The organism is Alishewanella agri BL06 (genome assembly GCF_000272005.1).
GTDB classification, from domain to species: Bacteria; Pseudomonadota; Gammaproteobacteria; order Enterobacterales; family Alteromonadaceae; genus Alishewanella; species Alishewanella agri.
In genome coordinates, this window is the sequence record NZ_AKKU01000023.1 from 1 (window position 1) to 40,461 (window position 40,461).

At 48.4% G+C, this 40,461-nt stretch carries 46 protein-coding genes, 5 tRNA genes and 1 rRNA gene; all 52 read left to right on the plus strand.

The annotated features are described in order from the left end of the window. The first annotated feature begins 295 nt into the window (after window positions 1-295). The 52 genes from murB (at window position 296) to AGRI_RS12320 (ending at window position 40,401) form a co-directional block, all read left to right on the plus strand. Complete coding sequence (gene murB / locus AGRI_RS12070; RefSeq protein WP_008985216.1) at window positions 296-1,306, plus strand: UDP-N-acetylmuramate dehydrogenase; 1,011 nt, start codon at window positions 296-298, stop codon at window positions 1,304-1,306. Continuing rightward, complete coding sequence (gene birA / locus AGRI_RS12075; protein ID WP_008985217.1) at window positions 1,293-2,276, plus strand: bifunctional biotin--[acetyl-CoA-carboxylase] ligase/biotin operon repressor BirA; 984 nt, start codon at window positions 1,293-1,295, stop codon at window positions 2,274-2,276. Before murB ends, birA begins: the two co-directional genes overlap by 14 nt. Further along, a complete protein-coding gene (locus tag AGRI_RS12080) occupies window positions 2,276-2,968 on the plus strand; it encodes a type III pantothenate kinase (RefSeq protein ID WP_008985218.1) in 693 nt (230 codons plus the stop codon). Before birA ends, AGRI_RS12080 begins: the two co-directional genes overlap by 1 nt. A 111-nt stretch (window positions 2,969-3,079) precedes the next feature. Beyond that, window positions 3,080-3,155, plus strand: a tRNA-Thr gene (locus AGRI_RS12085). Between the two features lie 5 nt (window positions 3,156-3,160). Further along, window positions 3,161-3,245 (plus strand) — tRNA-Tyr (locus tag AGRI_RS12090). A 31-nt stretch (window positions 3,246-3,276) separates the two neighbouring features. Beyond that, a tRNA-Gly gene (locus AGRI_RS12095) sits at window positions 3,277-3,351 on the plus strand. 13 nt (window positions 3,352-3,364) lie between these two features. Then, window positions 3,365-3,440: transfer RNA gene (locus tag AGRI_RS12100), tRNA-Thr, on the plus strand. A gap of 75 nt (window positions 3,441-3,515) precedes the next feature. Next, window positions 3,516-4,700 (plus strand): elongation factor Tu, encoded by a 1,185-nt coding sequence (tuf, locus tag AGRI_RS12105; protein WP_008985219.1) that lies wholly within the window; start codon window positions 3,516-3,518, stop codon window positions 4,698-4,700. A gap of 161 nt (window positions 4,701-4,861) precedes the next feature. Continuing rightward, a tRNA-Trp gene (locus AGRI_RS12110) sits at window positions 4,862-4,938 on the plus strand. A gap of 82 nt (window positions 4,939-5,020) precedes the next feature. Beyond that, entirely contained in the window at window positions 5,021-5,395 is a 375-nt protein-coding gene (gene secE, locus AGRI_RS12115; RefSeq protein WP_008985220.1) for a preprotein translocase subunit SecE, read from the plus strand. 3 nt (window positions 5,396-5,398) lie between these two features. Continuing rightward, window positions 5,399-5,938 carry a transcription termination/antitermination protein NusG gene (gene nusG, locus AGRI_RS12120; protein WP_197408409.1) on the plus strand — a complete coding sequence of 180 codons (540 nt, stop codon included), beginning with the start codon at window positions 5,399-5,401 and terminating at the stop codon, window positions 5,936-5,938. 121 nt (window positions 5,939-6,059) lie between these two features. Beyond that, window positions 6,060-6,488 carry a 50S ribosomal protein L11 gene (gene rplK, locus AGRI_RS12125; protein ID WP_008609611.1) on the plus strand — a complete coding sequence of 143 codons (429 nt, stop codon included), beginning with the start codon at window positions 6,060-6,062 and terminating at the stop codon, window positions 6,486-6,488. Between the two features lie 3 nt (window positions 6,489-6,491). After that, window positions 6,492-7,193, plus strand: a complete 702-nt coding sequence (gene rplA, locus AGRI_RS12130; RefSeq protein ID WP_008609609.1) for a 50S ribosomal protein L1 — start codon at window positions 6,492-6,494, stop codon at window positions 7,191-7,193. A 273-nt stretch (window positions 7,194-7,466) separates the two neighbouring features. Further along, window positions 7,467-7,961: a 50S ribosomal protein L10 gene (gene rplJ, locus AGRI_RS12135; RefSeq protein WP_008985221.1), complete on the plus strand. Its 495-nt coding sequence runs from the start codon at window positions 7,467-7,469 to the stop codon at window positions 7,959-7,961. A 61-nt stretch (window positions 7,962-8,022) separates the two neighbouring features. Continuing rightward, window positions 8,023-8,388, plus strand: coding sequence for a 50S ribosomal protein L7/L12 (rplL, locus tag AGRI_RS12140; RefSeq protein ID WP_008985222.1), 366 nt, complete (start codon window positions 8,023-8,025; stop codon window positions 8,386-8,388). A gap of 172 nt (window positions 8,389-8,560) precedes the next feature. After that, window positions 8,561-12,586, plus strand: a complete 4,026-nt coding sequence (gene rpoB, locus AGRI_RS12145; protein ID WP_008985223.1) for a DNA-directed RNA polymerase subunit beta — start codon at window positions 8,561-8,563, stop codon at window positions 12,584-12,586. A 66-nt stretch (window positions 12,587-12,652) separates the two neighbouring features. Continuing rightward, complete coding sequence (gene rpoC / locus AGRI_RS12150; RefSeq protein ID WP_008985224.1) at window positions 12,653-16,828, plus strand: DNA-directed RNA polymerase subunit beta'; 4,176 nt, start codon at window positions 12,653-12,655, stop codon at window positions 16,826-16,828. 147 nt (window positions 16,829-16,975) lie between these two features. Continuing rightward, complete coding sequence (rpsL, locus tag AGRI_RS12155; RefSeq protein ID WP_008985225.1) at window positions 16,976-17,350, plus strand: 30S ribosomal protein S12; 375 nt, start codon at window positions 16,976-16,978, stop codon at window positions 17,348-17,350. A 90-nt stretch (window positions 17,351-17,440) separates the two neighbouring features. Next, complete coding sequence (gene rpsG / locus AGRI_RS12160; protein ID WP_008985226.1) at window positions 17,441-17,911, plus strand: 30S ribosomal protein S7; 471 nt, start codon at window positions 17,441-17,443, stop codon at window positions 17,909-17,911. Window positions 17,912-17,938: 27 nt separating this feature from the next. Next, window positions 17,939-20,044 (plus strand): elongation factor G, encoded by a 2,106-nt coding sequence (gene fusA / locus AGRI_RS12165; RefSeq protein ID WP_008985227.1) that lies wholly within the window; start codon window positions 17,939-17,941, stop codon window positions 20,042-20,044. A 56-nt stretch (window positions 20,045-20,100) separates the two neighbouring features. Continuing rightward, complete coding sequence (gene tuf / locus AGRI_RS12170; RefSeq protein ID WP_008985219.1) at window positions 20,101-21,285, plus strand: elongation factor Tu; 1,185 nt, start codon at window positions 20,101-20,103, stop codon at window positions 21,283-21,285. A 128-nt stretch (window positions 21,286-21,413) separates the two neighbouring features. Next, complete coding sequence (locus AGRI_RS12175; protein ID WP_008985228.1) at window positions 21,414-23,153, plus strand: acyl-CoA dehydrogenase family protein; 1,740 nt, start codon at window positions 21,414-21,416, stop codon at window positions 23,151-23,153. Between the two features lie 246 nt (window positions 23,154-23,399). Then, window positions 23,400-23,711, plus strand: a complete 312-nt coding sequence (rpsJ, locus tag AGRI_RS12180) for a 30S ribosomal protein S10 (RefSeq protein WP_008899121.1) — start codon at window positions 23,400-23,402, stop codon at window positions 23,709-23,711. A 29-nt stretch (window positions 23,712-23,740) separates the two neighbouring features. After that, entirely contained in the window at window positions 23,741-24,379 is a 639-nt protein-coding gene (gene rplC, locus AGRI_RS12185; protein WP_008985229.1) for a 50S ribosomal protein L3, read from the plus strand. 18 nt (window positions 24,380-24,397) lie between these two features. Beyond that, window positions 24,398-25,003: a 50S ribosomal protein L4 gene (gene rplD / locus AGRI_RS12190; protein ID WP_008985230.1), complete on the plus strand. Its 606-nt coding sequence runs from the start codon at window positions 24,398-24,400 to the stop codon at window positions 25,001-25,003. Beyond that, on the plus strand, window positions 25,000-25,302 hold the full coding sequence (rplW, locus tag AGRI_RS12195) for a 50S ribosomal protein L23 (RefSeq protein WP_008609593.1): 303 nt from the start codon (window positions 25,000-25,002) through the stop codon (window positions 25,300-25,302). The genes rplD and rplW overlap by 4 nt, the downstream gene beginning before the upstream one ends. A gap of 16 nt (window positions 25,303-25,318) precedes the next feature. Further along, on the plus strand, window positions 25,319-26,143 hold the full coding sequence (gene rplB / locus AGRI_RS12200; protein ID WP_008609592.1) for a 50S ribosomal protein L2: 825 nt from the start codon (window positions 25,319-25,321) through the stop codon (window positions 26,141-26,143). 16 nt (window positions 26,144-26,159) lie between these two features. Next, window positions 26,160-26,438 (plus strand): 30S ribosomal protein S19, encoded by a 279-nt coding sequence (gene rpsS / locus AGRI_RS12205; protein ID WP_008950795.1) that lies wholly within the window; start codon window positions 26,160-26,162, stop codon window positions 26,436-26,438. A 10-nt stretch (window positions 26,439-26,448) separates the two neighbouring features. Continuing rightward, window positions 26,449-26,781 (plus strand): 50S ribosomal protein L22, encoded by a 333-nt coding sequence (rplV, locus tag AGRI_RS12210; RefSeq protein ID WP_008224490.1) that lies wholly within the window; start codon window positions 26,449-26,451, stop codon window positions 26,779-26,781. Between the two features lie 9 nt (window positions 26,782-26,790). Next, window positions 26,791-27,504, plus strand: coding sequence for a 30S ribosomal protein S3 (gene rpsC, locus AGRI_RS12215; RefSeq protein ID WP_008609590.1), 714 nt, complete (start codon window positions 26,791-26,793; stop codon window positions 27,502-27,504). A gap of 12 nt (window positions 27,505-27,516) precedes the next feature. Further along, window positions 27,517-27,930 (plus strand): 50S ribosomal protein L16, encoded by a 414-nt coding sequence (gene rplP / locus AGRI_RS12220; protein WP_008609589.1) that lies wholly within the window; start codon window positions 27,517-27,519, stop codon window positions 27,928-27,930. Then, on the plus strand, window positions 27,930-28,121 hold the full coding sequence (gene rpmC, locus AGRI_RS12225) for a 50S ribosomal protein L29 (RefSeq protein WP_008609588.1): 192 nt from the start codon (window positions 27,930-27,932) through the stop codon (window positions 28,119-28,121). The genes rplP and rpmC overlap by 1 nt, the downstream gene beginning before the upstream one ends. Next, on the plus strand, window positions 28,121-28,378 hold the full coding sequence (gene rpsQ / locus AGRI_RS12230) for a 30S ribosomal protein S17 (RefSeq protein ID WP_008609587.1): 258 nt from the start codon (window positions 28,121-28,123) through the stop codon (window positions 28,376-28,378). Before rpmC ends, rpsQ begins: the two co-directional genes overlap by 1 nt. A 227-nt stretch (window positions 28,379-28,605) precedes the next feature. Continuing rightward, a complete protein-coding gene (gene rplN / locus AGRI_RS12235) occupies window positions 28,606-28,974 on the plus strand; it encodes a 50S ribosomal protein L14 (protein WP_008224481.1) in 369 nt (122 codons plus the stop codon). Window positions 28,975-28,983: 9 nt separating this feature from the next. Beyond that, window positions 28,984-29,298 (plus strand): 50S ribosomal protein L24, encoded by a 315-nt coding sequence (gene rplX / locus AGRI_RS12240; protein ID WP_008609586.1) that lies wholly within the window; start codon window positions 28,984-28,986, stop codon window positions 29,296-29,298. Between the two features lie 19 nt (window positions 29,299-29,317). Continuing rightward, a complete protein-coding gene (rplE, locus tag AGRI_RS12245) occupies window positions 29,318-29,857 on the plus strand; it encodes a 50S ribosomal protein L5 (protein WP_008609585.1) in 540 nt (179 codons plus the stop codon). 11 nt (window positions 29,858-29,868) lie between these two features. Next, window positions 29,869-30,174, plus strand: a complete 306-nt coding sequence (gene rpsN / locus AGRI_RS12250; protein ID WP_008609583.1) for a 30S ribosomal protein S14 — start codon at window positions 29,869-29,871, stop codon at window positions 30,172-30,174. A gap of 21 nt (window positions 30,175-30,195) precedes the next feature. Then, the gene (gene rpsH / locus AGRI_RS12255) at window positions 30,196-30,588 is read left to right on the plus strand and encodes a 30S ribosomal protein S8 (protein ID WP_008609582.1); all 393 of its coding nucleotides are present in this window, start codon (window positions 30,196-30,198) and stop codon (window positions 30,586-30,588) included. Between the two features lie 15 nt (window positions 30,589-30,603). Continuing rightward, window positions 30,604-31,137, plus strand: a complete 534-nt coding sequence (rplF, locus tag AGRI_RS12260) for a 50S ribosomal protein L6 (protein WP_008985231.1) — start codon at window positions 30,604-30,606, stop codon at window positions 31,135-31,137. Window positions 31,138-31,146: 9 nt separating this feature from the next. Next, window positions 31,147-31,497: a 50S ribosomal protein L18 gene (gene rplR / locus AGRI_RS12265; protein WP_008609579.1), complete on the plus strand. Its 351-nt coding sequence runs from the start codon at window positions 31,147-31,149 to the stop codon at window positions 31,495-31,497. Between the two features lie 9 nt (window positions 31,498-31,506). Further along, complete coding sequence (rpsE, locus tag AGRI_RS12270; protein ID WP_008985232.1) at window positions 31,507-32,010, plus strand: 30S ribosomal protein S5; 504 nt, start codon at window positions 31,507-31,509, stop codon at window positions 32,008-32,010. A gap of 6 nt (window positions 32,011-32,016) precedes the next feature. Next, window positions 32,017-32,199: a 50S ribosomal protein L30 gene (gene rpmD, locus AGRI_RS12275; protein WP_008609577.1), complete on the plus strand. Its 183-nt coding sequence runs from the start codon at window positions 32,017-32,019 to the stop codon at window positions 32,197-32,199. 3 nt (window positions 32,200-32,202) lie between these two features. After that, window positions 32,203-32,637 carry a 50S ribosomal protein L15 gene (gene rplO / locus AGRI_RS12280; protein WP_008950798.1) on the plus strand — a complete coding sequence of 145 codons (435 nt, stop codon included), beginning with the start codon at window positions 32,203-32,205 and terminating at the stop codon, window positions 32,635-32,637. A 15-nt stretch (window positions 32,638-32,652) separates the two neighbouring features. Next, a complete protein-coding gene (gene secY, locus AGRI_RS12285; RefSeq protein ID WP_008985233.1) occupies window positions 32,653-33,981 on the plus strand; it encodes a preprotein translocase subunit SecY in 1,329 nt (442 codons plus the stop codon). Window positions 33,982-34,002: 21 nt separating this feature from the next. Then, window positions 34,003-34,116: a 50S ribosomal protein L36 gene (gene rpmJ / locus AGRI_RS16405; RefSeq protein WP_008950799.1), complete on the plus strand. Its 114-nt coding sequence runs from the start codon at window positions 34,003-34,005 to the stop codon at window positions 34,114-34,116. A gap of 131 nt (window positions 34,117-34,247) precedes the next feature. Further along, window positions 34,248-34,604, plus strand: coding sequence for a 30S ribosomal protein S13 (gene rpsM, locus AGRI_RS12290; RefSeq protein ID WP_008609574.1), 357 nt, complete (start codon window positions 34,248-34,250; stop codon window positions 34,602-34,604). Window positions 34,605-34,615: 11 nt separating this feature from the next. Then, window positions 34,616-35,005, plus strand: coding sequence for a 30S ribosomal protein S11 (gene rpsK, locus AGRI_RS12295; protein ID WP_008609573.1), 390 nt, complete (start codon window positions 34,616-34,618; stop codon window positions 35,003-35,005). Between the two features lie 33 nt (window positions 35,006-35,038). Continuing rightward, on the plus strand, window positions 35,039-35,659 hold the full coding sequence (rpsD, locus tag AGRI_RS12300; protein WP_008985234.1) for a 30S ribosomal protein S4: 621 nt from the start codon (window positions 35,039-35,041) through the stop codon (window positions 35,657-35,659). Between the two features lie 23 nt (window positions 35,660-35,682). After that, a complete protein-coding gene (locus AGRI_RS12305) occupies window positions 35,683-36,672 on the plus strand; it encodes a DNA-directed RNA polymerase subunit alpha (RefSeq protein WP_008985235.1) in 990 nt (329 codons plus the stop codon). A 39-nt stretch (window positions 36,673-36,711) separates the two neighbouring features. Then, window positions 36,712-37,107, plus strand: a complete 396-nt coding sequence (gene rplQ / locus AGRI_RS12310) for a 50S ribosomal protein L17 (RefSeq protein WP_008609570.1) — start codon at window positions 36,712-36,714, stop codon at window positions 37,105-37,107. 144 nt (window positions 37,108-37,251) lie between these two features. After that, the gene (locus AGRI_RS12315; protein WP_008985236.1) at window positions 37,252-38,514 is read left to right on the plus strand and encodes a serine hydrolase; all 1,263 of its coding nucleotides are present in this window, start codon (window positions 37,252-37,254) and stop codon (window positions 38,512-38,514) included. A 362-nt stretch (window positions 38,515-38,876) separates the two neighbouring features. Next, window positions 38,877-40,401: ribosomal RNA gene (locus AGRI_RS12320) — 16S ribosomal RNA — on the plus strand. Window positions 40,402-40,461: the final 60 nt, after the last annotated feature.

The window sequence follows — 40,461 nt, forward strand, 5'->3', positions numbered from 1 at the left end:
AAAGACATTCAAGCGAGACAATAAAGCAGACCAATAACAACGAGCCATAACCACGCTATCAATGACACACCGCACTACGACCAAACAACTGCCACACAAAGCTTCAAATCTCAGATAAGACAAAACACTGAGATAACAAAAAACCTAAATATATCCGTTAGCGCATAGTCCGATAAAGAACCGTCAGTGCTATCTGGCATCTGCAACCAATCATCTACAGCCAAAGCCGCAATAAATTTGCGCTCGCGCCAGGGGTTCTTTAAAATTGCGGCTAATTCACAACCATGGTTTTGCTATGCAACTTCTTTGTCAGCAAGCAGCTGAACAGTACTCAAGTTTTCGCCTGCCTTATCAACTCGACCAGGTATTTCTCGCCGCCGATATTGCGGATCTTAAGCAATTTAGTGGACCGGATTATCCAACAGTATTAGGCGAGGGTACTAATACCATCTTTTTGGCGACGCAACATAAGCCGGTGTTACGCTATCTTGCTAAGGCGAAAAGCCAACACACCGATACTGACCATGTTCTGTTACACGTTGAAGCTGGCCATAACTGGCATCAACTGGTCAATTGGACGATAGAGCAACAGTTATGGGGCCTGGAAAACCTGGCTTTAATACCGGGCTCTGTCGGCGCAGCGCCGGTACAGAATATTGGTGCTTATGGTGTCGAGCTCTCAGATCGCTGTAGCTACGTTGATTTCTACGACTGGCAGCGCCGTGAAGTAGTACGGATACCAGCATCCGAGTGCCAGTTTGCTTATCGTGATAGCATTTTTAAACAGCAATTACAGGGCCGCGGCGTGATAGTGGCCCTTGGCCTGACGCTATCACGCCAGCCTTTGCCAGTGCTGAACTATCCCGGCTTAAAAGAGTTACCAAAAACAGCCAGTTTGCAGCAGATTTTCGAAACTGTTATCCAGATCCGGCAAAGTAAGCTTCCTGATTACCGGCAGCTGCCCAATTGTGGCAGCTTCTTTAAAAACCCTGTTATTACTGAGCGTCAGTTTCAACTTATACACAATAACTATCCAACGCTGCCCGGCTATCCACAAGCAGACGGTGTCAAGGTACCTGCTGCCTGGTTAATAGAGCAAGCTGGTTTCAAAGGCGTGGTAGTTGATAACGTCGGCTGTTATCAGAAGCAACCGCTAGTCATTGTGAATTATGGCCTGGTTGATAGCGCGCCTTTACTGGCTTTAATCGCTACCATTCGTAGTACCGTGCTGCAGCGCTTCGCCATTGAGCTTGAACCTGAAGTCAGATTGCTCAATGGCGCCGGAAAGCACCATGTCCCAACCTAATTTACAGCTACAACGGCAGTTGCTGGCTTTACTTGCTGACGGCAAGTTTCACTCAGGTCAGCGTCTGGCTGAACGTTTTGGTTTAAGTCGTACCGCAATCGCCAATAACCTGCAGCAGTTAAGTCAACTCGGGTTAGATATCTTTAAGCTAAAGGGCAAGGGCTACGCACTCTCCAGCCCATTGCAGCTATTAGATGCGGCAGTGATCCGTAACTTACAGTGTAACGAAGTTCCGGAGATCCGGGTGCAGCATATTACTGACTCTACCAATGCGCAGCTACTGGCACTGATCCAGGCCGGTAAGCCGTTACAGCCGGGGCAAGTGATCGTGGCCGAGGCGCAAACCGCTGGAAGGGGGCGCCGTGGGCGGCAATGGTTTTCGCCCTTTGGTAGCAGTCTATACTTTAGTTGCTATTGGCGATTGGAGCAGGGGATCCCTGCTGCAATGGGATTGAGCCTGGTTGTTGCCTGCGTATTAGCAGAACTGTTACAGCAAGATTATCACGTACCGGCGCAAGTAAAATGGCCTAATGATTTATACATTAACGGAGCAAAAGCCGCCGGTATTCTGGTTGAGTTGGCAGGGCAAGCGGATGCAGTGTGTGAGTTAGTTATCGGCATAGGCTTAAATATTCGTTTGCCGCAGCTGGCAGATCAGAGCATCGACCAACCATTTACGGATCTGCAAACTCACGTAGCAGCAACGATTGATCGCAATGTGCTAATTGCCCGTTTGCAGCAGCATCTAATCGGTGCTTTGGAGCTGTTTAATGCAGCGGGCTTTGTACCTTTTCAACAGCGTTTTAATCTGTTTGATCTTTATGCCGGCAAGGTAGTTAAACTCAGCGGTAGCAAAGAGACCAGCGGCATTTGTCGCGGTGTGGATCAACAAGGTGCGCTGCTTCTTGAAACTGCGACTGGCTTACAGACGTTTTATGGCGGAGAGCTCAGTTTAAGAGGAGCAACCTGATGCAGCTACTATTGGACCTGGGAAACAGTAGGTTAAAAGCGGTGCTATATCAGAACGGCCAGTTCCAACAGTTGGCATTCGATTCGGTTGCTGGCTTGCTTAAACTACCTGTTACTGCAGCTTACCTGAGCAGCGTAGCAACAGAGCAGAAAACGACAGAGTTGTTACAAGGTCTGCAAGCGGCAAGTTTTCCAACGACACAATTACATACGGAAGCCAGTGCTTTTGGGCTGATTAATAGCTATGTCGAACCACAACGGCTTGGTGTTGACCGCTGGTTAGCGATGCTAGGTGCTTATCGTTCTTATCCGGCAGCTCGTCAGTTAATCGTCGACGCCGGAACCGCTGTAACCTTTGATTGGTTGGAGGAAAATCGTCATCTGGGTGGGTGGATCTTGCCCGGATTACAATTACAGCAGCAAGCACTACTGGCTCAAACTGCGCGGATACATAAGGCGCAGCAGCTGATGCCAAACCTCGCTCCGGGCTGTTCTACCAGCGCCGGTGTCGAAAACGGTGCTTTGGCAGCAATAATAGGTGCAATCCGTTTGGGCTGGCAAACTACACCGGCACAACAACTGCTGCTCACCGGGGGTGATGCCGAACTGTTAAAAAGCTATCTGCCTGATCTACCAGTGTTGGTTGATCCCTTTTTGTTATTTAAGGGTATTGCGCAATACATCGACAATTAAAAGCTGTTTTGGCTAGCATTTAGCCACTTGGCCAAGAAAATCGGCTTTTTTCGTGTTTTTCTGTTGCGCGACTTTCCGCATTCCACTAGAATTCGCACCCACTGACGTAGTGCCGCTTTAGCTCAGTTGGTAGAGCAACTGACTTGTAATCAGTAGGTCATCCGTTCGACTCGGATAAGCGGCACCATTAGTGGAGGGGTTCCCGAGTGGCCAAAGGGATCAGACTGTAAATCTGCCGGCACTGCCTTCGAAGGTTCGAATCCTTCCCCCTCCACCATCTTCGTCAGGAGAATAGCTACGAGAAGGCCGCGGGCATCGTATAATGGCTATTACCTCAGCCTTCCAAGCTGAAGATGCGGGTTCGATTCCCGCTGCCCGCTCCAAAAAGATCACAATGCTGATATAGCTCAGGCGGTAGAGCGCGTCCTTGGTAAGGACGAGGTCCCCAGTTCGATTCTGGGTATCAGCACCATCTTGCAAGCCTCCCTCGTAAGCATTACAATGCTGATTTTTCAATCACTGCCGTTTTGTTTAATAAGGGTTACTTATGGCTAAGGCTAAATTTGAACGCGTAAAACCGCACGTAAACGTAGGTACAATCGGCCACGTTGACCACGGTAAAACTACACTGACAGCTGCTATCACTAACGTATTAGCTAAGCACTACGGCGGTCAGGCATTTGCTTTCGATCAAATCGACAAAGCACCGGAAGAAAAAGCTCGTGGTATCACGATCAATACTTCACACGTAGAATATGACACTCCAACTCGTCACTACGCCCACGTAGACTGCCCAGGCCACGCTGACTATGTTAAGAACATGATCACTGGTGCTGCGCAGATGGACGGCGCTATTCTGGTAGTAGCGGCAACAGACGGCCCAATGCCACAGACACGTGAGCACATCCTGTTATCACGTCAGGTAGGCGTACCGTACATCATCGTGTTCATGAACAAGTGTGACATGGTAGATGACGAAGAGCTGTTAGAGCTGGTAGAGATGGAAGTGCGTGAGCTGCTGTCAGACTACGACTTCCCAGGTGATGACCTGCCAGTAATCCGTGGTTCAGCGCTGAAAGGCCTGGAAGGCGACGCTGAGTGGGAAAAGAAAATCCTGGAGCTGGGTGAAGCACTGGATACTTACATCCCTGAGCCGGTACGTGCGATTGATAAGCCATTCATCATGCCAATCGAAGACGTATTCTCAATCGCGGGTCGTGGTACAGTAGTAACAGGCCGTGTAGAGCAAGGTATCATCAAAGTTGGTGAAGAAGTTGAAATCGTAGGTATCAAAGATACTACGAAGACAACCTGTACTGGTGTAGAGATGTTCCGTAAGCTGTTAGACGAAGGTCGTGCAGGTGAGAACATTGGAGCCCTGTTACGTGGTACCAAGCGTGAAGACGTAGAGCGTGGTCAGGTACTGGCGAAGCCAGGTTCAATCAAGCCACACACTAAGTTCGAAGGCGAAGTGTACGTACTGTCAAAAGAAGAAGGTGGTCGTCACACGCCATTCTTCAAAGGCTACCGTCCACAGTTCTACTTCCGTACCACTGACGTAACTGGTGCAGTAGAGCTGCCAGAAGGCGTAGAGATGGTAATGCCAGGCGACAACCTGAAGTTCGTAGTTGAACTGATTTGCCCAATCGCGATGGACGAAGGTTTACGCTTCGCTATCCGTGAAGGTGGTCGTACAGTAGGTGCTGGCGTAGTATCTAAGATCATCGCTTAAGTCATACTGTTGTACAAAGAAGGCTCCGCAAGGGGCCTTTTTTGTCACTTTTTTGCAATTGAAAACGGCATCAAGCTGTAAGCTGAGCTTGTTTTAGTCCGCTGAGACAGTATAATGAGCGGCTATTTAACGACAGTGAGTCAGGTCGTTGGTAATTTTACAGGGGCATAGTTCCAATTGGTAGAACAGCGGTCTCCAAAACCGATGGTTGGGGGTTCGAATCCCTCTGCCCCTGCCAAATTTCGCGCCCGGTATTAAACCGGAGCTATTATGTTAAGTGTTTAAATAACATAATTAAGTTAATTTAAGTGAGTGGAAGCATGAGCGCAGTAAGCGAAACACCAAAAAGCGGATTAGACCTGGTAAAGTGGCTGTTAGTTGTCGTTATCCTGTCTCTAATTGTGGTCGGTAATTATATTTATGAATTATCAACTCTGGAGAAGGCTATAGCGATAGTGGTGTTGGTTGCTGCTGCCGGTTTTATTGCCGCACAAACAACTAAAGGAAAGATCTTCCTCAACTTCGCTAAAGAATCCCGTACCGAAGTACGTAAAGTGGTGTGGCCAACTCGCCAGGAAACAATGCAGACAACCTTGGTTGTCATTGTTGCCACCATCATTATGGGTTTAATTTTATGGGGACTGGATGCGATTTTATTACGCGTTGTCTCTTTCTTTACCGGACTGGGGATTTAAGTCATGGCAGGAAAAATGCGTTGGTATGTCGTTCAGGCGTTTTCGGGGTTTGAGCAAAAAGTTGCTACATCGCTGCGCGAACATATCAAAATTCATCAGATGGAAGACAAATTCGGTGAGGTGTTAGTACCTACTGAAGAAGTGATTGAAATGCGTGCCGGTCAAAAACGTAAGTCCGAGCGTAAATTCTTCCCTGGTTATGTCTTAGTTCAGATGGAAATGTGTGAAGAAGCCTGGCACTTAGTCAAGAGTGTACCTCGCGTACTGGGCTTTATCGGTGGTACCTCAGATCGCCCAGCTCCGATCTCTGAAAAAGAAGCCATGACTATCCTGAATCGTCTGCAAGACAATGCTGATAAACCGAAGCCGAAAACGCTGTTTGAAGCTGGTGAAGTCGTTCGGGTTACTGAGGGTCCATTCGCTGACTTTAACGGTGTAGTTGAAGAGGTGGATTACGAGAAGAGCCGCGTAAAAGTATCGGTTCTGATCTTTGGACGGGCAACACCAGTCGAATTAGAATTTGGTCAAGTCGAAAAGGCCTGATTATAAGCTTGTAACGGGGCGCAGATTAAAATATAATCTGCGCCCTTTTTATCGTAAGGGAAGCCGTTTGAGTAAGTGTCCTCGCACTTACAAGGCAAAGACCCACTAACAGAGGTGAAACATGGCAAAGAAAGTCACTGCACTTATTAAACTGCAGGTAAAAGCCGGTATGGCAAACCCGTCGCCACCAGTTGGTCCGGCGTTAGGTCAGCACGGTGTTAACATCATGGAATTCTGTAAAGGCTTCAATGCCCGTACAGAGAGCCTGGAAAAAGGCATGCCTATTCCAGTTGTTATCACAGTATATAGCGACCGTTCATTCACATTTGAAACCCGCACTCCACCAGCGTCTTTCTTATTACTGAAAGCTGCTGGTCTGAAAGGTGGTTCAAGCCGTCCAAACACCCAGAAAGTTGGTAAAGTTACTGCTGCTCAAATCGATGAGATCGTGAAAGTAAAACAACCAGACTTAACAGCTGCGGATCACGCTGCTGCCGTGCGTACTATCGAAGGTACTGCACGTTCAATGGGCTTAGTGGTGGAGGGCTAATAGATGGCTAAATTAACTAAACGCGCTAAGTTAATCCGTTCTAAAGTTGATTCAACTCGCGAATATGAGATCAACGAAGCTGTTGCGCTGTTAAAAGAATTATCAGCTGGCAAGTTTGTAGAAAGCGTTGACGTAGCAGTTAACCTGGGTATCGATGCCCGTAAATCTGACCAGAACGTACGTGGTGCTACTGTACTGCCGCACGGTACTGGCCGTACTGTTCGTGTTGCTGTGTTCACCCAGGGTGCTAACGCAGAAGCGGCTAAAGCAGCCGGTGCAGACATCGTTGGTATGGAAGACTTAGCTGAACAAGTTAAGAAAGGTGTTATGGATTTTGACGTTGTTATCGCCTCTCCGGATGCGATGCGCGTTGTTGGTATGCTGGGTCAGATCTTAGGTCCTCGCGGCCTGATGCCTAACCCGAAGACCGGCACTGTTACTCCTAACGTTGCTGAAGCAGTTAAGAACGCTAAAGCAGGTCAGGTACGTTACCGTAACGACAAGAATGGTATCATCCATTCAACCATCGGTAAGCTGGATTTCGACGCTGACAAGCTGAAAGAAAACTTAGAAGCCTTACTGGTTGCGCTGAAGCGTGCTAAGCCTTCAGTAGCTAAAGGTGTGTATATTAAGAAAGTGACTATTTCTTCTACACACGGTGCAGGTTTAACCCTGAGCCAGGCTTCGTTAAGCGCTGCTGTTTAAGCGCTTTACAGCTAAGGGCAGGTTAATTTATAATCTCGCCCTCTTTTTTCGGGTAGAAGCGGTTGTTGTTTAGGCAATTAATCGCTTCCGTCCAAGACCGTAGGTGTTACGCTGTTTCGATAGCCGTAACTTAATAAACCAACCTACGCAGACGGTGTAGGCCCCAGAACGAATTATATTCTTCTGGTCTCACCGTAAATCGCGCGCTGGCAACCGTCAGCGATGTGTAGGCAACCGGGCATTATGCCCGGATGAACCAGGAGTTAAGAGCCAATGGCTATTAAGCTTGATGACAAAAAAGCAATTGTTGCTGAAGTCCAGGAAGCTGCCAAAGGTGCTTTATCTGCGGTAGTCGCAGACGCTCGTGGTGTCACTGTAGGCAAAATCACTGCGCTGCGTAAGCAAGCGCGTGAAGCAGGTGTATGGGTAAAAGTTGTCCGTAACACCTTAGCTCGCCGTGCAGTAGAAGGCACCGAGTTTGAGTGTCTGAAAGATGTATTCGTAGGCCCGACGTTAGTTGCGTTTTCTAAGGAGCACCCAGGTGCTGCAGCGCGGATCTTCAAAGATTTCGCCAAAGATAACAAAAACTTCGAGCTGAAAGGTGCAGCTTTCAATGGCGCCACAGTGAATATTGAACTGTTAGCCTCGTTACCAACTTACGACGAAGCTATTGCACGTTTAATGAGCACTATGAAAGAAGCAGCAGCCGGCAAACTTGTACGTACAATTGCCGCGGTTCGCGACCAAAAACAAGAGCAAGCCGCGTAATTTTACGTTTGGTTTGATAAAGTTTAATCGGGCCAAGGCCCACAATTTAGGAATCTGAGCAATGTCAGTGACTAAAGAGCAAATCTTAGATGCAATCGCAGCAATGTCTGTAATGGAAGTTGTTGAATTAGTATCTGCAATGGAAGAGAAGTTTGGTGTTTCTGCCGCCGCTGCCGTAGCTGTTGCTGCTGGCCCAGCTGCTGTTGTTGAAGAACAAACTGAATTCAACGTAATCCTGGCTGGTGTTGGTGCTAACAAAGTTGCTGTTATCAAAGCAGTACGTGGCGCTACCGGTTTAGGTCTGAAAGAAGCTAAAGATCTGGTTGAAAGCGCTCCAGCGCCAATCAAAGAAGCTGTTTCTAAAGCTGAAGCTGAAGCTCTTAAGAAAGAACTTGAAGAAGCTGGTGCTTCTGTTGAAATCAAATAATCTGGTGCAAACCAGATTAGCTGCCTGAAGTTCAGGCCGGGCTGGTGATGAATTAATCACCGGCCTTTTTGCGCTGTGGGACAATGATTTCCCCACCCCTGTAGTTACCATGCCTGGTAGCTAACGCCACCGAAAGGTGGTTGGGAAAAAAATCAGCAAGCTGAGGAACCCCATGACTTACTCTTATTCTGAGAAGAAACGTATCCGTAAGGACTTCGGCAAACGTCCGGAAGTATTGGATGTGCCATACCTGTTGTCGATTCAGATTGAATCATTCAGCAAATTTATCGAGCCAGATCCGGAAGGTGAATACGGTTTAGAAGCCGCGTTCCGCTCTGTATTTCCAATCAAAAGTTATTCAGGCAGCGCCGAATTACAGTACGTAAGCTACCGCATTGGGGAACCCGTATTTGACGTCAAAGAATGTCAGATCCGTGGCGTGACCTACTCAGCACCATTACGGGTTAAATTGCGGATGGTGTTATTCGATAAAGAAGCACCAGGCACCATCAAAGACATCCGCGAGCAGGAAGTCTACATGGGTGAAATCCCGTTAATGACTGAGAACGGTACCTTTGTTATCAATGGTACTGAGCGGGTAATCGTTTCTCAGCTACACCGCAGTCCTGGCGTGTTCTTTGACCATGACCGCGGTAAAACGCACTCTTCAGGTAAAGTTCTGTATAACGCTCGGGTTATTCCTTACCGTGGTTCCTGGTTAGATTTTGAATTCGATGCCAAAGACAGCCTGTTTGTGCGGATTGACCGTCGCCGTAAATTACCAGCGACCATTCTGTTACGTGCGTTAGAATTCAGCACAGAAGAAATTCTGGCTACTTTCTTTGAAAATACCCGCTTTGATATCAAAGATGGCAAGATTTTGATGGAAGTAGTACCAAGCCGTCTGCGCGGTGAAACTGCAGCTTTTGATATTAAAGATAACGATGGCGAAGTGATCGTAGAACAAGGCCGTCGTATTACTGCCCGTCACGTCCGTCAGTTAGAAAAAACTGGCTTAACGATGATGGAAGTACCACATGAATATGTGGTAGGTCGGGTGCTGGCGAAAAATTACGCTGACCGTTCAACCGGAGAGATTATTGCCGAGGCGAACGCAGAGCTCACACTGGAGCTGTTAGCAAAACTAAGCAAAGCCGGCTATGACAGTTTTGAAACCCTTTATATTAACGATCTGGATCAGGGTGCTTATATCTCTGAAACTTTACGGATCGATCCGAGCAGCAACCGGATGGAAGCACTGGTAGAAATCTACCGTATGATGCGCCCGGGTGAGCCGCCAACACGCGAAGCTGCCGAAACCTTATTTGAAAATCTGTTCTTCTCTGAAGATCGTTACGACCTTTCTACGGTAGGCCGGATGAAGTTTAACCGTCGGGTTAACTTTGATGAAGGTACCGGTGCTGGTGTATTGAGTAAAGAAGATATCCTTGCCGTGATGAAAGTCTTAATCGACATCCGTAACGGTAAAGGCGAAGTGGATGATATTGACCACCTGGGTAACCGTCGTATCCGTTCAGTCGGTGAAATGGCTGAAAACCAATTCCGTGTTGGTTTAGTTCGGGTAGAGCGTGCTGTAAAAGAACGTCTGTCGTTAGGCGATTTAGATGCTGTAATGCCACAGGATCTGATCAACGCTAAGCCAATTTCTGCTGCGGTTAAAGAGTTCTTCGGTTCCAGCCAGCTGTCACAGTTTATGGATCAGAACAACCCACTGTCTGAAGTGACGCACAAGCGCCGTATTTCTGCACTTGGCCCGGGCGGTTTAACCCGTGAGCGTGCCGGTTTCGAAGTTCGTGACGTCCACCCAACACACTATGGTCGGGTTTGTCCTATCGAAACACCTGAAGGTCCGAATATCGGTCTGATCAACTCGTTATCGATTTTTGCTCAGACTAACGAATACGGTTTCCTGGAAACGCCATACCGCCGGATTGAGAACGGTGTGGTGACTGATGAAGTGGATTTCCTGTCAGCGATTGAAGAAGGTAACTTCGTGATCGCTCAGGCAAACGCTGAGTTAGACGAGAACAACCGTATCGTGGAAGGCCTGGTACCTTGCCGGTTTAAAAACGAATTTACGCTGATGCCATCATCAGACGTGCAGTATATGGACGTTGCGCCACAGCAGATCGTTTCTGTTGCTGCTGCCTTGATCCCGTTCCTGGAACACGATGACGCTAACCGGGCACTGATGGGTTCGAACATGCAACGTCAGGCGGTACCAACACTACGTGCTGATAAGCCGTTAGTTGGCACCGGTATTGAGCGCGTGGTAGCGAAAGACTCGGGCGTAACCGTAGTGGCGAAACGTGGTGGTACTATTGACTATGTTGATGCCAGCCGTATCGTAATTAAGGTTAATGAAGATGAAATGGTACCAGGCGAAGCCGGTATCGATATCTACAACCTGACCAAATATACCCGTTCTAACCAGAACACCTGTATTAACCAGCGTCCTTGCGTTAACCATGGTGAGCCAATTGAGCGTGGCGATGTACTGGCTGATGGTCCGTCTACCGACTTAGGTGAACTGGCCTTAGGTCAAAACTTACGCGTAGCGTTTATGCCGTGGAACGGTTACAACTTCGAAGACTCGATTTTGTTATCTGAGCGTTTAGTGCAAGAAGATCGCTTAACCACTATCCATATTCAGGAATTAAGCTGTATCGCTCGCGATACCAAATTAGGGCCTGAGGAAATCACTGCTGATATTCCAAACGTCGGTGAATCTGCACTGTCGAAGCTGGATGAAGCGGGTATCGTTTATATCGGTGCTGAAGTGAAAGGCGGCGACATTCTGGTTGGTAAAGTCACCCCTAAGGGTGAGAGCCAGTTAACACCGGAAGAGAAGCTGTTACGTGCCATCTTCGGTGAAAAAGCCTCTGATGTGAAAGATACTTCACTGCGGGTACCAAACTCGGTAACAGGTACTGTTATTGACGTGCAGGTATTTACCCGTGATGGCGTAGAGAAAGATAAGCGTGCCCGTGAAATCGAGGAAATGGAAATCAAACAGGCTAAGAAAGACCTGAATGAAGAATTCCGTATCCTGGAAGCCGGTATCTTCAGCCGTGCCCGCAACCTGCTGGAGCAAAGCGGTTTAGATCGCGCCAAGCTGGATACGTTAAAAGGCGATGCGCTGTTTAACCAGAGCCTGGCAGATGAAGATAAGCAAAACGATCTGGAACAATTAGCGGCGCAATACGAAGAAATTCGTATTGAGTACGATAAAAAGTTCGAAGCCAAGCGCCGTAAAATTGTGCAAGGCGATGATTTAGCACCTGGCGTGCTGAAAATTGTTAAAGTGTATCTGGCAGTGAAACGTCGTATTCAGCCTGGTGACAAGATGGCGGGTCGTCACGGTAACAAGGGTGTAATCTCGACTATCGTCCCTGTGGAAGATATGCCATATGACGAGAAAGGTCAGCCGGTTGATATCGTACTGAACCCACTGGGTGTACCGTCACGGATGAACATCGGTCAGATCCTGGAAACGCACCTAGGCTTAGCGGCCCGCGGTATCGGTGACAAGATTGACGCCATGATCAAAGAGCAGAAAGAAACGGCGGAAATCCGTGACTTCCTGAAGAAGGTATATGCGCTGGGTGAATCACGTCAGAACGTGGATATCGAGAGCTTTAGCGACGATGAAGTACGCCGTTTAGCCGAGAACCTGCGTAAAGGCTTACCTGTTGCGACGCCGGTGTTTGATGGTGCCAAAGAGTCAGAAATCAAACAACTGTTGGAACTGGGTGACCTGCCGTCAAGCGGTCAGATCACGTTGTATGATGGTCGTACCGGTAATACTTTCGAACGGAAAGTTACCGTAGGCTATATGTATATGCTGAAACTGAACCACTTAGTTGACGATAAGATGCACGCCCGTTCTACTGGTTCGTACAGCCTGGTTACGCAGCAGCCGCTGGGTGGTAAGGCGCAGTTCGGTGGTCAGCGCTTCGGTGAGATGGAAGTGTGGGCGCTGGAAGCTTACGGTGCGGCATACACGTTACAAGAAATGCTTACCGTTAAGTCTGACGACGTCAACGGTCGTACCAAGATGTATAAGAACATCGTTGACGGCGACCACAGAATGGAGCCTGGCATGCCAGAATCTTTCAACGTATTGATGAAAGAAATCCGTTCGCTCGGTATCAATATCGAATTGGAAGAGGAATAAACCGACCTTGTGTTGGCGGGGCAGTGAACTGCCCCATTCCGGTTTACCTCTTACAGGAGAGCAAAGGTGAAAGACTTATTAAAGTTTCTGAAACAGCAAACTAAAACTGAAGAGTTTGATGTTATCCGTATCGGTTTATCCTCGCCGGACATGATCCGTTCATGGTCATTTGGTGAAGTGAAAAAACCTGAAACGATCAACTACCGTACCTTTAAACCCGAGCGTGACGGTTTATTCTGTGCCCGGATCTTCGGGCCGGTAAAAGACTATGAGTGTCTGTGTGGTAAGTACAAGCGCTTAAAGCACCGTGGTGTGATCTGTGAAAAGTGTGGCGTAGAAGTTACCTTGACCAAAGTACGTCGCGAGCGGATGGGCCATATTGAGTTGGCCAGCCCAACTGCACATATTTGGTTCCTGAAATCACTGCCTAGCCGTATCGGTTTATTACTGGATATGACACTGCGTGATATCGAGCGTGTGCTGTACTTCGAAAGCTATGTGGTAACCGAGCCAGGTATGACATCTTTGGAGCGTCGCCAGATGCTGACCGAAGAAGAATACCTGGACGTGCTGGAAGAGCATGGTGACGAGTTTGAAGCCAAGATGGGTGCGGAAGCGATTCTGGACATTTTGAAAGGCATCGATTTAGCCACTGAAATCAAGCAAATGCGTGAAGAGTTGCCAACCATCAACTCAGAAACCAAGCGTAAGAAAATCAGCAAGCGTTTGAAGTTAATGGAATCATTCCACACCTCTGGTAACAAGCCCGAGTGGATGATTATGACGGTGCTGCCAGTGTTACCGCCGGATTTACGTCCGTTAGTACCATTGGATGGTGGTCGTTTCGCGACTTCAGATCTGAACGATTTATACCGCCGCGTCATTAACCGGAACAACCGTCTGAAGCGTCTGTTAGACCTGTCAGCACCGGATATCATTGTACGCAACGAAAAGCGGATGTTGCAGGAAGCGGTGGACGCGCTGTTAGACAACGGTCGTCGCGGCCGGGCTATCACCGGTAGCAACAAGCGTCCGCTGAAGTCTCTGGCTGATATGATTAAAGGTAAACAGGGTCGTTTCCGTCAGAACCTGTTAGGTAAGCGCGTAGATTACTCAGGTCGTTCGGTAATTACCGTAGGTCCTACGCTGCGTTTACACCAGTGTGGTCTGCCGAAGAAAATGGCACTGGAACTGTTCAAGCCGTTTATCTATGGCAAGCTGGAAGCCCGTGGTTTAGCCACCACTATCAAAGCTGCCAAGAAAATGGTTGAGCGCGAAGAAGGTGCAGTATGGGACGTACTGGACGAAGTCATCCGTGAACATCCGGTACTGTTAAACCGGGCACCAACACTGCACCGTCTGGGTATCCAGGCATTTGAGCCGGTACTGATTGAAGGTAAAGCGATCCAACTGCACCCATTAGTGTGTGCGGCCTATAACGCTGACTTCGACGGTGACCAGATGGCGGTACACGTACCGTTAACGCTGGAAGCGCAGTTAGAAGCTCGTGCTCTGATGATGTCGACCAATAACGTCCTGTCGCCAGCGAACGGTGAGCCGATCATTGTTCCGTCACAAGACGTTGTATTGGGTCTGTACTACATGACGCGCGAAGCGGTAAACGCGAAAGGTGAGGGCATGATGTTCAAGAGCCCGAAAGAAGCCGAAAAAGCGTTCCGCGCCGGTGTTGCCAGCCTGCATGCCAAAGTTAAAGTGCGAATGACTGAAATCACGATTCAGGAAGACGGCAGCAAAACCAGTAGCACCGCAGTAAAAGATACCACTGTTGGTCGGGCTATCCTGTACTCCATTCTGCCGGAAGGTCTGAGTTTCGACTCCGTTAACCAGGCAATGGGTAAGAAGCAGATTTCTCGCCTGTTGAATGGTGCTTACCGCCGCATCGGTCTGAAGCAAACCGTTATTTTAGCGGATCAGATCATGTACACCGGTTTCCATTACGCAATGTTATCAGGTGTGTCGGTTGGTATTGACGATATGGTGATTCCAGCGGCGAAAACCGAGATCATCGACGCAGCTGAGAAAGAAGTAGAAGAGATCCAGGACCAGTTCCAACAAGGTCTGGTTACCGCCGGTGAAAAGTACAACAAAGTTATCGACATTTGGTCAACCGCTAACGAAGCCTTATCCAAGGCGATGATGGATAACCTGTCGAAAGAAAACGTGGTTGATCGCGACGGCAATACTGTACAGCAGCAGTCGTTCAACTCGGTGTATATGATGGCTGACTCTGGCGCCCGGGGTTCACCGGCGCAGATCCGTCAGCTGGCAGCAATGCGGGGTCTGATGGCGAAGCCAGATGGCTCAATCATTGAGACACCAATTACTGCGAACTTCCGTGAAGGTCTGAACGTATTACAGTACTTTATTTCAACCCACGGTGCCCGTAAGGGTCTGGCGGATACCGCACTGAAAACAGCAAACTCGGGTTATCTGACCCGTCGTCTGGTTGACGTGGCGCAAGACTTAGTTGTTACTGAGCATGACTGTGGTTCAGAGCAAGGCATTATCATGAAACCACTGATTGAAGGTGGTGACGTGGTAGAAGGTCTGCGTGAGCGGGTGCTGGGCCGGGTAGTGATTGGTGATATCGTTTCACCAACTACAGGTGAAGTACTGGTCGCTGACGGCACCATGCTGGACGAGCAACTTTGTGACCTGATTGAGAAAAACTCAATTGACGAAGTGCACGTACGGTCAGTTATTACCTGTCAAACCGATTTTGGTGTTTGTGCCAAGTGTTACGGCCGGGATCTGGCGCGCGGTCACCTGATTAACCCAGGTGAGGCAGTCGGTGTTATCGCTGCGCAGTCAATCGGTGAACCAGGTACTCAGTTAACAATGCGTACCTTCCACATCGGTGGTGCGGCGTCACGGGCCTCCGCAGAGAACAGTGTCCAGGTTAAGAATGCCGGTACGTTAAAACTGCACAACGCCAAGTTTGTTCGTAATGCTGATAACAAGATTGTTATCACGTCACGTTCAGCTGAGGTGACGGTATTTGACGAGTTAGGCCGTGAGAAAGAGCGTTATAAACTGCCATACGGTTCGATCCTGACCACAGATGACAATGCAAAAGTTACTGCCGGCCAGATCGTCGCTAACTGGGATCCGCACTCACACCCAATTATCGTTGAGCGTGGCGCTAAAGTGTCGTTCAGTGATGTTGACGATACCAACACTGAAGTACAAATGGATGAGCTGACCGGCTTAACCCGTACTGTAGTGAAAGACCTGGCTAAAGCGAACGCCAAAGAGCCGAAGCTGATTCTGGCGACGGACGATGGCGGTCTGCAGGAAATTCGTCTGCCAAGTTTCACCACTATTGAAGTGGCCGATGGTGATAACGTGGTTACCGGTACTGTACTGGCACGTATTCCTCAGGAAAGCTCAAAAACTCGCGACATCACCGGTGGTCTGCCACGCGTTGCTGACTTGTTCGAAGCGCGTAAACCGAAAGACCCGGCCATTCTGGCTGAGATCTCAGGTGTCATTGGCTTTGGTAAAGAAACCAAAGGCAAACGCCGTCTGGTGATTACACCGGATCAGGGTGAAGCTCATGAAGAGATGATCCCGAAATGGCGTCAGGTCAACGTGTTTGAAGGTGAACGCATTGAGAAAGGTGAAGTGCTGTCAGAAGGTCCGGAGTCAGCACATGACATCCTGCGTCTGCGTGGTATTCACCATGTTGCCAGCTATATTGTGAACGAAGTACAGGACGTTTACCGTCTGCAAGGTGTAAAGATCAACGACAAGCACATTGAGACCATTATTCGTCAAATGCTGCGTAAGTGCGTAATCACGCATCCTGGCGATAGTGAGTTCCTGGAAGGCGAACAAGCGGAAGTCGCGCGCGTCAATATCGCGAATCGTGAACTGGAAAATGCCAATAAGATGCCTGCACAATACGAGCGCGTATTGTTAGGTATCACTAAGGCGTCCCTGTCTACCGATTCCTTTATTTCTGCGGCCTCGTTCCAGGAGACCACCCGCGTTCTGACTGAAGCTGCCGTAGGCGGTAAAGTTGACGAACTGCGTGGTCTGAAAGAAAACGTTATTGTGGGTCGTTTGATCCCGGCTGGTACAGGCTTTGCCTATCACCAGAACCGCGCTCGCCTGCGTGGCGGCAATAATGACGTTGTTGAACCGGTAATGAGTGCGGAGTCGGCCGAACAGGCTCTGACTGATGCACTGAATATGGATTTATCGGGCAACGACGAGTAAGCAAGATACAACACCTGCCGGCATTAAAACGCCGGCAGTGTGCTTTGTAACTTGACAGGTCAAAGCTTGACCATTAGAATTCCGCGGCCTCATTCTCGGGGGCGGAATTTTTCACGTTTATTGGGTTTTATTAACCAGGAGTATTTAATGGCAACAATCAACCAGCTAGTGCGTAAGCCGCGCAGCCAGGTAGTAGCCAAGAGCACCGTACCGGCGCTTGAAGCTTGCCCGCAAAAGCGTGGTGTTTGTACCCGTGTATACACCACTACACCTAAGAAGCCAAACTCTGCATTACGTAAAGTATGCCGTGTTCGTTTAACCAACGGATTCGAAGTAACTTCTTACATCGGTGGTGAAGGCCACAACCTGCAGGAACACAGCGTAGTGCTGATCCGCGGTGGCCGGGTAAAAGACCTTCCAGGTGTGCGTTACCACACCGTACGTGGCACATTAGACTGTGCAGGCGTAAAAGACCGTAAACAAGGCCGTTCTAAGTACGGCGCCAAGCGGCCTAAGAAATAACGGTACTCCGTTAGTAAGGCCAAACTAAACAACTTTTTTTATTTATTGTATTAAAAGTTTTGGAATCACCTGAAGCAATCGGAGTTTCGAATGCCTAGAAGACGCGTCATCGGTCAACGTAAAATCCTTCCAGATCCTAAGTTCGGAAGTGAATTACTGGCCAAATTTGTAAACGTCGTAATGGTCGACGGTAAAAAATCAATCGCCGAATCAATTGTATACGGCGCATTAGATATTGCAGCAACGAAATCTAAGAAAGAGCATATCGACCTGTTCGAAGTTGCTCTGGATAACATTCGTCCATCTGTTGAAGTTAAATCACGTCGCGTGGGTGGTTCTACCTACCAGGTGCCGTGTGAAGTTCGTCAGGTGCGTCGTAATGCTTTAGCCATGCGCTGGTTAGTAGAAGCTGCCCGTAAACGTGGTGAAAAATCTATGGCTCAGCGTCTCGCAGGCGAGATGCTGGACGCAATCGAGAATAAAGGTTCAGCGGTTAAGAAACGTGAAGACGTGCACCGTATGGCCGAAGCGAACAAAGCGTTCGCACACTTCCGCTGGTAAGAATTTCTTAACTGAGAGGAAATTATTGTGGCACGTACAACTCCAATCGAACGTTACCGTAACATTGGTATCTGTGCTCACGTTGATGCCGGCAAAACCACTACTTCCGAGCGCGTCCTGTTTTATACAGGCCGCTCGCATAAGATTGGTGAAGTGCACGATGGTGCGGCAACAATGGACTGGATGGAGCAGGAGCAAGAGCGGGGTATTACTATTACCTCAGCGGCAACGACTGCATTCTGGTCTGGTATGTCGCAGCAGTTCGAGCAGCATCGAATTAACCTGATTGATACCCCCGGCCACGTAGACTTCACTATTGAAGTCGAACGGTCGTTGCGGGTGCTTGACGGTGCGGTAGTGGTGCTGTGTGGCTCGTCAGGTGTACAGCCACAAACAGAAACTGTATGGCGACAAGCTAACAAATACGAAGTGCCGCGGATGATCTACGTCAACAAGATGGATCGCACCGGTGCTAACTTCTTGCGCGTGGTAAAACAGGCGAATGATCGTTTGAATTCCCGCTGCGTACCGATCCAGTTACCTATTGGCGCCGAAGACCAGTTCAAAGGCGTGGTTGACCTGATCAAAATGAAGGCAATCAACTGGAACGAAGACGATCAGGGTATGACTTTTACTTATGAAGACATCCCGGCAGCGATGCTGGATGAATGTAATGAGTGGCGGCAGAACATGATCGAGGCGGCAGCCGATGCCAGCGAAGAGCTGATGGATCGTTATCTGGAAGGTGAAGAATTCACTGAAGAAGAGATCCGTCAGGCGCTGCGCAAGCTAACGCTTAGCAACGAAGTCGTATTAGTGATGTGCGGTTCGTCCTTTAAAAATAAGGGCGTACAGGCCATGCTGGATAATGTGGTGTATTTCCTGCCATCACCAACCGAAGTTAAAGACATTCGCGGTATTTTACCGGACGAGTCTGAAGGTATTCGGGTTTCCGGTGATGATCAGCCATTTGCTGCATTAGCATTTAAAATTGCTACCGACCCCTTTGTTGGTACTTTAACTTTCTTCCGTGTTTACTCAGGTGTTGTTGAGTCAGGCTCAGCGGTATACAACTCAGTAAAAGACAAGAAAGAGCGGATTGGCCGCATTGTACAAATGCATGCCAATGCGCGTGAAGAAATCAAAGAAGTTCGGGCCGGCGACATTGCGGCAGCAATTGGTTTGAAAGACACAACAACAGGTGACACTCTCTGTGATCAGGATAATCCGATTATTCTTGAGCGGATGGAGTTTCCTGAGCCGGTAATTTCTGTCGCAGTTGAACCGAAAACCAAAGCCGACCAGGAGAAAATGGGCGTTGCCCTAAGTAAACTGGCAGCGGAAGATCCGTCTTTCCGGGTACATACCGACGAAGAAACCGGACAAACCATTATCTCAGGTATGGGCGAGTTACACCTCGATATCATCGTTGACCGCATGAAGCGTGAGTTCAAGGTTGAAGCTAACGTGGGTAAACCACAAGTTTCATATCGCGAAACGCTGCGCGGCAAAACGGAAGTTGAGGGTAAGTTTGTTCGTCAATCTGGTGGTCGTGGTCAGTTTGGTCACTGTTGGTTACGGCTGGAGCCGTTACCGGAAGGCGAAGGTTATAAGTTTGAAAATGCTGTGGTCGGTGGGGTAATTCCAAAAGAATTTATTCCGGCAATCGACAAGGGCATTCAAGAGCAGATGAAAAACGGCGTATTAGCGGGCTATCCGGTAATCGACGTTAAAGTCACGGTGTTTGACGGCTCTTACCACGATGTTGACTCGAGTGAAATGGCATTTAAAATTGCCGCTTCAATGGGCTTCAAAAAAGGCGCACTGCAGGCCAAGCCTGTACTGCTGGAACCTATTATGAAGGTTGAAGTAGTGACGCCAGAAGACTTTATGGGCGACATCGTTGGTGATTTAAACCGTCGGCGCGGTATTATCAACGGTATGGAAGATGCACCGGGCGGTATTAAAATTATCGCTGCCAATGTGCCGCTGTCCGAAATGTTTGGTTATGCCACTAATATGCGCTCACTGAGTCAGGGCCGTGCCTCCTATTCGATGGAGCCACTGAACTACCAGGAAGCACCGAGCAATGTCACGGAAGCGATTATCGCTTCACGTAAAGCATACGATTAATGATTAACAGGCCCGGTTTCGGCAGGGCCTAAATTCTGACTAAGAAGGGTCTACAAATGGCTAAGGCTAAATTTGAACGCGTAAAACCGCACGTAAACGTAGGTACAATCGGCCACGTTGACCACGGTAAAACTACACTGACAGCTGCTATCACTAACGTATTAGCTAAGCACTACGGCGGTCAGGCATTTGCTTTCGATCAAATCGACAAAGCACCGGAAGAAAAAGCTCGTGGTATCACGATCAATACTTCACACGTAGAATATGACACTCCAACTCGTCACTACGCCCACGTAGACTGCCCAGGCCACGCTGACTATGTTAAGAACATGATCACTGGTGCTGCGCAGATGGACGGCGCTATTCTGGTAGTAGCGGCAACAGACGGCCCAATGCCACAGACACGTGAGCACATCCTGTTATCACGTCAGGTAGGCGTACCGTACATCATCGTGTTCATGAACAAGTGTGACATGGTAGATGACGAAGAGCTGTTAGAGCTGGTAGAGATGGAAGTGCGTGAGCTGCTGTCAGACTACGACTTCCCAGGTGATGACCTGCCAGTAATCCGTGGTTCAGCGCTGAAAGGCCTGGAAGGCGACGCTGAGTGGGAAAAGAAAATCCTGGAGCTGGGTGAAGCACTGGATACTTACATCCCTGAGCCGGTACGTGCGATTGATAAGCCATTCATCATGCCAATCGAAGACGTATTCTCAATCGCGGGTCGTGGTACAGTAGTAACAGGCCGTGTTGAGCAAGGTATCATCAAAGTTGGTGAAGAAGTTGAAATCGTTGGTATCAAAGATACTACGAAGACAACCTGTACTGGTGTAGAGATGTTCCGTAAGCTGTTAGACGAAGGTCGTGCAGGTGAGAACATTGGTGCCCTGTTACGTGGTACCAAGCGTGAAGACGTAGAACGTGGTCAGGTACTGGCGAAGCCAGGTTCAATCAAGCCACACACTAAGTTCGAAGGCGAAGTATACGTGTTGTCAAAAGAAGAAGGTGGTCGTCACACGCCATTCTTCAAAGGCTACCGTCCACAGTTCTACTTCCGTACCACTGACGTAACTGGTGCAGTAGAGCTGCCAGAAGGCGTAGAGATGGTAATGCCAGGCGACAACCTGAAGTTTGTTGTAGAACTGATTTGCCCAATCGCGATGGACGAAGGTTTACGCTTCGCTATCCGTGAAGGTGGTCGTACAGTAGGCGCTGGCGTAGTATCTAAGATCATCGCTTAAGTCATACTGTTGTACAAAGAAGGCTCCGCAAGGGGCCTTTTTTGTTTCTGAAACTTTATTCAAACACTTGTTTGAATTGTCACCCTATGCCATAGTTCTCACTCATCCGTCCAGTTTAGGAGACTAGCATGAGTCTGTATCAGGCCCCCCTCAATGATATTAACTTTAACCTGTTTGATGTTTGGCAATTGGATCAGTACTGGCAACAGCAGCCACAGTTACAGGAGTTAATCGAGGTTGATACAGCGAAAGCTATCCTTGAAGAAGCGGCAAAAATTTGTGAGCAACAGCTGGCACCCTTTAGTAAGCTCGCTGATCAGCAGGGAGCCAAACTTAGCGAGGGTAAAGTTACTGTACCAGAGCATTACCATAATGCTTACCAGAGCCTTAGCGAAGGCGGCTGGACCGGTTTAAGCGGCGATCCTGAGTACGGTGGCATGGGGATGCCCAAGGCCTTGTCGATGATGGTCGATGAAATGCTCTGTAGTGCAGATATCGCGTTTTCACTTTACCCTGGACTGACTGCCGGCGCTTGTGTTGCGTTACTGCAACATGCAGATGATGCGACCAAAGCACTATACCTGCCAAAACTCTATAGCGGTGAATGGTCGGGTACTATGTGTCTGACCGAAGCCCATGCCGGCTCAGATCTGGGCATTATGCGTACTACGGCTAAGCCGGCAGCGGATGGCAGCTATCGAATCAGCGGTAGCAAAATCTTTATCACCGCCGGTGAGCATGATCTTACCCGCAACATTATCCACCTGGTGCTGGCCAAATTACCGGACGCTCCAGCAGGCAGTAAGGGTATCTCCCTATTTCTGGTGCCGAAGTTTTTACTCAACGTAAACGGAGATCCGGCCGATCGCAATAACGTCAGTGTCGGCTCTATCGAACACAAAATGGGTATTAATGGCTCGGCAACCTGTGTGCTGAATTTTGATGGCGCTACCGGTTATCTGATTGGTGAACCCCACCGCGGTTTGGCCTGTATGTTTACCATGATGAATTACGAGCGGTTGTCGATGGGTAGCCAGGGATTGGGAGCGGCAGAACGCGCTTACCAAAATGCCTTGGCCTACGCTAAAGACCGTTTGCAGGGGCGAACCGTTGGGCGCGACCCCAATAAAGCGGATCCTATCCTTGGACATCCGGATGTCAGAAGGATGTTACTGAATATTAAAGCCATTAATGAAGCTGGCCGTACCTTTGCAACCTGGGTAGCCAGTTTGCTCGACAAAGCCAAATACGACAACTGTAAAGTATCGGCCGATCGTGCCAACCTGTTAACGCCTATTACTAAGGCCTTTATGACCGACCGTGGTTTAGAGGCCTGCGTCACCGCACAGCAAGTATTCGGCGGCCACGGCTACGTTAAAGAGTGGGGTATGGAGCAACTGGTGCGGGATGTACGGATTGCCCAGATTTATGAGGGGACAAATGGTATACAGGCGCTGGACTTTGCCCTGCGCAAAGTAGCGGCCGATCAGGGCGGCGTGCTGCAGCAGCTGTTGACAGAGATCCATACCGAGGTCAGTACGCAGCCCAATGCCGCTTCTGAACTACTGTTAACTGTCGTGGCTCAGTTACAGGGTTGTGTTGCAGCTCAGCTGGCAAAGGATACGACGCAACAGGCGCTGGATGCCTGTGATCTGCTAGATGCGGTAGGCTATGTACTCTATGGTTATATGTGGTACAAGAATCTAGTAGCGTTGGATAACGAAAAACATAGCGCCGATTTTATTGCCGCTAAACAAGGTGCGGCACACTGGTATCTGCGTCGGGTAATGCCAAAAGTGCAGGCATTGTTTTCCCAGCTGAGCGCCGATGGCAGCGCCGCGCTGCAACTGACAGACGATCAGTTCTAAGATGTGATTGGTCATACTATTGATCGTTTTATAATCAATGCTTGCAATATCGGCTGGGGTGTATATAATACGCCGCCAGTCGATATGATTCTGGCTGGTACGAACACCGCTAAGTCCTGCTAGGCAGCGTGTTTGTTTATAAGCTCCCGATTGGGGAGCACTTGAAACTAGGTGCATAGGCAAAGCCAAAATGGCTGCTTGCTTATGTTTATTTTTGCTCTTTTTGCTCTTTGAGGCTTTGATACAATGAGTAATCAAAGGATACGCATCCGTCTGAAAGCGTTCGATCACCGCTTGATCGATCAGTCAACTATGGAAATCGTTGACACAGCTAAGCGTACTGGCGCCCAGGTTCGTGGTCCAATTCCACTGCCAACCCGTCAGGAACGTTTTACTGTTCTGATTTCTCCTCACGTCAATAAAGATGCGCGTGACCAGTACGAAATCCGTACTCACAAGCGTTTAATCGACATCGTGGAACCAACTGAAAAAACAGTTGATGCGCTGATGCGTTTAGATCTGCCAGCTGGCGTTGACGTTCAAATCAGCCTGGGCTAATCAGACAGGTTTTTAGAGAGGTTTAGGAAATGGCTATCGGTCTTATCGGTCGTAAAGTGGGTATGACTCGCGTCTTCACAGAAGATGGCGTTTCTATCCCAGTAACCGTAATCGAAGCAACACCAAACCGCGTTACTGCTGTTAAAACTGAAGAAGTTAACGGTTATAACGCGCTGCAAGTAACTACTGGTGCAGTTAAGGCAAGCCGCCTGAACAAACCAGACGCAGGTTTCTTTGCAAAAGTCGGTGTAGAGGCGGGTCGTGGTCTGTGGGAATTCCGCCTGCAGAATGACGAAGGCGCTGACATCACTGTTGGTAGCGAGATTACTGTCGAAATTTTCGCAGAAACAAAGAAAGTAGATGTAGTAGGTACATCTAAGGGTAAAGGTTTTGCTGGCGCGATCAAGCGCTGGAACTTCCGTGCCCAGGATGCTACGCACGGTAACTCTTTATCACACCGTGCCCCTGGTTCAATTGGTCAAAACCAATCACCAGGTAAAGTATTCAAAGGTAAGAAAATGGCTGGTCACTTAGGTAACGAGCGCGTCACCGTGCAATCGTTAGAAGTGGTTCGTGTTGATGCAGAGCGTAACCTGCTGTTAGTAAAAGGCGCAGTGCCTGGTGCTATCGGTGGTGACGTGATCGTTAAACCAGCTGTTAAAAGCTAACGTCTGAGGAGAGAAGTGATGGAATTAGCATTACGAGACGCTCAAGGCGTTCTTGAAGTTTCCGAAGCTACCTTTGGACGTGAGTTTAACGAAGCTCTGGTACATCAGGTAGTCGTTGCTTATGCAGCTGGCGCCCGTCAGGGTACCCGTGCGCAACTGACCCGTTCAGAAGTACGTGGTGGCGGCAAGAAGCCATGGCGTCAAAAAGGTACTGGCCGTGCTCGTGCTGGTACAATCCGCAGCCCAATTTGGCGCAGCGGTGGTGTGACTTTTGCTGCTAAGCCGCAGGATCACAGCCAAAAAGTTAACCGTAAAATGTATCGCGGTGCGATTCAAAGCATCCTGTCTGAATTAGTTCGTCAGGAGCGCTTAATTGTTGTTGAGAACTTTGGCGTTGAATCACCAAAGACTAAAGACTTAACAGCAAAACTGAAAGCGATGGATTTAAAAGACGTTCTGATCGTAACTAACGAAGTAGACGAGAACCTGTTCCTGTCTGCCCGTAACCTGTACAAGGTTGACGTACGTGACGTACACGGTATCGATCCGGTCAGCTTAATCGCATTCGACAAAGTGTTAATGACTGCTGCTGCAGTTAAACAACTTGAGGAGCTGTTAGCATGATCCGTGAAGAACGTTTACTGAAAGTGATTCTGGCTCCGCACGTTTCTGAAAAGAGCACTAACGCGGCAGAAAAACACAACACTATCGTTTTCAAAGTGGCCACTACTTCTACTAAAGCTGATATTAAAGCTGCCGTAGAAAAACTGTTTGAAACAGAAGTAGTAGGTGTTCGTACTGTTAACGTTAAGGGTAAGACCAAGCGCACTGGTATGCGCATGGGCAAGCGTAGCGACTGGAAAAAGGCCTACGTCACTCTTAAAGAAGGCAGCGAAATCGATTTTGTTGGCGGCGCTGAGTAAGAAGAGGAGTTAGGAAATGGCACTTGTTAAGTGTAAACCTACGTCACCAGGTCGTCGCCACGTATTAAAAGTGGTTAACCCTGACCTGTACAAAGGCAAGCCTTATGCACCTTTGTTAGAGAAGAACGTTAAGACTGGTGGTCGTAACAACAACGGTCGTATCACTACTCGTCATATCGGTGGTGGTCATAAACAGCATTACCGCGTTGTTGACTTCAAACGCACTAAAGACGGTATTCCGGCTAAAGTAGAGCGTTTAGAGTACGATCCAAACCGTACCGCTAACATTGCATTAGTATTGTATGCAGACGGTGAACGTCGTTACATCCTGGCACCGAAAGGTCTGAAAGCAGGTGATGCGGTGGTTTCTGGTGTTGATGCACCAATCAAACCAGCCAACACCTTACCACTGCGGAATATTCCAGTGGGCCAGGTAGTACATAACATCGAAATGAAACCAGGTAAAGGTGGTCAGCTGGCTCGTTCAGCAGGCGCTTTCGCTCAGATCCTGGCCCGTGACGGTGAGTATGTAACTCTGCGTCTGCGTAGCGGCGAAGTACGTAAAGTATTAGCTGACTGCCGTGCAACCATCGGTGAAATCGGTAATGCCGAACACATGTTACGTCAGTACGGTAAAGCGGGCGCAATGCGCTGGCGCGGTATCCGTCCTACCGTACGTGGTGTGGTAATGAACCCGGTAGATCACCCGCACGGTGGTGGTGAAGGTAAAACTTCAGGTGGTCGTCACCCAGTTACACCTTGGGGCGTACCAACTAAAGGTTACAAGACTCGTTCAAACAAGCGTACTGATAAACTGATCGTACGTCGTCGTGATAAATAATTTGTGAGGAATTGCCATGCCACGTTCTCTCAAGAAAGGTCCATTTATCGACCTTCACTTGCTGAAGAAGGTAGAGAAAGCGTTGGAAAGCGGTGACAAGAAGCCTATTAAGACTTGGAGCCGTCGTTCAATGATCATACCTGATATGATCGGTTTGACCATCGCTGTCCATAATGGTCGTCAACATGTACCTGTGTTCGTCTCAGAAGAGATGATTGGTCACAAGTTAGGTGAATTTGCACCTACTCGTACCTATCGTGGTCATGCCGCCGACAAAAAGGCCAAGAAGCGTTAAGGGGTAAATAATGCAAGCATTAGCGAAACACAAATTTGCCCGTTCTTCTGCTCAAAAAACTCGTCTGGTTGCTGACCAGGTGCGTGGTTTGCCAGTAGATAAGGCGCTGAACGTACTGACTTACAGCCCGAAAAAAGCTGCTGAGTTAGTTAAAAAGGTTCTTTTATCAGCCATTGCCAACGCTGAGCACAATGAAGGCGCGGATATCGACACGCTGAAAGTTAAGACCATCTTCGTTGATGAAGGTCCGTCTATGAAGCGTATCAAACCACGTGCTAAAGGTCGTGCTGATCGTATCGTCAAGCGTACTAGCCACATTACTGTGGTTGTAGCTGATAACTAGGAGTGAGAAATGGGACAGAAAGTACATCCTAATGGTATTCGCCTAGGTATCACTAAGCCATGGAGCTCAACCTGGTTCGCGAATACAAAAGACTTCCCGGATTTCCTGAACGGTGACTACAAAGTTCGTCAGTACCTGACTAAAGAACTGAAAGCTGCCTCAGTAAGCCGGATCGATATTGAACGTCCTGCGAAAAGCATCCGTGTGACTATCCACACTGCTCGTCCAGGCGTGATCATCGGTAAAAAAGGTGAAGACGTTGAGAAGATCCGTAAGCAAGTAGCCGCTATCGCTGGCGTACCTGCTCAGATCAATATCTCTGAGATCCGTAAGCCAGAGCTGGACGCGAAATTAGTTGCTGATTCAATCAGCAGCCAGTTAGAGCGTCGCGTAATGTTCCGTCGTGCGATGAAGCGCGCGGTACAAAACGCTATGCGGATTGGTGCTAAAGGTATCAAGGTTCAAGTAAGCGGCCGTTTAGGCGGTGCTGAAATTGCCCGTGATGAATGGTACCGCGAAGGTCGTGTGCCACTGCACACCCTGCGTGCCGACATCGATTACAATACCTCAGAAGCACTGACTACTTACGGTATCATTGGTGTGAAAGTGTGGATTTTCAAAGGTGAGATCTTAGGTGGTCTGCCTCTGCAAAATAACGCCAACAACGCCAACAATAACAACCAGCCTAAAGCGCCGAAAAAACCGGCTCGTAAGGCTAAGTAGGGGTATTGAGCGATGTTGCAACCAAAACGTACAAAATTCCGGAAAGTGCACAAAGGCCGTAACCGCGGTTTATCACTGGTAGGTGATAAAGTTAGCTTCGGTACTTTCGCACTGAAATCTGTAGAGCGTGGTCAACTGACTTCACGTCAAATTGAATCTGCACGTCGTGCTATGACGCGGGCTGTTAAGCGTGTTGGTAAGATCTGGATCCGTGTGTTCCCGGACAAACCAATTACTGCTAAGCCGCTTGAAGTACGTATGGGTAGTGGTAAAGGTTCTGTTGAGTACTGGGTATGCCAGATTAAACCTGGCAAAGTACTGTACGAAATGGACGGTGTGTCTGAAGAGTTAGCGCGCCACGCGTTCTCACTGGCTGCTGCTAAGCTGCCATTTAAGACAACCTTTGTAACGCGGACGGTAATGTGATGAAAGCCAGCGAATTGAAAACCAAAAGTGTTGAAGAGTTAAACACTGAATTATTAGGTCTGTTACGTGAGCAGTTCAACCTGCGCATGCAAGCAGCTACTGGTCAGTTAGCTCAGACTCACTTATTGAAGCAGGTGCGTCGTGATATCGCGCGCGTTAAGACCATCTTAACCGAGAAGGCAGGTGCGTAATGACCGAAACTAATATCCGTACACTGCAAGGTAAAGTGATCAGCAACAAGATGGATAAATCTATCACTGTTGCGATCGAGCGTCAGGTGAAACACCCAATTTATGGTAAGTTCATCAAGCGCACCACCAAGCTGCACGTACATGACGAAAATAATCAGTGTAAAGAAGGCGACGTAGTCACTATTCGTGAGTGCCGTCCACTTTCTAAGACTAAGTCTTGGACTCTGGTTGCTGTAGTTGAAACAGCTGCTGAGTAAATCTCAGTAAACTGGAAACGGCTCCCTCGGGAGCCGTTTTTGTTTTTACAGACAGCGAGTTTACTGTGGTGGCGCAACGTGTTGACCAAGCCGAATTGTTTTTATTTTAAACTACCACTTTTCAATAACTGCTGTTATAATCACGCGCCCTTCCTTTAGGGAGGGTTTTTATTATCGTAAGCAGCGTAATCCGAGAGGGTTACATAGTAGAGTAGCGGAGCACTAAGATGATCCAGATGCAATCTATGCTGGAAGTCGCAGACAACAGCGGCGCGCGCAGCGTAATGTGTATTAAGGTCTTAGGTGGTTCGCATCGCCGTTATGCTGCAATTGGTGACGTCATCAAAGTTACTGTGAAAGAAGCAATTCCTCGCGGTAAAGTGAAAAAAGGTGATGTTCTGAATGCAGTGGTGGTGCGTACAGCTAAAGGCGTACGTCGTCAGGACGGGTCATTAATCCGTTTTGATCGTAATGCAGCAGTGTTGTTAAACAACAAGCTGGAACCGATCGGCACCCGTATTTTCGGGCCTGTTACACGTGAACTTCGTGGTGATAAATTCATGAAGATCGTGTCTCTGGCACCAGAAGTACTGTAAGGAGTCAGCATGGCTAGCAAAATCCGTCGTGATGACGAGGTAATTGTTCTTACTGGTAAGGACAAAGGTAAGCGCGGCAAAGTGACTAAAGTTTTAGTTTCTGAAAACCGTGTTTATGTTTCAGGCGTGAATCTGGTTAAAAAGCACCAGAAACCTGTTCCGGCTATTAACCAGCCAGGCGGTATCGTCGAGAAAGAAGCCTCAATTCATGTTTCAAACGTAGCGATTTTTAACCCTAAAACGGGTAAAGCTGATCGCGTAGGTTTCCGTTTTGAAGATGGCAAAAAAGTCCGTTTCTTCAAATCGAATAACGAAGTAATTTAATTGCTATTGGAGTAATACGATGGCGAAACTGCATGAGATTTACAAAGACACCGTAGTCCCAGAACTGATGAAACAGTTCGGCTACACCAGCGTCATGCAAGTCCCTCGGATTGAAAAAATCACACTCAACATGGGTGTGGGTGAAGCCGTAGCTGACAAAAAGATCCTTGAGAACGCGGTAGCTGATTTAACAGCTATCTCTGGCCAAAAGCCATTAGTGACCAAGGCTCGTAAGTCGGTAGCAAGCTTCAAAATCCGTCAAGGCTACCCTATTGGCGCAAAAGTGACCCTGCGCGGCGAGCGTATGTGGGATTTCTTAGAGCGTTTAGTCTCTATCGCTATCCCGCGTATCCGTGACTTCCGTGGCGTAAGCTCGAAGTCATTCGATGGCCGTGGTAACTACAGTATGGGCGTACGTGAGCAAATCATTTTCCCTGAAATCGATTACGATAAAGTAGATGCAGTACGTGGTTTAGATATCACTATTACTACAACTGCTCGTAGCGATGACGAGGGTCGTGCATTACTTGCCGCGTTCAACTTCCCGTTCAAGAAATAAGGTGTAGGGTCATGGCAAAACAATCAATGAAAGCACGTGAATTAAAGCGTGCACAACTGGTAGCCAAGTTCGCTGCTAAGCGTCATGAACTGAGAGATCTGATTGCTAATCCGGCCACTTCTGATGAAGACCGTTGGGCTGCAGTTCTTAAGTTACAGACGTTGCCGCGTGATTCAAGCCCATCACGTCAACGTAATCGTTGCCGTGTAACAGGTCGTCCACACGGTTATCTGCGCAAGTTCGGTATGAGCCGTATCAAGGTTCGTGAAGCTGCAATGCGCGGTGAAATTCCTGGCCTTCGTAAGGCTAGCTGGTAAGAATCACGGGAGTAACGAGCTATGAGTTTGCAAGATCCAGTAGCGGATATGTTTACTCGCATCCGTAACGGCCAAGCGGCTAACAAAGTTGCGGTTAAAATGCCTTCTTCAAAACTGAAGACGGCAATTGCGAAAGTATTAAAAGACGAAGGTTACATCGCCGATTTCGCGGTATCTGGTGACGTTAAGCCAGAGCTGGAAGTGACATTAAAGTACTTCCAGGGCAAATCTGTAATTGAAACTATCGATCGTGTTAGTCGTCCAGGCCTGCGAATCTATAAGAAGAGCGGCGAATTACCAAAAGTAATGGGCGGTTTAGGTGTGGCCATCGTGTCAACATCTAAAGGACTAATGACTGACCGTGCTGCGCGCAAGGTTGGTATCGGTGGCGAAATCATCGGCTACGTAGCGTAACGGAGGTAGTAATCTATGTCTCGTGTTGCTAAGGCCCCAGTCACTCTGCCAGCAGGCGTTTCTGTAACGCAAACTGGTCAGGTAGTGGCACTGAAGGGTAAAAACGGCGAGTTAACATTAAATGTTAACCCAGCGGTTGAGATCGTTGTTGATGGTAACGTACTGCGTACTGTACCACGCGAAGGTTTCGAAAACGCTAACGCACAAGCGGGTACTGCCCGTGCACTGTTGAACAGCATGGTTATCGGTGTAACTGACGGTTTCACCCAGAAGCTGGAATTAGTCGGTGTAGGTTACCGTGCTAAAGCTGAAGGCAAGGTATTAAACCTGAGCCTGGGCTTCTCGCATCCGGTAGCGTTTGAGGTACCAGCAGGTATCACAATCGAAACACCTACTCAGACCGAGATCCTGGTTAAAGGCGCTGATAAGCAGTTAGTTGGTCAGGTATCTGCCAACATCCGGGCATATCGTAAACCAGAGCCTTACAAAGGCAAGGGTGTACGTTATGCGAATGAAAACGTGCGTCGTAAAGAAGCGAAGAAAAAGTAAGGTAGGACGATGGATAAGAAACTTGCTCGTCTGCGTCGTGCCAAACGCGTCCGCAGAAATATTATCGAACAAGGTGCGAATCGCCTGGTGGTACACCGTACCCCACGTCACATCTACGCTCAGCTTATCGCACCAAATGCTGAAGTGATTGCAGCTGCTTCTACCGTAGAAGCCTCTATTGCAGAGTCACTGAAGTACACTGGTAACGTAGAAGCGGCCAAGGCTGTAGGTAAAGCGATCGCCGAACGTGCAGTAGCCAAAGGCGTTACTGCTTGTGCTTTTGACCGTAGCGGTTTCCGCTACCATGGTCGCGTGCAGGCGTTAGCAGACGCAGCGCGTGAAGCCGGTCTTCAGTTCTAGGAGTAGCTCATGGCTAACGAAGAAGTTAAACAACAATCTGACTTACAAGAGAAGCTTGTTGCTGTTAACCGCGTGTCAAAAGTGGTAAAAGGTGGTCGTATTTTCAGCTTCACCGCTCTGACTGTGGTAGGCGATGGCAATGGCCGTGTTGGTTTCGGTTATGGTAAAGCGCGTGAAGTTCCAGCTGCAATTCAAAAGGCAATGGAAAAAGCCCGCCGCAACATGACTCAGGTTGAATTAAATGGTAACACACTGCACCACCCAACTAAGGGTGTGCACTCAGGTTCGAATGTTTATATGCAGCCAGCTGCAGAAGGTACAGGTTTGATCGCCGGTGGCGCTATGCGTGCCGTGCTGGAAGTCGCCGGTATCCAGAACATTCTGTCTAAGTGTTACGGTTCAACCAACCCAATTAACGTAGTTCGCGCCACTATCAACGCGCTGGCGGCTGTCAAGTCACCAGCTCAGGTAGCGGCAAAACGCGGTTTACGCGTTGACGATATTCTGGGGTAATTTGCCATGGCGAAGAAAACAATTAAAGTCACCCAAGTGAAGTCTAGCATCGGTCGTTTACCGAAGCACAAGGCTTCATTACTGGGTCTGGGTTTACGTCGTATCGGTCACACCGTTGAAGTTGAAGATACTCCTTCAGTTCGCGGTATGATCAACGCCGTTTACTACATGGTTAAAGTGGAGGAGTAACAGATGTTATTAAATACTCTTGCTCCAGCACCAGGTGCCAAGAAAGAAAAGCGCCGTCTGGGCCGTGGTATCGGTTCTGGCTTAGGTAAAACCGGTGGCCGTGGTCACAAAGGTTTAAAATCACGCTCTGGCGGTAAAGTACGTCCAGGTTTCGAAGGCGGTCAAATGCCTCTGAAGCAGCGTTTACCTAAGTTCGGTTTCACTTCTCTGAAATCTCTGGTTTCTGCTGAAGTACGTTTACACGAAATCGCTGCTGTTAATGGTGATGTGGTAGATTTAGCCTCTTTAATGGAAGCTAACATCATTGCCCGCACTGTGAAGTTCGCTAAAGTTGTGCTGTCTGGCGAGATCACTCGTCCAGTAACCGTTAAAGGTTTAGGCGTAACTAAAGGCGCGCGTGCAGCTATCGAAGCCGCTGGCGGTAAAGTCGAAGAATAATAAGGATAGTACGCAATGGCTAAACCAGGTTCGGACTCAAGAGCAGCAAAAGGTGGATTCAGTGAGCTGAAATCTCGCCTGTTGTTTGTGCTTTTAGCCATAATCGTATTTCGATTAGGGTCCTTTGTGCCAATTCCTGGAATTGACGCCACCGTGCTAGCTCAGTTATTCGAGCAACAAAGAGGCACCATCGTTGAAATGTTTAACATGTTCAGCGGTGGTGCACTTGAGCGTGCTTCTGTGTTTGCGTTAGGTATTATGCCTTACATTTCAGCCTCAATCATTGTGCAGTTGTTGACGGTAATGCATCCGGCAATGGCTGAACTGAAGAAAGAGGGTGAAGCTGGCAAGCGCAAAATTAACCAGTACACACGCTACGGTACCTTAGCATTAGCGATCTTACAGTCTATTGGTATAGCTACTGGCTTACCCAATATGATGCCAGGGTTAGTGATTAACCCAGGCTTTGCATTTTACTTTACCGCGGTAATCAGCTTGGTTACCGGTACCATGTTCTTGATGTGGTTAGGTGAGCAAATTACAGAGCGCGGCATTGGTAACGGTATTTCGCTGCTAATTTTCACCGGTATTGTTGCTGGCTTCCCGTCTGCCATTGGTCAGACGATTGAGCAGGCACGTCAGGGCGATTTGCACTTTTTACTGTTAGTAGCGATTGGCGTGATCGTCATTGCGATTACCTGGTTCGTAGTGTTCTTTGAACGCGGCCAGCGTCGTATAGTGGTTAACTACGCAAAGCGTCAGCAAGGCCGTCAGGTATTTGCCGCGCAAAGCAGCCATTTACCGTTAAAGGTCAATATGGCCGGTGTTATTCCACCGATCTTTGCCTCTAGCATTATTCTGTTCCCTGGCACTATTGCCAGTTGGTTCGGTTCAGGTGAAGGTATGCTAGCGAATTTCCTTCAGGAACTCTCGCTAACATTATCTCCGGGACAACCGCTGTACATGATGTTATACTCAGCAGCGATTATTTTCTTCTGTTTCTTCTATACAGCGTTGGTGTTCAATCCGCGCGATACAGCTGACAACCTGAAGAAGTCCGGTGCCTTTATTCCTGGTATCCGTCCTGGTGAACAGACATCAAAATACATTGATAAAGTGATGACACGGTTAACCCTTGCTGGTGCCCTGTACATTACCTTTATTTGTTTGGTTCCTGAGTTCATGATGGTAGCGTGGAACGTACAGTTCTACTTTGGCGGTACATCATTACTGATTATCGTTGTTGTTATCATGGATTTCATGGCACAGGTACAGACCCATCTGATGTCGCATCAGTATGATTCTGTGCTGAAAAAGGCAAATCTTAAAGGCATAGGCCGTTAAGATATTTTGCGGAGTTAAGTTATGAAAGTACGAGCTTCCGTTAAGAAGATCTGCCGTAACTGCAAAGTGATCAAACGTAATAACGTCGTTCGCGTAATTTGCAGTGAGCCGAAGCACAAACAACGCCAAGGTTAATAGCAGAAAATTACGATAAGGCGGGCTGAACTTTAGTTTAGCCCCTTTATTGTTTGCAATATGAGCGCCATTTGAGTATCCTTACGGGCTTTTCAAATTGGCACCTTTTAATTTCAGATAGGAGAACGTTAGTGGCCCGTATCGCTGGCATTAACATCCCCGATAATAAGCATGCAGTGATTTCACTGACTTATGTTTATGGTATCGGTAAGACCCGTGCAAAGGCTATTTTAGCTGCAGTGGGCATCGAAGAGTCAACCAAGATTGCGACCTTAAGTGACGCACAGTTAGACTCTTTACGTGACGAAGTTGCAAAATACACCGTTGAAGGTGACTTGCGTCGTGAAATCACATTAAACATTAAGCGTTTAATGGACCTGGGTTGCTACCGTGGCCTGCGCCACCGTCGTAGTCTGCCGGTTCGTGGTCAGCGCACTAAGACTAATGCGCGTACCCGCAAGGGCCCACGTAAAGCGATTAAGAAATAAGGTGATTCAACATGGCTAAAGCACCAGTTCGTACTCGTAAACGGGTAAAAAAGCAAGTTTCAGATGGTATGGCTCATATCCATGCTTCTTTCAACAACACCATTGTGACGATCACTGATCGTCAGGGCAATGCACTGTGCTGGGCAACAGCTGGTGGTTCAGGTTTCCGTGGTTCACGTAAATCTACACCATTCGCTGCTCAGGTAGCTGCAGAGCGTGCAGGTGCTGCTGCACAAGAATATGGTCTGAAAAACCTTGAAGTCTTTGTGAATGGCCCAGGCCCAGGTCGTGAATCAGCGATTCGCGCACTGAATGCCGCTGGTTACAAAATCACAAATATCACCGACGTGACGCCAATTCCGCATAACGGTTGCCGTCCACCTAAAAAACGTCGCGTGTAATCACAGCGCTTCACGGATTATTGGAGAAAGAAGATGGCAAGATATTTGGGTCCTAAGCTCAAACTAAGTCGTCGCGAAGGTACAGATCTGTTCCTGAAGAGCGGCGTGAGAGCAATCGATTCAAAGTGTAACTTAACTACAGCTCCTGGTCAGCATGGTGCCCGTCGTGGCCGTCTGTCAGACTACGGTTTACAGTTACGCGAGAAGCAAAAAGTACGTCGTATTTATGGCGTATTAGAAAAGCAGTTCCGTAATTACTACAAAGAAGCTGCGCGTTTGAAAGGTAATACCGGTGAAAACCTGTTAGCGTTGTTAGAGTCTCGCTTAGACAACGTGGTATACCGGATGGGTCTGGCCAGCACTCGTGCCGAAGCACGTCAGCTGGTAAGCCACAAAGCAATCATGTTAGATGGTCGCGTGGTGAATGTTCCATCACATACTGTATTACCTGAACAAGTTGTAGCTGTGCGTGAAAAAGCGAAGAAGCAAGCCCGTATCGGTGCTGCTTTAGAGCTGGCTGCGCAACGCGAAAAGCCAACTTGGATTGAAGTAGATATGACTAAGCTGGAAGGCGTATTCAAACGTCTGCCTGAGCGTTCAGATCTGTCTGCGGACATCAACGAACAGTTAATCGTCGAGCTTTACTCTAAGTAAAGCTAATTGTTAAGAGAGGATATATGCAGGGTTCTGTCACCGAATTCCTTAAGCCGAGATTAGTTGGTATCGAAAGGATCAACCCAACTCGTGCCAAAGTTACTTTGGAACCACTTGAGCGCGGTTTCGGGCATACCTTGGGCAACGCGTTACGTCGTATTCTGTTATCGTCTATGCCAGGTTGTGCAGTGACTGAAGTAGAGATCGACGGCGTGCTCCATGAGTACAGTGCCAAAGAAGGTGTACAGGAAGATATCATTGATATCCTTCTGAACCTGAAAGGCCTTGCCGTACGCCTGGAAGACAAAGATGAAGTCACCCTGACTTTAACGAAAAAAGGTGCCGGCCCTGTAATCGCTGGAGATATCCAGCGTGGCGACGGTGTGGTAATCGTTAATCCTGATCACGTTATCTGCAACCTGACTGGCGAAACTGAATTCAGTATGCGTCTGAAAGTTGAGCGTGGTCGTGGTTATGTGCCTGCATCAGCTCGTTTTTCCTCAGACGATGACGAACGTCCAATTGGGCGTCTGTTGCTGGATGCGTCTTTCAGCCCGGTAGAGCGTATTGCTTACACCGTTGAAGCCGCTCGGGTTGAACAGCGTACCGACCTGGACAAACTGATTATCGACATGGAAACCAACGGCACTGTTGAGCCAGAGGAAGCCATTCGTCGCGCAGCAACAATTCTGGCTGAACAGCTGGAGTTCTTTGTTGAGCTGCGTGATAAGAGTGAGCCAGAGAAACGTGAAGAGAAGCCGGAGTTTGATCCGATTCTGTTACGGCCGGTCGATGATTTAGAACTAACAGTTCGTTCTGCTAACTGCTTGAAGGCAGAGCAGATTCAGTACATCGGTGATCTGGTGCAACGTACCGAGGTTGAGTTGTTGAAAACACCTAACCTGGGTAAGAAGTCACTTACCGAAATCAAAGACGTGCTGGCATCACGCGGTTTATCTCTGGGCATGCGCCTGGAAAACTGGCCGCCAGCTAGTTTGGTAAATAAAGACTAACCAGATACCAGTTCCTGGTTTAGTGAGAAGGAATAGATCATGCGCCATCGCAAGAGTGGTCGTCAATTAAATCGGAACAGCAGCCACCGTACTGCAATGTTCCGCAACATGGCAAGCTCGTTGGTGAAGCACGAAATCATCAAAACGACTTTGCCAAAAGCTAAAGAGTTACGTCGTGTGATCGAGCCATTGATCACTTTGGCTAAGAACGACAGCGTTGCAAACCGCCGTCTGGCTTTCGCCCGTACTCGTGATAAAGAAGTAGTAGGTTTACTGTTCAATGTTTTAGGCCCGCGTTACAACGCGCGTCCAGGTGGTTACACTCGTATCCTGAAGTGTGGCTTCCGTACTGGTGACAATGCACCTATGGCTTATATTGAGTTAGTAGATCGTCCGGAAACGGCGCTGCCAGTTGAAGAAACTGCAGCTGAGTAATCGCTGACTTTAAATTGAAAAACCGGGCTTAACGCCCGGTTTTTTTATTTCTTTTGCTTGGAGCAATTCGCCGCGTTCTGACCTGATAAATATTTATGCTACTGTTACCCTGAATCCAAACTTTTTATCAGGCGGAATGTATAGATGAAATTTGTCTTTAGTCTGTTATTTGCAGTAGTAACCTATCCGGTGGGTGTGGCTGCAGAGCAAGATCCCTGTCGTTATTTAGTCGCCGCCGGTAGTTGTCAGCCACTACAGCCGTTGTTGGTGGAACGGATACAACAGTCGTCGTTGCTTAACCAGGTGTTTAGCGATAGTGAACAGTATCAGCTGCAGATCCTATATACGCGAATCGAGAAGCGAATAAACCCAAATGAGCCGCCAAAGCTTCATTACTATCACTATCGACTGGACCCGGCACGCTACTTCTATCCGGCGAGTACTGTAAAGCTACCCTTAGCAGCATTAGCGTTACAATGGTTACACGAGCAAAACAGGCCCGAGCTAACTTTAGCGACGACTATGCTGACAGACAGTCAGCGCTCACCGCAAACAACGGCACATACTGACGAAACCAGCGAAAGCGGCTTGCCCAGCATCGGACACTATATAAAGAAGATATTACTGGTGAGTGATAATGATGGCAGTAATCGATTGTATGAGTTACTAGGTCAGCAATATATTAACCAGCAACTGCTCGCGAAGGGGTTAAATAATACCATTATCAACCACCGCCTTAGTGTGCCATTTACTGACGATGACAATCGCTATTTTAATCCGGTACGTTTTATCGATGCAGAAGGCCGGACGCTGTTGGCATTACCTGAGCGACAGATTGGGGAATCCTATAGCAACCCGGATCAACCGAAACTAGGCAAAGCTTATTATCAGCGCGGAGAGCTAATTCAGCAGCCAATGGACTTTACCTTGAAGAACCGGCAATCTTTAATTGATTTTGACGGGGTGGTGAAGCGAATCGTTATGCCGCAGCTGTTTGCAGAGCAACAACGTTTTAATATTAGCGAATCACAGCGCCAGTTTTTATTAGAGCATATGCGGAAGTTACCAAGACAAAGCCAGTATCCGGCTTTCCCGGAAGCGGAATATCCCGATACCTACGTAAAGTACTTCTTAAAAGGTGACGCACAGCAACGGCTGCCTGAATATATTCACTACCATAATAAAAATGGCCAAGCTTATGGCCACGTTATTGATGGCGCCTATGTAGAAGATACCAAACATGGGATCGCGTTCTTTCTCACCGCGATCCTCTACACCAATGCTAATCAGATCCTTAACGACGATACCTATGAGACAGATACTATAGGCCAGCCGTTCTTGCGGGAGCTGGGGACTTTGCTGTATCAGTACGAGTTAAGCCAACGTCAGCAAGCCGGCCATCACTAGCCGCAGATGTTTGCAGCAGCAAGGTTGACGGTATTTTCAACGGATCGTGTAAAAGATCGCCGACAGCAATAAGGATCGTTTAAAAAACATCCGAACGATCCTCTTTTATGAAAAAAGATCTTGAACAAGTTTTCCGGATCTCTATAATGCGCATCCACAGACGGGGACAACGGCAACGAACTCCAAGTCTGAAAGAATCCTGAGGCAAGTGCCTCGCTTCGTAAGACGAAGCATGCTCTTTAACAATAAGCAATCAATTATCTGTGTGGGCACTTATGATGGTTTCGAAATGAAATTAATCAGAAAGTGACCAAGTAAAATTAGTCAGTGACTGAGCGCCACTATGTTGGCAGAAAGAACTTTAATTGAAGAGTTTGATCCATGGCTCAGATTGAACGCTGGCGGCAGGCCTAACACATGCAAGTCGAGCGAGGTTTTCGGACCTAGCGGCGGACGGGTGAGTAATGCGTAGGAAGCTGCCCGATAGAGGGGGATACCAGTTGGAAACGACTGTTAATACCGCATAATGTCTACGGACCAAAGTGTGGGACCTTCGGGCCACATGCTATCGGATGCGCCTACGTGGGATTAGCTAGTTGGTGGGGTAATGGCTCACCAAGGCGACGATCCCTAGCTGGTTTGAGAGGATGATCAGCCACACTGGGACTGAGACACGGCCCAGACTCCTACGGGAGGCAGCAGTGGGGAATATTGGACAATGGGCGCAAGCCTGATCCAGCCATGCCGCGTGTGTGAAGAAGGCCTTCGGGTTGTAAAGCACTTTCAGTGGGGAGGAAGGGTGTTGTGTTAATAGCACAGCATTTTGACGTTACCCACAGAAGAAGCACCGGCTAACTCCGTGCCAGCAGCCGCGGTAATACGGAGGGTGCAAGCGTTAATCGGAATTACTGGGCGTAAAGCGCACGCAGGCGGCTTTTTAAGTCGGATGTGAAAGCCCCGGGCTCAACCTGGGAATTGCATCTGATACTGGGAAGCTAGAGTATGTGAGAGGGGGGTAGAATTCCAAGTGTAGCGGTGAAATGCGTAGAGATTTGGAGGAATACCAGTGGCGAAGGCGGCCCCCTGGCACAATACTGACGCTCAGGTGCGAAAGCGTGGGGAGCAAACAGGATTAGATACCCTGGTAGTCCACGCCGTAAACGATGTCTACTAGATGTTCGTGGTCTTGTACCGTGAGTATCGCAGCTAACGCATTAAGTAGACCGCCTGGGGAGTACGGTCGCAAGATTAAAACTCAAATGAATTGACGGGGGCCCGCACAAGCGGTGGAGCATGTGGTTTAATTCGACGCAACGCGAAGAACCTTACCTACTCTTGACATCTACAGAACTTGGTAGAGATACCTTGGTGCCTTCGGGAACTGTAAGACAGGTGCTGCATGGCTGTCGTCAGCTCGTGTTGTGAAATGTTGGGTTAAGTCCCGCAACGAGCGCAACCCTTATCCTTAGTTGCCAGCGATTCGGTCGGGAACTCTAGGGAGACTGCCGGTGATAAACCGGAGGAAGGTGGGGACGACGTCAAGTCATCATGGCCCTTACGAGTAGGGCTACACACGTGCTACAATGGTATGTACAGAGGGAGGCAAGCTGGCGACAGTGAGCGGATCTCTTAAAGCATATCGTAGTCCGGATTGGAGTCTGCAACTCGACTCCATGAAGTCGGAATCGCTAGTAATCGCAAATCAGAATGTTGCGGTGAATACGTTCCCGGGCCTTGTACACACCGCCCGTCACACCATGGGAGTGGGTTGCAAAAGAAGTAGGTAGCTTAACCTTCGGGAGGGCGCTTACCACTTTGTGATTCATGACTGGGGTGAAGTCGTAACAAGGTAACCGTAGGGGAACCTGCGGTTGGATCACCTCCTTACCTATTAGAACGATTCATAAGTGTTCACACAGATGATTGATTGCATGAGATAGAGCAAAC

Excerpts from the sequence above, each read along its gene's own strand:
- murB (WP_008985216.1), top strand. The coding sequence starts at position 296 with ATGCAACTTCTTTGTCAGCAAGCAGCTGAACAGTACTCAAGTTTTCGC.
- birA (WP_008985217.1), top strand. The coding sequence starts at position 1,293 with ATGTCCCAACCTAATTTACAGCTACAACGGCAGTTGCTGGCTTTACTT.
- AGRI_RS12080 (WP_008985218.1), top strand. The coding sequence starts at position 2,276 with ATGCAGCTACTATTGGACCTGGGAAACAGTAGGTTAAAAGCGGTGCTA.
- tuf (WP_008985219.1), top strand. The coding sequence starts at position 3,516 with ATGGCTAAGGCTAAATTTGAACGCGTAAAACCGCACGTAAACGTAGGT.
- secE (WP_008985220.1), top strand. The coding sequence starts at position 5,021 with ATGAGCGCAGTAAGCGAAACACCAAAAAGCGGATTAGACCTGGTAAAG.
- nusG (WP_197408409.1), top strand. The coding sequence starts at position 5,399 with ATGGCAGGAAAAATGCGTTGGTATGTCGTTCAGGCGTTTTCGGGGTTT.
- rplK (WP_008609611.1), top strand. The coding sequence starts at position 6,060 with ATGGCAAAGAAAGTCACTGCACTTATTAAACTGCAGGTAAAAGCCGGT.
- rplA (WP_008609609.1), top strand. The coding sequence starts at position 6,492 with ATGGCTAAATTAACTAAACGCGCTAAGTTAATCCGTTCTAAAGTTGAT.
- rplJ (WP_008985221.1), top strand. The coding sequence starts at position 7,467 with ATGGCTATTAAGCTTGATGACAAAAAAGCAATTGTTGCTGAAGTCCAG.
- rplL (WP_008985222.1), top strand. The coding sequence starts at position 8,023 with ATGTCAGTGACTAAAGAGCAAATCTTAGATGCAATCGCAGCAATGTCT.
- rpoB (WP_008985223.1), top strand. The coding sequence starts at position 8,561 with ATGACTTACTCTTATTCTGAGAAGAAACGTATCCGTAAGGACTTCGGC.
- rpsL (WP_008985225.1), top strand. The coding sequence starts at position 16,976 with ATGGCAACAATCAACCAGCTAGTGCGTAAGCCGCGCAGCCAGGTAGTA.
- rpsG (WP_008985226.1), top strand. The coding sequence starts at position 17,441 with ATGCCTAGAAGACGCGTCATCGGTCAACGTAAAATCCTTCCAGATCCT.
- tuf (WP_008985219.1), top strand. The coding sequence starts at position 20,101 with ATGGCTAAGGCTAAATTTGAACGCGTAAAACCGCACGTAAACGTAGGT.
- AGRI_RS12175 (WP_008985228.1), top strand. The coding sequence starts at position 21,414 with ATGAGTCTGTATCAGGCCCCCCTCAATGATATTAACTTTAACCTGTTT.
- rpsJ (WP_008899121.1), top strand. The coding sequence starts at position 23,400 with ATGAGTAATCAAAGGATACGCATCCGTCTGAAAGCGTTCGATCACCGC.
- rplC (WP_008985229.1), top strand. The coding sequence starts at position 23,741 with ATGGCTATCGGTCTTATCGGTCGTAAAGTGGGTATGACTCGCGTCTTC.
- rplD (WP_008985230.1), top strand. The coding sequence starts at position 24,398 with ATGGAATTAGCATTACGAGACGCTCAAGGCGTTCTTGAAGTTTCCGAA.
- rplW (WP_008609593.1), top strand. The coding sequence starts at position 25,000 with ATGATCCGTGAAGAACGTTTACTGAAAGTGATTCTGGCTCCGCACGTT.
- rplB (WP_008609592.1), top strand. The coding sequence starts at position 25,319 with ATGGCACTTGTTAAGTGTAAACCTACGTCACCAGGTCGTCGCCACGTA.
- rpsS (WP_008950795.1), top strand. The coding sequence starts at position 26,160 with ATGCCACGTTCTCTCAAGAAAGGTCCATTTATCGACCTTCACTTGCTG.
- rplV (WP_008224490.1), top strand. The coding sequence starts at position 26,449 with ATGCAAGCATTAGCGAAACACAAATTTGCCCGTTCTTCTGCTCAAAAA.
- rpsC (WP_008609590.1), top strand. The coding sequence starts at position 26,791 with ATGGGACAGAAAGTACATCCTAATGGTATTCGCCTAGGTATCACTAAG.
- rplP (WP_008609589.1), top strand. The coding sequence starts at position 27,517 with ATGTTGCAACCAAAACGTACAAAATTCCGGAAAGTGCACAAAGGCCGT.
- rpmC (WP_008609588.1), top strand. The coding sequence starts at position 27,930 with ATGAAAGCCAGCGAATTGAAAACCAAAAGTGTTGAAGAGTTAAACACT.
- rpsQ (WP_008609587.1), top strand. The coding sequence starts at position 28,121 with ATGACCGAAACTAATATCCGTACACTGCAAGGTAAAGTGATCAGCAAC.
- rplN (WP_008224481.1), top strand. The coding sequence starts at position 28,606 with ATGATCCAGATGCAATCTATGCTGGAAGTCGCAGACAACAGCGGCGCG.
- rplX (WP_008609586.1), top strand. The coding sequence starts at position 28,984 with ATGGCTAGCAAAATCCGTCGTGATGACGAGGTAATTGTTCTTACTGGT.
- rplE (WP_008609585.1), top strand. The coding sequence starts at position 29,318 with ATGGCGAAACTGCATGAGATTTACAAAGACACCGTAGTCCCAGAACTG.
- rpsN (WP_008609583.1), top strand. The coding sequence starts at position 29,869 with ATGGCAAAACAATCAATGAAAGCACGTGAATTAAAGCGTGCACAACTG.
- rpsH (WP_008609582.1), top strand. The coding sequence starts at position 30,196 with ATGAGTTTGCAAGATCCAGTAGCGGATATGTTTACTCGCATCCGTAAC.
- rplF (WP_008985231.1), top strand. The coding sequence starts at position 30,604 with ATGTCTCGTGTTGCTAAGGCCCCAGTCACTCTGCCAGCAGGCGTTTCT.
- rplR (WP_008609579.1), top strand. The coding sequence starts at position 31,147 with ATGGATAAGAAACTTGCTCGTCTGCGTCGTGCCAAACGCGTCCGCAGA.
- rpsE (WP_008985232.1), top strand. The coding sequence starts at position 31,507 with ATGGCTAACGAAGAAGTTAAACAACAATCTGACTTACAAGAGAAGCTT.
- rpmD (WP_008609577.1), top strand. The coding sequence starts at position 32,017 with ATGGCGAAGAAAACAATTAAAGTCACCCAAGTGAAGTCTAGCATCGGT.
- rplO (WP_008950798.1), top strand. The coding sequence starts at position 32,203 with ATGTTATTAAATACTCTTGCTCCAGCACCAGGTGCCAAGAAAGAAAAG.
- secY (WP_008985233.1), top strand. The coding sequence starts at position 32,653 with ATGGCTAAACCAGGTTCGGACTCAAGAGCAGCAAAAGGTGGATTCAGT.
- rpmJ (WP_008950799.1), top strand. The coding sequence starts at position 34,003 with ATGAAAGTACGAGCTTCCGTTAAGAAGATCTGCCGTAACTGCAAAGTG.
- rpsK (WP_008609573.1), top strand. The coding sequence starts at position 34,616 with ATGGCTAAAGCACCAGTTCGTACTCGTAAACGGGTAAAAAAGCAAGTT.
- rpsD (WP_008985234.1), top strand. The coding sequence starts at position 35,039 with ATGGCAAGATATTTGGGTCCTAAGCTCAAACTAAGTCGTCGCGAAGGT.
- AGRI_RS12305 (WP_008985235.1), top strand. The coding sequence starts at position 35,683 with ATGCAGGGTTCTGTCACCGAATTCCTTAAGCCGAGATTAGTTGGTATC.
- rplQ (WP_008609570.1), top strand. The coding sequence starts at position 36,712 with ATGCGCCATCGCAAGAGTGGTCGTCAATTAAATCGGAACAGCAGCCAC.
- AGRI_RS12315 (WP_008985236.1), top strand. The coding sequence starts at position 37,252 with ATGAAATTTGTCTTTAGTCTGTTATTTGCAGTAGTAACCTATCCGGTG.